The sequence below is a fragment of the Phocaeicola coprocola DSM 17136 genome (assembly GCF_000154845.1).
Taxonomy (GTDB): Bacteria; Bacteroidota; Bacteroidia; order Bacteroidales; family Bacteroidaceae; genus Phocaeicola; species Phocaeicola coprocola.
Window position 1 is genome coordinate 1 of sequence record NZ_DS981486.1, and the last position, 56,350, is coordinate 56,350.

Genomic DNA, 56,350 nt, shown 5'->3' on the forward strand with positions numbered 1-56,350 from the left:
GATAAGGTAAGAACTGTACCAGTCTACAAGATTCTTCCCGTAGCTTTCCAACGTTGCGTTATCAGGTGTCTGTACAGAGCCCAAAGTCATACATTCATGGTTGTCAACGTCTATAACTCCAATACCGGTTATTTCCAGTCCACGTTTGTATTCACCGGCACAACCGGACCAGAAATAGCCAATCCACGGCGTTTTGCTGCCTGATTTTGGAATGAAAGACGGATCAACGGCTATCGCCTTGCGACCACCTTTAAGGTGTTCCCTGATGATGGCTTCATTGAAGGAAAACCAGTCAAAGTCATCATTCTCAAAATTGTTCCGGTATGTCTGTTCCGAGAAACATCCATATCGTCCCATTTGAAGGAAATTGACGCGGTTAGGTATAGCCATGAACAATTTCATTGCATCCATGAATACTTTCTGAAAAGATTTGCTTATATTTACAACTGATTCGAGAGCGTTTCTGCACTCGGATTGGTATTGCATAAGGAGTGATTCTTTAGTCATAATTAAAAGTGGTGGAATACTTCTAATTTACTAATAATCAACAAATTATGCAATACTTTTCTGTTGGTTTTCAGCTGTTTAGCATATCTTTTTCATCCCTTTTCTTACTCCTTGACGATTCATTCTTGACAGTATTTCAATGATCTCTTGAATATATTTTTGAACCGGATTATGCCGATTCTATGTTTAATTTTAATTTATCGGTAAAAATTTACCGAAGTATTGATTGATTAAAATAAAACGAAATGCCTGAGTCCACAGGCGTGTAACACGTAGAAACACCTAAATACAATCTCTCACCCCCGAGGGGTCATCCCGGTTACAGATGTGAATGTTGCAGTGCGCCCCATTCCGACCATCATTGTGATATGAAGAGAGTATTTGTTCATGTATTATTGTTTTGTTGTCGGCAAATATAGTAACATTTTTCTTCAATCAAACATTTTTCAACTATTTTTTCGCATAAAAAGTAGAAAAATTGGGACAAAACGTTTATTTCATCACTAAACCCATCCTCTTTTCATAGAAGGCACATTTATTTATTCACAATAAACAAACAGACATATTAAAGATGAAAATAAAATCCAAATAAGTACAAGTAAATAGGCTTTATATCAGACATTTATAAAGAAATCGTTTCTTTCAGTTGTTTTCGCTATTTTCTGTTAATTAGTTCTTTTTGGGTACATTTTTGTTCCTTGTTTGTTTCTTGATTTCGGTTTTAATTCGTACATTTGCATACGAAAAAGAACGAATGAAAGAATACGATTATGCCACGAATAAAGAAGCCTAAAAAAGTAAAAGAGCCCATCCGTCTTCGGATGAAGGATTTGTCCGATGGCAGCAAAAGTCTGTATCTGGATATATACCGCAATGGCAAGCGGACATATGAGTACCTGAAGCTGTATCTTATCCCGGGAACGGACAACAATACCCGTCGGCAGAATGAAATAACAATGGCCGCTGCGAATGCCATCAAGTCGAAACGCATTATCGAACTGACCAGCGGCGAAGCCGGTATCGTGAACCATACAGATAAGGTTTATCTGCTGGACTGGATGCAAACCTATTTGGAGTACCAAGAGAAACGCGACAAGAAAGGCATCGGTCAAATCAAGGCCGTTACCCATATCCTGAAAGAATATGCAGGGGAAAGGTTTTTGTTGGATCGGGTTGACCTCGCTTTTTGCCAAGGCTATATCGACTACATGCTGACGACCTTCCGCCCTAAAGGAAAGCCGATAGCAGCATCTACACGCAATACCTATTATCAGATATTCAACGGTGCCCTGAACGCTGCCGTCCGGGCTAAACGGTTGTTGAGAAATCCGTTTAATGAAATGGAAAAATCGGAGAAGCCCAAAATGCCGGAGAGCGTGCGGTCCTATATGACCATCGAAGAGGTACGGGCGTTGATTGCCACTCCGGTACAGGATGGGAGGGTTAAAAACGCCTATCTGTTTTCCTGCTTCTGCGGACTGCGTATCAGCGATATTGTCGGCCTGAAATGGAAGAATGTCTTTGTCGATAACGGCCAATACCGTCTGGCGGTGGCTATGCAGAAGACCAAAGAACCGATTTACCTGCCACTCTCCAACGAGGCGTTGAAGTGGATGCCGGAGCGTGAGGACAAGGCGGCGGATGACCATGTGTTCAGCTTGCCTTCAAACATCAACCAGTATCTCAAGCCGTGGGCCGAAGCGGCCGGAATCACCAAGCGTTTTACTTTTCACACGGCCCGGCACACATTCGCGACCATGATGCTGACGCTCGGTGCGGATCTCTATACCGTATCGAAGCTGCTTGGTCATACCTCCGTGAGAATGACACAGGTGTACGCCAAAATCATCAACCAGAAAAAAGACGAAGCAGTCAATTTGGTCAACGGGCTATTCGACTGATGTAGTTATACATGTCAAATTCAATTTACAGGTAAATATTTCCGGCTTTTCTCCGACTTTTCAAATAGTCGAAGTAATGCCACTATTATAATAAGTATAAACCCATAAAAACAATTCGACATGAAAGGACAAAACAACAGGTCCTCTCTTTTTTTGAAGGGAGACCACATCTGCACCACTTCGCTACGGAACAGGATGTAGCGGAAGAATTTTACGAATTGCTCTCCGAAGCGAGGGAGCTTTATCTTCAAGACGTCATGGCAGGCGGCAAACGGTATGGCCGCTATGTGGATGACTTTATAAACAGTCACCGGTACATCGACTGCAACAGTGCGGTTTGCAGGAATTGCCATGAAATGAACATCCATATCATCAGAGGGCTGTTGATCGATTGCACAAGTCTCGTCAAAAGCCTCTTTACCGCAGAAACATTTTCTTTCGAGGAGTGCATGGCCTTGAAACGAAAGTACGACATTGCCGGAGTATGGTTCGGCTCTTCACGTATAGAAGATTCCAGAAACGATCCACCTCTCTCCTTCGGTTGTAATTTTTCCCGTGAACAGATGACAGGTATTGTGGCTTGCGCCAACGCTTATCATCTGTTTTGCGTTTCCACACTCCGCATCGAGGACATGGAAGCGCTTTTTGCCTGCAAGAAGGGCTTCTGCATACGTGTGAACAATATCCGCCATGTGGCGGTCCTGTTCGACGCGTTGCTCGAAAACACCTTCATCCTGCCTCACTGGCAGTCGGTTCTCGACAAGGGGCGGTTCCTGTTGTCCAAAGACGGCACAAGATACGTTACCGCTTCAAGCCTCTCGTCCGCCCTGTCTGCGGCGAGGAACAACATTACATCGGCAAACCTCGGCATACGAAAAGCCGTCAGCCGACTGAAAATATAACACGAAGTGCCAAAAAGCCAAGTATGTGAAAGATAAAACAGTGACAATTGCCGTGATACGTGCATAGTATCACGCCGGTATTTCCGGCTGTCCGGTTCACATCACATAACTTTGACCTCCGTTAGCGCGCTGCATAACGGAGGTAACTCTCCATTGTCTAATTTTAACATGTATTTTATGCAAAACAGAACAACATTCATGGAGCGGTTGAGCGAACGGCTGACCGCCATAGAAGCGGTTCTCAAGAAGTTGGAACCGGTGGAAGGTCTGTTGGAGCGTGTGGCTTTGCTGGAAAATACCATTTACACGACCAAGAAGGTCTTCACTTTTCAAGAGGCGTGCATGTATATCGGCGTGTCCGAAAGTATGTTGTACAAACTCACATCGAACAAGGAAATCCCGCACTACAAGCCTCGCGGCAAGATGCTCTACTTTGCGAAGGAAGAGCTGGACGCGTGGCTCTTGCAAAACTACGAACCTACGGTGGACGATGCCATGCGTATGGCGACGGAAGTGTCCGCAACCCAACCGTTCTTTAACCAGAAGCGCTATGGAAAACGAAAAAAGAACTGACCGTAACTCGTGGGCGGAGCTGGACGAGAACCGCCTGTCGGATATCCTCACGGCATCGCAAATAAAGGCCACGGACACCTACGAGACTCCGCCCCAGATTATATGGATTGACAACTCCACCATAGCGACGCTCGGTAATTTCAGCGCTTCGACGGGTAAGGCGAAGGCGAAAAAGACGTTCAACGTCTCGGCCATCGTCGCCGCGTCGCTGGCGGGCCGGCAGGTCTTGAACTATCGGGCGCACCTGCCCGAAGGCAAACGCAGGATTCTGTACGTGGACACTGAACAGAGCCGTTTCCATTGCCACAACGTGTTGGAACGCATTCTCCGCCTGGCGGGGCTGCCCACCACGACGGACAACGAGAATCTCGATTTCATTTGCCTGCGGGAATACACTCCTGCCGTCCGTATCGGGGTTATCGACTATGCCCTGCGTCAGAACAAGGGGTATGGGCTGGTCATCATAGACGGCATCCGCGACCTGATGCTCGACATCAACAGCACCAGCGAATCGGTGGAGGTCATCAACAAGATGATGGAGTGGTCGTCGAAATACGACCTGCACATCCATTGTGTGCTACACCTGAACAAGGGCGACAACAATGTGCGCGGGCATATCGGTACGGAAATGAGCAATAAGGCGGAAACGGTGCTGGTCATCACCAAAAGTGCGGAGAATCCCGTTATCAGTGAAGTTCATGCGCTGCATATCCGCGAGAAGGAGTTCAAACCGTTCGCCTTTTCCGTTGATGACGAAGGGTTGCCGGTCATGGTGGATAACTATTCGTTTGACGGCAGTGTAAGACCGAAAGCCCGGAGCAGCTTCATGGATTTGTCCATCGAACAGCACCGGGAGGCACTTTCCGCCGCTTTCGGGGACAGGCCCATCAAAGGTTTCGAGAACGTGCTGCAGGCCCTCATGGCTTCCTATGAGGCTATCGGGTTCAAACGGGGACGCAGCGTCATGATAAAACTGCTGCAATACCTGACGGAAAACCTGAAGCTGATCGTCAAACGGGACAAGCTCTTTTATTACGATGTGACCCCGACCGAAGCCCTGCTTTTCGACGAAGAATGCGAGGAAGCGGAAGGTGAAAAATAATTTAGTTTACTTTGGTCCGGGTATATATAGGAGAAAAACCAAAGTAAACTGTTTTTTGAAAACAAGTGAAAAGAAAATGACATGACCATAGCGGAAGCAAAACAACTGCGTATCGTGGACTATCTCGCCAGTCTCGGCTACCATCCCCAGAGTGTGATATCAAAACAATACTGGTATCTGTCACCGCTGCGCGATGAACGCACTCCGTCGTTCAAGGTCAACGACCGGCTCAACGAATGGTATGACTTTGGCGCAGCGACGGGCGGCGACCTTGTGGAACTGGGCAAATACCTGTACCGGACGAACAGCGTGAGCGAAGTGCTTGCCTGTATCGGGAGACATGAAAATGCTGCCCCGATACAAAGAGTGCGGATTCCGGGGACAACACCCCGTCCCGTCGAAGCTGACATGAAGGACGTGCTCGTCGTGCCGTTGCAGCACCATGCGCTACTCTCGTACCTTCATTCCCGTGGAATCGACGGGGACATCGGCCGCATGTTCTGCCGGGAGGTCCATTATGAATTACGTAAACGGCGCTACTTCGCTCTTGCCTTCGGCAACGCGGCGGGCGGGTACGAGGTGCGCAATCCTTATTATAAGGGCTGTATCCGGTGTAAGGACATCTCTGTCATCAGGCAATCTCATGGTGAAACACAGAACCGTGTTTGCGTGTTCGAGGGCTTCATGGATTTTCTCTCTTACCTGACGCTGAAACAGGCGGGTGATGATACGGTCTGCATCGACGCACCTTGTGATTACCTCGTGATGAACTCGGTGAACAACCTGAAAAAAGCATTGGAACACTTGCAGGTGTACGAGGAAATCCACTGTTATCTCGACAATGATCTCGCAGGGCAGAAAACGGAAGAGACCATCGCCGGCATGTATGGCGGGCGTGTACGCAACGAAGCACCCCGTTATCGCGAATACAAGGACCTGAACGATTACCTACGCGGAAAGAAACGGTAAGGCATCATCGTTACCCTTTCCCTTGAAAGCTCTCCTCCCGGAGGGCTTTTTTTATGCCCGATTTTTCTGCTTCGATACCTCAAAGTATGAAATTAAAGTTCAATTTTAGTGTTTCAAACTTATTTCTATGTAATAAAATACTGTTTGATATAAAGAGTTTTTGTTACATCAAATATAATATTTTTCTTTGCAACCGTACTTTCAAAGTTCAATTAAAGTTTAATTTCATACTTAAAAACAGATGGGTTCATACTTTATATTCGCCCTTGTACTGACGGTGCTGTACATCGTCTATTTCGCGGTCAATATCATCCGTGACCTGTATGGAAAGAAGGGAACGGAGAAGACTGACGAGGAAGTTTTCGACCTCGGTCCGATGGATTCCACGGAAGAGAGTGTCGAGGTTTCGGAGAACGAGACCGGGTTCAAAATCGGAAATGAAACATACGGCACGGAGACTGTACCTGCCGCTTCGCCTGCCGCCCAAAACGGCGACACCGGGAAAAAAGATGGAACAGCCAAGGATCGGCTCGAACGGCTGAAAGCCAAGGCAGAGGCACAGATGGAAAAGGTCGCACCCTACCTGTCCGACGGCTTTACCGACGAAGAGATGTATAAGGCAATGATTTCCAAAGGACGCTTGGACAACCGTCCCAGCCTGAAATGGAGACCGGTCAAAGATAAGCTGTAAGATGTCGAAAACGAAGAAGATACTATGTGCGCTTTGTTCCATCATCCCCTGTTCGGCTCTGGCGAAAAGTGGCAGCGTGAATTACAGTTGGGGGGCGGATGCGCTGGCGACGATGCACGACTACGTGGTAACGATGATGTTCTACGTCCAAGCTCTCTGTTGTGCCATCGCCGGGATTTGTGTGATTGTGTCCGGATTCCAGATTTACGTAAAGATGAACACGGGCGAGGACGGTATTACCAAGTCCGTCGTAACGCTTGTGGGCGCGTGCCTGTTCCTGATCGGTGCCTTCCTTGTCTTTCCTGCCTTTTTCGGCTATCGCATATAGAAACGGGATGCAGGAATGAGGTGCCGCCATAACGATTCGAAAGAACTGCAATACTTACCCTAAAATAAATAATCATGTTTCAAAAAACAAAAAGACAAATGAAAAGAATGTTTTCTGCTAAAAAGGTACAGATGCTCACACTGATGTTGCTGTGTGGCACGACGGCCGTCATGGCCCAAAACTCCGCAGGCGATTACTCCGCCGGTACGACCGCACTGGCGACCGTGACGGAGGAAATCGCCAAGTACGTCCCCGTCATGGTCAAACTGTGTTACGCCATTGCCGGTGTAGTGGCTATCGTAGGCGCTATCTCGGTGTACATCGCCATGAACAACGAGGAACAGGACGTGAAGAAAAAGATTATGATGATCGTTGGCGCATGTATTTTCTTAATCGCTGCCGCACAAGCACTTCCGATGTTCTTCGGTATCGGCGCATAACCCTCCCGCACGATGAAAGGCAAGGACGAACGCTATCCCGACTACCCGCTGTTCAAGGGCCTGCAACGGCCTTTGGAGTTCATGGGTATTCAGGGACGCTACATCTACTGGGCGGCGGGCGTTGCCGGCGGAGCCATCGTCGGATTTATCATCGCCTACTGCCTCGTGGGTTTCGTGGCCGGACTGGTCGTGCTGGTTGCGGTCGTCTCGACGGGTATTGCGCTTATCATGCTCAAACAGCGGAAAGGGCTGCATACCAAGAAAGACGGTCGCGGAGTGTATATCTACGCCCACTCGAAGAAACTGTGAGAAGAAAAGAAAAACCATCACGGGCAACGTGTGGTCTTGTTGAATGTTGAACGCGGGCCGGCCGCCTGAAATCCGGGTGGACCGGCCTTTTTTATTGTATTTTGAAATGACCTTGTACATCATTCTACTTTTTATCGCCTTGTGTGCCGGCATGGCCCTGTCGGTCTATGCGTTCGGTACCGGAGGCAAGCGTAAGCGTATCTTTCAGGACATCTATTTTTCTGTGGAAGATACGAACGGCGTGGGCGTGCTGTACACCAAGACGGGCGAATATTCAGCCATCCTGAAAATAGAGAATCCCGTGCAGAAATACTGTGCGAACATCGACAGCTACTACGAGTTCACGCACCTTTTCACCGCCCTCGCGCAGACGCTCGGCGAAGGATATGCCCTGCACAAACAGGACATCTTCATCCGGAAACAGTTCGAGAACGAGACGGGGGACAAACACGAGTTCCTCTCATCGGCCTACTTCCGTTACTTCAAGGGGCGTAACTATACGGACAGCGTGTGTTACCTGACCATCACGCAGGAGGCGAAGAAGAGCCGCCTGTTCTCGTTCGACAACAAGAAGTGGCGCGACTTTCTGGTCAAGATACGCAAAGTGCATGACCAGCTGCACGATGCCGGGGTACAGGCCAGGTTCCTGAACAAAGCCGAAGCGAGCGAATACGTGGACCGCTATTTCGCCATGAACTTCAAGGAGCGGATCGTGTCGATGACCAACTTCAAGGCGGACGACGAAACGGTCTCGATGGGCGACAAACGCTGCAAGGTATATAGCCTTGTCGATGTGGACTGTGCCGCACTGCCCTCACTGATACGGCCTTACACCAATATAGAGGTCAATAACACGGATATGCCCGTGGACCTGCTGGCTGCCATCGACAACATTCCGAATGCGGAGACGGTCGTCTATAACCAGATTGTCTTCCTGCCCAACCAGAAAAGGGAACTGGCCCTGCTGGACAAAAAGAAGAACCGGCACGCCAGTATTCCCAATCCGAGCAACCAGATGGCCGTGGAGGACATCAAGCGGGTGCAGGAGGTCATCGCGCGGGAAAGCAAGCAGCTCGTGTACACCCATTTCAACCTGATCGTCGCCGTACCGGCCGATACGGACCTGCAAAAATGCACGAACCACTTGGAGAATGCTTTCGGACGTATGGGTATCCATATTTCCAAAAGGGCGTACAACCAACTGGAACTGTTCGTGAACTCGTTTCCGGGTAACTGTTACGGCATGAACGAGGACTATGACCGCTTCCTGACGCTGGGTGACGCGGCGATGTGTCTGATGTATAAGGAGCACATACAGCACAGCGAGGAGACACCGCTGAAAATCTACTACACAGACCGCCAAGGCGTGCCGGTGGCTATCGACATCACGGGAAAGGAGGGGAAAAACAAGCTGACGGACAACTCGAACTTTTTCTGTCTCGGTCCTTCGGGCAGCGGCAAGAGCTTCCACATGAACTCTGTCGTGCGCCAGTTGTACGAGCAAGGAACGGACGTGGTGATGGTCGATACGGGTAACAGCTACGAGGGACTTTGCGAATACCTCGGCGGCAAGTACATTTCCTATACCGAGGAAAGACCGATTACGATGAACCCATTCCGCATCAATCGGGCGGAAATGAATGTGGAGAAGACGGGCTTCCTGAAAAACCTCGTGCTGCTCATCTGGAAAGGCTCGCAGGGTACGGTCACAAAGACAGAGGACCGCCTGATAGAACAGGTCATCACGGAGTATTACGACACTTATTTCAATGGGTTCGACGGCTTCACACCCCTGCAACGGGAGGATTTGCGTAAGGGGCTGCTCATCGACGACCGTAACCATGCCGAGAAGCAGGACGAGGACGAAGGAGAGCGGACCGGGCGTATCGAGCGCATGATCGACGAGATGGAACGCCGCCGTAAGGAGTTGAAAGTGGAAGAGCTGTCGTTCAACTCGTTCTATGAATTTTCCGTGCAGCGCATCCCCGACATCTGTGCCGAAAACCATATTTCGGGCATCGACATATCGACGTACCGTTACATGATGAAGGACTTCTATCGGGGCGGCAATCATGAAAAGACGCTGAACGAGAACATGGACAGTTCATTGTTCGATGAGACGTTCATCGTCTTCGAAATTGACAGTATAAAGGATGATCCTCTCCTGTTCCCTCTTGTCACACTGATTATCATGGATGTATTCTTACAGAAGATGCGTATCAAGAAGAACCGCAAAGTCCTGGTCATAGAGGAAGCGTGGAAGGCCATTGCCAGCCCGCTCATGGCCGAATACATCAAGTTTATGTACAAGACGGCCCGTAAGTTCTGGGCCTCGGTCGGCGTGGTGACGCAGGAGATACAGGACATCATCGGCAGCCCTATCGTCAAGGAAGCCATCATCAACAACTCCGACGTGGTGATGCTGCTTGACCAGAGCAAGTTCCGCGAGCGGTTCGATGAAATCAAGGCTATTCTCGGACTTACCGACGTGGACTGCAAAAAGATATTCACCATCAACCGGCTGGAAAACAAGGAAGGGCGCAGCTTCTTCCGAGAGGTGTTCATCCGCCGGGGGACGACCAGCGGCGTGTACGGCGTGGAAGAACCAAGAGAGTGTTACATGACCTACACCACCGAGCGGGCGGAGAAAGAAGCCCTGAAACTCTACAAGCGGGAATTGCGGTGCAGCCATCAGGAAGCTATCGAGGCGTACTGTCGGGATTGGAACGCCAGCGGTATCGGAAAATCCCTGCCGTTCGCCCAAAAGGTCAACGAGGCCGGGCGGATATTGAACCTTCATGTAAAACAATAACAATCAAATCATCAATTACAGAAAATGGAAAAGATAGACATCAGCCAAAGTGTGAAGACACTTGAGTTCGGGAGCAAATATGAAGCCCGTATCCAACGGATATTCCGTGAGTTCGACATCAAAACCATCCGGGATTTGTGCCAATGGCCCGGAAAGGACTTGGTAAGGGTACGCGACATGGGAAGAAAAAGCATCGAGGAAATAGAGGATGTTCTGGAAAGGTACAATCTCCGGTTGGGAATGCCCGGTAAGGAACTGGACGAATACGCCGGTATCGGAAATTCCGTGCAGGACGAGGAAGAAGAGGCGAAGTGGGAACAACGCAGGTACGAGATAGCCAAGGAGGTATTCATACACCACCGTCTGGTGGCAAATTCCGCCGTATATGAGGCCGACGAACTGATACGTGCACTAAGAGGCATGACGCGCCGTTGACGGGGGCTGTTTTTAACCGGGGAGGAATCCATGATGAAACGGCTGTCACTTATCCTTATGCTCCTGTCGCTCGTTGTCGTACAGCACATCCACGCGCAGTATTACAGCGTGAACTACGATGCGCGTACCGTGGCGGCAATGGCTACCGCTTTCGGTACGGAAGCCGTGGCGGAAAGCTATTACCGGGAGCAGGTCGATGACATACTCAAGCACTACAATGCGGCGGAAGTGGCCACGGCGGGGATTTTTGCCTCCAAGTTCTTGGAGCATAAAGCCTTTTCCGACCTCGGTATCTGGAACAGCAGTACGGAGAACTACTACTACCGCCGCATTTACCGCATGGTCTCGGAGAAGATCATACCCAAGATATGGGTGGTGGCGAAACTGATGCTCCGCTCACCGCAAACGGCTATCTACTGGGGCAGCTACCTGATGAAAATCTGCGACGAAACGAAAAGCCTGTGTATGCAGTTCGAGAGTGTAGTGACGAACAGCACGTTGGGCTTTTCGGACATCGTGTTTCTGGAAATCAACCGGAACATCGCCCCTCTGTTGAAACTCTCGGAGATAGGCGACATCGACTGGCAGCACATGCTGGACGACATCGCCAGCGTGCCGGGCAATTTCACCAAGGAGAACCTGCAACACGACATCGACAACCTCTACAACATGGGTGTCGGTCTCGCCTCGGCAGGTATCGGGAACATTGGTGACGCCCTGTTGCAAACCAGTTCGTTCCATGAGCTGATGGGCGGCAGGGTCAGCAAGGTCATCGACCTGTATGACCATTACGGTGCGCTCTTCGAGCAGGCGGAGCATGACCTCGGCGGCCTGCTGATTGACATGGTGGGCGGTGAGGACAACGTGGCGGGACTGTTCGATTTCAGCAACTACGACCTTACCTCCTGGATGACGGACTATCTGGACGAGACGGCGGGAAACTACTACACGCAACGGTGGTATATCGCCCGGCGTGAGCAAGGGAGTATCGCCTTGTGCGACTACTACCCGCCGACGGACGATAACAGCATACTGAACGGCGGCGAATGGACGCGTTTCGAGACAACCGATCCCGACTTTTATCCCAATGCCTCGCAACGGGAGCAGGCGCTCGCCAATTCGGAACGGTACGCCGGTTGGTCGAGAAGCCGGGTACAGCAGCTCAACAACCAGAATGACGGCTATACCTATAGTATCAACTACTGGCAGAACGGCTATATCATCAGCCGGGGCGGCAAACAGACGAAGAAGGCATACGCCTACGAAATCCATGTGAAGAAAAGCTGGAACCGGGAAGAGGTCGTCTATGAAGAGGTGTTCGATTCCTACTCGATGGACCTGAACACGTTCAAAGCCGGGCTTAACGCCCGACTCTCGGAGTTCAACGACAACGAGGAAGGTTATACCTATTATATAGCTTCTGACGCGCGGAACTATTATCAGGCGACGGACGCCGCGAAATTGCAAGGCTGCGAGAGCGTGACCATCAGTGTAACCTGTTCGGACGGGGCTACGCTCGGTCAGGGCACGACGCAGTACAAGTGCCGAACGTGCGGCAAATCCCTGAACGCCCATTCAAAGGAGTGTGCCATGCAGACCACGGTTACGGAGAACGAACTGGACTTGTCCGAGCTGGACGCCATGCTGCAGGAGGCAGAGAATCAGGTAGCCGCCATCCAGTCGCAAATCAACGCGTTGGAGAGCGAGAATGCCGACCTGCTGAAAAAAATCGCCGAGGCAAGCGTGGAAGATGCGGCGGTGTACCGGCAGCAGTACAACGCGAACAAGACACAGATAGACCGCCTGAAAAGCGAGCTGTCCGAATGGCAGAAGAAACAACGGGAATACACCGACGCGAAAACCGAGGCGGCGGGCGATAACGATGTGGCAACAGACGACTATTACCGCATACCGGCCATCATGCAGGACTGCAAGACGGCTTACAGCCTGTCGTGGCAGGACGGCGGGGCGTGGAACGGCTACACCTATGTCCGTAAGGCGACCATGCCGAACATCAACGGGGTCATCACGTTCAAGGCGACGGTCTCGATAGCCCGCAAACCGAAATATTTCCTCGGTATCAAGATACACCGTGCCATCGTGCAGATCAGTTGGGAACTGACCACGGAATACACCGACACGTATGTGGCCGACGTGCTGACGCTCGACCCTAACCTGTCGGACGCGGAGAAAACGAAACTGGTGAACGACCGTATTGCGGAGATTGCACGAGAGCATCCTTCGTGCAAGATCACGACGGAATATGCCCGTACCCCACCATTGGAAGAGACTCCGACCGGGGAGGTGTACCATCTGCTGTGGTCAAGCGACCGGCTCGAAATCGCACGGGAAGTGGATTCCCGGATTACGATGATATATGCCGACCTCGTGTCACTGGAGAAGATGATGCACTACAAACGGAGCATCATCGACGTGCTGAAGGACGTGCTGCCCGAATTGGATATGGACGAGGGACGCAGGCTGACGCTCGTGGAGGAATGCCACGAACGCTGGGTGGAGAATGCGCGGAACCTGCGGAGCGGAAACGGCAGGAACGGCAAAGGCAGCGGAAAGGAGGTGCGGCCATGAAACGTGCCCTGCTGATGGCAGTCGTGCTGCTGGCTCTCCTGCCCGGCATTGCCAAGGCGCAATGGACGTTCGACATCGTGTCGGTAGAAGCCTACATCAACGACCACAAGAAGCAACGCAGCCTGCTGCTGGCCCGCAGTACGCTGGAATACAGCAACAAGCTGCTGCACGAGTACAGCCGCAAAGAGGTCGGCGAGTACAAGGAACTGAATGTGGACTTGGACCGCTACACCCGTGCCTTCGACGTCATCGACGTGATGTACCAGTCCTTGCGGACGGTGCTGAACGTGAAAAGCACCTATACGGCGGTCAGCGACCGTATCGGCGATTACAAGAGACTGCTGGAGGACTTCAACGATAGAATCGTGAAACGGGGGCGCATCGACCCCGGCGATGCCGTGATACTGGCCATCAACGAAAAGGCAATACGGGACATCGCCGATGACGGGAAACAGCTTTACAAATCGGTCAGTGACCTCGTGCTGTATGCCACAGGGGCGGCAGAATGTTCGACCTCCGACCTGCTGATGGTGCTGGAAGCGGTGAACACGTCGCTGGACGACATCGAGCGGCACCTGAACCGGGCGTATATCGAGACGTGGCGGTACATACAGGTGCGCATCGGTTACTGGAAAGCGAAGATTTACCGTCCCAAGGTCAAGGAGATTATCGACGGGGCTTTCGGACGATGGCGCAAAGCGGGACGGCTGGATTATTAACGAACGATAAAAGGGAAAGAAGGCAAACTATCTACAGGTTAGAGTTTGACTTCCATGCCATCGACATCGGGAAATAAAAACAGAGAAAGAATTTTTAGTACAAACAAGCCTATTGGGATTATACCAAGGGATAAAAAGACATTCAGATTGATGCAATGGAAAAGATTGTTTTTGCAAAAGACATTACGTTATATAAGGCCGATTGTCTTGAAGTGATGCCTTTTCTTCCGGAATCAAGCATTGATTTGGTTTTATGCGATCCCCCTTTTGGAATTACAGCTTCACAGTGGGATAAAATAATACCATTCCCGGAAATGTGGAAAGAGATCAGGAGAGTCAGGAAAGAAAATGCACCTACGGTCTTATTTGGCAGCGAACCGTTCAGCAGCTTTCTACGCTGCGGCAATTTAGATGAATTTAAATATGACTGGGTTTGGGAAAAGTCAAAAGCAAGCAATTTTCTTCTCGCTAAAAAACAACCTCTAAAAGCACATGAGCTAATAAGTGTCTTTGGCAAAGGCAGAACCCCTTATTATCCAATCATGGAGGAAGGCGAGCCTTACGGGAACCGCACGAAGAGAGGAAGCAATTGGACAGGGATAAACAATGTACCCAATCCTACATTCAGGCATGAAAACAAAGGGACAAGATATCCACGAAGTGTGATATACTTCAAAACAGCGGAATCGGAAGGCAAAACGATTCATGTCAACCAAAAGCCGATTGCATTATTGGAGTATCTGATAAAAACATACACAAAGGAAGGAGATACTGTCCTTGATTTTGCTTCGGGGAGCATGAGCACCGCAATTGCCTGTATCTATACGAATAGAAAATGTATTTGCATTGAAAAAGACGAGACATATTTCTCGCAAGGAGAGAAACGAGTCAGGAATGAATACCAATATTTATGACAGTAAAGGAAGCTCAAAAAAAGTATGACTATACGATATAAATAACTGTAAAATAATGAATAACCGGAAATTAATATGAACAGAACTCTCTTACTCATGGCGGTTGCAGCAGTTGCAACGAGCGGTGTCAAGGCGCAGTCGGTTACTTACAACCATGACTCGCCGAAACAGAACCAGATTACGGTTATGGAAACCGGTACGGGCGCTCTGTCGCCCGAACTTTATTACACGCTGCTGCACAACAAGTACAAGAAGTCGGCGGCAAGCAAGAACAAACTGTCGTTCCGCACGCTGGCGGGTGTGAACCTGTACAACCAGACAGACGAGGCGGAAGCCATCGACTCGGCACTGGTCAAGCGGGCCGAAATCGAGGCACTGAATGTAGCCGACCGGCAGATTGACCTCGCGTGGCTGGCCGAGGGCGATAAGATAAACGCTCAAATGGAACGGCTTCAGCGCAACATCGACCGCATCCCCCTTGCCGGGGGCACAACGGACGACAGGGAGCGGTGGACGGAATACTACCACGTCTACCAGTGCGCCATTGACGCTACGAAGGACGCCTACATGCCCAACGCACAACGGAAGAAAGAGTACCTGCGAATCTACGAGGACGTGGTACGGCAGAACGAGATTCTGGTCGGCTACCTTGCCCGAAGACAGAACGCCACGGTTGCGAACGGGCTGCTGAATGCAACCGCCGACCGGAGACTGGACAAGGGCGGTATCGTCCGCGAGGCGATGGGCCGGTGGAACGAATCGCGTTCCGCCGTGCGAGGGGCGCAATCGGGCGGCGAAACTGATACGGGAGACGGAGACGAGACGGTAAACAGAAAGAACTAAAAACACACAACGTATGGCAGACGGAAATATTCTTTCGGATTTCGGTATCGACCTCTTGGAAGAGGAAATCGACGACGTGATTTTTCAGACCAACGAGTTTCTGACCGATGCGACCTTTACCGGCTCGCAAGGTCCCTTCTGGTGGATTCTTCAAATGTGCATGGCACTGGCCGCCCTATTCGCCATCATCATGGCGGCAGGCATGGCGTACAAAATGATGGTCAAGCACGAGCCTTTGGACGTGATGAAGCTCTTCAGACCGCTGGCCGTGTCGCTTATCCTCTGCTGGTGGTATCCTCCGGCAGACACGGGCATGGCAAACAGCGGGAGCAACTGGTGCTTTTTAGATTTCCTCTCCTATATCCCGAACTGCGTCGGTTCGTACACACATGACCTGTACGAGGCCGAAGCCTCGCAAATCTCGGACAAGTTCGAGGAAGTGCAGGAGTTGATTTACGTGCGCGACACGATGTACACTGCCCTGCAGGCACAGGCCGATGTCGCCCATACGGGTACGTCGGACCCAAACCTTATCGAGGCAACGATGGAACAGACAGGTGTGGACGAGGTAACGAACATGGAGAAGGATGCGGCGAAGCTGTGGTTCACCTCGCTGACTTCGGGGGTAATCGTGGGGATTGACAAAATCATCATGCTGATAGCCCTTGTAGTATTCAGAATCGGTTGGTGGGTTACCATCTATTGTCAGCAAATTCTTTTGGGAATGCTCACCATCTTCGGCCCTATACAGTGGGCGTTCTCGCTCCTGCCCAAATGGGAAGGTGCGTGGGCGAAGTGGCTCACGAGGTATCTGACGGTGCATTTCTACGGGGCGATGCTCTACTTCGTGGGCTTCTACGTGCTGCTGCTGTTCGACATCGTGCTGTGCATACAGGTGGAGAACCTGACGGCAATCACGGCGAGCGAGCAGACGATGGCGGCTTACCTGCAAAACAGCTTCTTCTCCGCCGGCTACCTGATGGCGGCAAGCATCGTGGCCCTGAAATGCCTGAACCTCGTTCCCGACCTTGCGGCATGGATGATACCGGAGGGCGATACGGCGTTCTCGACCCGAAACTTCGGTGAGGGCGTGGCGCAGCAGGCCAAAATGACGGCGACGGGCGCAATGGGTACGGTAATGAGATAACAAAGTAACGATAAATATTCAAACAAAATGGTCATCAAGAATTTAGAGAACAAAATCAAACTGGTCGGAATTATCTGCACCGCCTTTCTCGTGGGGTGCGTCATCATCAGCATGTCGAGTATCTGGACGGCCCGCATGATGGTTACGGACGCTCAAAAGAAGGTGTATGTGCTGGACGGCAACGTGCCCATACTGGTACGCCGCACGACGATGGAGGAAACGCTCGACGTGGAAGCCAAGAGCCATGTAGAGATGTTCCACCACTACTTTTTCACGCTTGCCCCTGACGACAAGTACATCCGCTACACGATGGAGAAAGCGATGTACTTAGTGGACGAAACGGGCTTGGCACAGTACAACACGCTCAAGGAAAAAGGTTTCTACTCGAACATCTTGGGAACGAGCGCCGTCTTTTCGATTTTCTGCGACAGTATCGCCTTCAACAAGGAGAAGATGGAGTTTACCTACTACGGACGGCAGCGTATCGAACGGCGCAGCAATATCCTGATGCGCGAACTGGTTACGGCGGGACAGCTCAAGCGTGTACCCCGGACGGAGAACAACCCGCACGGGCTGCTCATCGTGAACTGGCGCACACTGCTGAACAAGGACATCGAGCAAAAGACGAAAAGCAACTATTAACACCATCAGCCCTATGAATATCAAAGGATTCAGACGTATGCTGTTCGGTGAAAAAATGCCGGACAGGAACGACCCGAAATACAAGGAACGCTACGAGCGTGACATAGATGCCGGACGGCGTTTCGCCAAGGCAACACGCATCGACAAGGCTGCGGCCAAGGTGCAGGGCTTCGCCAACATGCACCGGACGCTGTTTCTCGTCATCGTATTTGGCTTCGCCATCTGCGGGCTGACATGGAATATTTACCGCCTGACGGTGGTGTACCGCCATCATCCGACCCGCCGGACGGCCACGGAGATGCAGGATTCCGTGCTCCGGGAACGGCATAAGATGCTTTCCGTACCGCATGTACGAAGATTCGATACGAAGGAAAGTGGTACGGAAAGGCCGGAATAGAACGGCAGGCTTATGAATATGCCGTTTGAGAGAACTATAAGCAAGTATGTGCAACTCAATTAAAGGGAAACAATGAACAATATCTTCAAGAGAATTAATTTCAGGCAGCCAAAGTATATGCTTCCGGCTATCCTCTATATTCCCCTTCTCGGCACGTCGTACTTCTTTTTCGACCTGTTCCATACCGAGAAGGTCGAGGTACAGGATAAGACACTCCAGACGACCGAGTTCCTGAATCCCGAATTGCCGGACGCCCAAATCAAGGGTGGCGACGGTATCGGCAGCAAGTATGAGAACATGGCCAAATCATGGGGCAAGATACAAGATTATTCCGCTGTGGACAACATCGAGCGGGACGAACCGGACAATAACCAAGAGGAATATGAATCGCAGTACACCGAAGAGGACATCGCCCTGCTTGACCGGCAGGAAAAGGAAAATGATCTGGCAGCGGAAGCGGCCGATGCCAAGAGGCGGGAACAGGAGGCTCTCGCAGAACTGGAAAAAGCACTCGCCGAAGCGAGGTTGAGAGGACAACGGGAGGTCATGCCGTCCGAAACGGACAGCACCGCAACGGCGGCTCCGCCGGACACGATGACGCAGGCCAAGGGAACCATCGACGAGGAAAGCCGTTCGGTCAAAGCTCCTGCGGAGACGGACAAGGCAAGCGAGGTGGTGAAGAAGGTAAAGACGGCTTCGGACTACTTCAACACACTGGCGAAAGACGCTCGGGAACCGAAACTCATCAAGGCGATCATCGACGAGAACATCAAGGCCGTGGACGGCTCGCGTGTGCGGCTGCGCCTGCTGGACGACATCGAAATCAACGAGAGCGTGGTCAGGCGTGGTACTTACCTGTATGCCACAGTCAGCGGTTTCTCTTCCGGACGTGTAAAAGGAAGCATCAACAGCATATTGGTGGAGGACGAACTGGTCAAGGTCAGCTTGTCAATCTACGATACGGACGGGCTGGAAGGACTTTACGTACCCATCAGCCAGTTCCGCGAGACAAGCAAGGATGTGGCGAGCAGTGCCATGTCGGGCAGCATGAACATGAATACCAGCGGATACGGTAACAGCCTCGCCCAATGGGGTATGCAGGCGGTGAACAATGCCTACCAGAAAACGAGTAACGCCATCAGCAAGGCTATCAAGAAAAACAAGGTGAAGCTGAAATACGGGACGTTTGTGTATCTGGTGAACGGACGGGAAAACAGGAACTAAAAGGGCAGTGACAATGGAATCAGACATATCAAAACTTCATAAGGGAACGGACGGCTTCTATTACGAGGACTACATCGCTCCCGATAAGCCCGAAACATTCGTTGGGAAGCTCGTAAGTACCGAATGGTGGCACAAAGGGGTACGATTCGCCCTGATATGCAACTTTCAGGCAGAAGACGGGCGGAGGATTGCCTTATTCGCCTTCCAGAAGCATACCGGTTTTTACGGGCCGAGAGACGGTGCGGTCAATTTCAAACATGTGGAGAAGAATACCCTCTGGGAGTGTGAAATCCGGAAAACCCGGACGGAACGCTGTACCTGGATGAGCGCCCGACAAATTGTAGAACTGAAAACAGACGCAATATGATAGAGACGGATCGCATTTACCTTATGGACTGCATGGAGGGCATGAAACAGATAGCGGATAGTAGCGTGGACGCCATAATCGCCGACCTGCCTTACGGGGTGTTAAATCGCAGCAATCCGTCGGTGAACTGGGACCGCCAGATACCGTTCGCAGCCTTGTGGGAGCAATACCGGCGGATTACCAAGCCGGACAGCCCCATTATCCTGTTCGGACAGGGGCTTTTCTCCGCATGGCTCATGCTGTCGCAACCCCGGCTATGGCGGTACAACCTCGTGTGGCAGAAAGATCGGGTGACGGGACATCTCAATGCCAAACGTATGCCGCTCCGGCAGCACGAGGATATTCTGGTATTCTATAAAAAACAGCCGGTCTATCATCCGCAGATGACACCGTGTCCTCCGGAACGGAGAAATCACGGGAGGCGTAAAACGGAGGGATTTACCAACCGTTGTTACGGAACGATGAAACTCTCACCGGTACGCATAGCCGATGACAAATATCCGACCTCGGTCATCTTCATGCCGAAGGAACACAAGAAAGGCGCGTTCTACCACCCGACACAAAAGCCCGTGGCGTTGATGGAGTACCTGATACGGACCTACACCGACGAAGGCGATGTTGTACTGGACAACTGTATCGGGTCAGGCACAACCGCCGTGGCCGCTATCCGCACGGGACGACACTACATCGGATTTGAAATCGAACAGGTGTACTGCGAGATTGCCGAACGGCGGATTCAGGAGGAACTGGAATGCAGGAACAAAGCACAAGAGGAAAAAGAGATAAGGGAAGAAAAACAAAATCAATAAATCAATGACATGGACAAAAAAGGAATCGTAACGGCATTTCTTCTGGCGGCAGGACTGCTGGGAACGCCGAATGTACAGGCACAACGAACCTACGAGGAGATGGAACAACTTACGGTAAATGAACAGGTAACGACGGTCATCACGGCCTCGGAACCGGTACGCTTCGTGGACATCTCCACCGATAAGGTTGTCGGTGACCAGCCGATAGATAACATCGTCCGCCTGAAACCGAAAGAGGGCGGACACGAGGACGGCGAGGTGCTGGCCATAGTGACCATCGTAACGGAACGCTACCGCACGCAGTATGCACTGCTCTACACCACACGGGTGCGGGAGGCGGTAACTGACAAGGAAATCCAGTTGCAGGAACGAAACGCCTACCACAACCCGGCGGTCTCGATGTCCACCGTGGAGATGACACGCTTCGCCCGGCGTATCTGGAACTCGCCCGCGAAGATCCGCAACGTCGCCACCAAGGCACACCGCATGACCATGCGGTTGAACAACATCTACACCGTGGGAGAGTATTTCTTCATCGACTTCTCAATAGAGAACCGGACGAACATACGTTTCGACATTGACGAGATACGGGTGAAGCTGGCGGACAAGAAACTGACCAAAGCGACTAATGCGCAAGTCATCGAACTGGTCCCGGAACTGGTGCTGGAGACGGGCAAGACGTTCCGGCACGGCTACCGGAATGTGGTCGTGGTCAGGAAAATGACGTTCCCGAACGACAAGGTACTGACCATCGAGATGACGGAGAAACAAATCAGCGGGCGTGCTATCAGCCTGAATATCGACTATGAGGACGTGCTGTCGGCCGATTCGTTCAGCACGGCATTGCTGGAGGAGGAATGACAATGAGAAAGACGATTATCCTGACGATTGCCTGCATGTGCCTCGCCGTCGGCGCGAATGCACAACGGGGCAGCGGCCGCCTTTCGCTCGGAGCGGGGCTGCTGTACAAGAACGGGCTGGACGTGACGCTGGCCTACGAACACGAGATGAACTACCGCCATGCGTGGGAGTTCTTTGCCAACGGCTACCTGCAATGGGCAGAGTGCGAATCCTGCAAGCATGTATGCCCGAAATCTTTCTGGCAGAATTACCGTACCTACGGCTTCGGCGTGGCTTACAAACCCTGCGTCACGAGGGGACGCAACCATTACGGAAGCCTCCGTATCGGGGCTTCGGGCGGAAGCGATACGAGGAAGTTCCTTGTCGGGCTGCATTTCGGCTACGAGCACAACTATGTGTTGCGGGCGGGCTGGACGCTATACTGGCAAGTCAAGGGAGACGTGATGATAAAGGGGGCCGATGTGCTGCGTACAGGAGTTGCCCTCGGTATTAAACTACCTATAAAATAAGGGAAAGATGAAACAGAACACTATCAGAAAAACGTGCCAGGTAGTGCCGGTTCTCCTCATAACCGGGGCATTGGCTGCCTGCGACGCACATATAGAAGAACCCGACAAGACGGTACGTCCCGGACATGTCCTCTGCGTGGACGGCAAGGCCGTGCCGTACAGCGAGTATGAAAATTCCGGGAAACAGGCGATTGCCGTCGTCTTCCATACCTATTCGGACGGGGAAACGGAAGGAAACGGCTATGCCGTCTATCTGTGGGACATGACGCCGAAGGCTTTTGCCGACAGCCTCGGTGTCGAGCAGGGTACGTCGGCGGACATTGCTGCATACGACGGGAATGAGAACACGTTCGCCCTGTACGATACGGAAGAAACGGCCTCGCCGATGGCTGAAGCCGTTTTTGCCTTGTGGAAATACGGACAGAGCGCCTATATCCCCTCGGTGGCACAGATGCGTCTGCTGTATTCGGCACAGACCGTCATCAATCCGATTATCGAGAAATGCGGCGGCGACCCGCTGCCGACCGAGGCCGACGAGTGCTGGTATTGGACATCGACGGAGGTGGAAGGACAGCAGACAGTCAAAGCATGGCTCTACTCGACAGCCAGCGGAACCATGCAGGAAACGCCCAAGACACAGGCGCATAAAGTGCGTCCCATTATAACCATCAACAACTGAATTTATGATTATGAACGGAATTAAAGATTTTCAAGCACCACAGTATGTGGATATAGTACATCCGGACAAAGGATTCTTCGGGTATCTGTTAAGATGCAAATGTCCTAAACAAGAGGACGTTTCCGGTAATTTCATATTCCTCGACGATGGAATAGACTGCTACAAGAGGTTTCCCTCCGTAAAGAATCGCAGGGAAGAAATCCGGGCAGAATGGAACGGCCGTATCAGCCGTTACCATGATATTTTCCAAGGTCAGCTCTGCTATGTCAATGAAGAATTGATTGAAGATTTCATTGATTTCATGACTTATGGCTCTGACAATGCCGTCCGGATTTTCCTTGAGAAGTTTACAGCGGAAGTACGGGCTTCTGCAATATATGACGGGCTTAAACCTCTATATGCAGTTTCCCATGTCTGCCAGCTTTCCGCTGATAACCGTATGCAATGGCCTCACATCCACGTCCTCTGGGGTATTAAAAAGAATTGACATAGCAATGGAAGAGAGCAAGGAATTACAGGGATTTTACCGGATATTCCGTGCGGTGGTGTATGTCTCCGTACTGATGGAGTTTTTCGAGTATGCCATCGACCCGGCCATGCTGGACCACTGGGGCGGCATACTCTGCGACATTCACGGACGTATCAAACGGTGGGCCATCTATAACGACGGCAACCTCGTGTACAGCAAGGTCGCCACGGTGCTGCTGATCTGCATTACCTGTATCGGCACCAGAGCCAAGAAACATTTGGAATTCAACGCCCGGCGGCAGGTCTTGTACCCGCTCGTGAGCGGCTTTGCCCTGTTAGTGCTGTCCGTATGGCTGTTCGGTCATCCGATGGAGACGCGGTTCTACACGCTGCCGCTGAACATTATTCTCTATATGGCGGTATCGCTCACGGGGGTTATCCTCGTGCATGTCGCACTGGATAACATCTCCAAGTTCCTCAAAGAGGGACTGATGAAGGATCGTTTCAATTTCGAGAATGAAAGTTTCGAGCAATGCGAGGAACTGATAGAGACTCCGTACAGCGTGAATATCCCCATGCGATATTACTACAAGGGCAAGTTCCGTAAAGGCTGGACCAATATAACCAACTGTTTTCGTGGAACATGGGTAGTCGGAACACCGGGGTCGGGCAAGACATTCAGTATCATCGAGCCGTTTATCCGACAGCACTCGGCCAAGGGGTTCGCGATGGTGGTCTATGACTACAAGTTCCCGACGCTGGCCACGAAACTGTACTACCACTACAAGAAAAACCAGAAGCTCGGAAAGTTGCCCCAAGGCTGCCAATTCAATATGATTAACTTCGTGGACGTGGAGTACAGCCGCCGGGTAAATCCAATTCAGGCAAAATACATCAACAACCTCGCTGCGGCGAGCGAAACGGCGGAAACGCTGCTGGAATCCCTGCAAAAAGGCAAGAAAGAGGGAGGCGGCGGCAGCGACCAGTTTTTCCAGACTTCGGCTGTGAACTTCCTCGCCGCCTGCATCTACTTTTTCGTGAACTATGAACGCGAGCCTTACGATGCCAAAGGAAACAAATTGTACGCTGAAAAACGGCAGGACCCGGAGACGAAATTCTGGAAACCGACGGGTGTGGTACGCGCCAAAGAGGGCGGGGAAATCGTTGAACCTGCCTACTGGTTAGGCAAGTATTCGGATATGCCGCATATCCTGTCGTTCCTGAACGAGAGTTACCAGACCATCTTCGAGGTACTGGAGACCGACAACGAGGTTGCCCCGCTGCTCGGTCCGTTCCAGACCGCTTTGAAAAATCGCGCGATGGAACAGTTGGAAGGTATGATCGGTACATTGCGCGTCTATACCTCTCGTCTGGCGACCAAAGAGAGTTACTGGATATTCCACCGTGACGGTGATGACTTCGACCTGAAAGTGAGCGACCCGAAGAATCCGAGCTACCTGCTGATAGCGAACGATCCGGAAATGGAAAGCATTATCGGAGCGTTGAACGCCCTTATCCTGAACCGCCTCGTTACCCGTGTGAATACGGGACAGGGCAAAAATGTCCCCGTGAGCATTATCGTGGACGAGCTGCCGACGCTGTACTTCCACAAGATAGACCGCCTGATCGGCACGGCACGAAGCAACAAGGTGAGCGTGACGCTCGGCTTCCAAGAACTGCCGCAGCTCGAAGCGGATTACGGGAAAGTGGGTATGCAGAAAATCATCACGACGGTGGGTAACGTGGTGAGCGGTTCGGCCCGTGCCAAGGAAACGCTGGAATGGTTGTCGAGCGACATCTTCGGCAAGGTGGTGCAAATCAAGAAGGGTGTCACGATAGACCGGGACAAGACTTCCATCAATCTGAACGAAAATATGGACAGCCTCGTACCCGCCTCGAAAATCTCGGATATGCCGACGGGCTGGATCTGCGGCCAGACGGCACGGGACTTCATCCAAACAAAAACCGGCATAGGCGGCTCGATGAACGTGCAGGAAGCGGAGGAGTTCAAGACCTCGAAGTTCTTCTGCAAGACGGATTTCGACATGAAGGAAATCAAGAAGGAGGAAGCGGCGTATGTACCGCTGCCGAAGTTCTACACGTTCAAGTCGAGAGAGGAACGGGAACGCATTCTTTACCGGAATTTTGTGAATGTGGGAATGGAGGTGAAAGAAATGATAAAGGACGTGCAGAACAAACGAGGGGCGAAATAAGAAACCTGTTTCCGATATGAGGGAAAGTAAAAAAAATGCCTGCAATGATTCCGCGATTATTGCAGGCGTTTTGGCGTTTCCGGTATCTTGGAAAATCCTGTGGAGTTGGTTTTGGTATTCAATACTACACAAAAAGTATATTATACCGAAACAAAATCAACTTTCAAGACCTTTGGAACGGAAAATAATGCTACCTTTGCAGTTGAAAAAGAAAACAAATCATATACTGTGGATATAGAACAAAAAAGCAAAATAAACCAACTGCTGCTTTCCGCCACTCCCAAAGGATTGTTATTCTCCGAATGGCTGAAAAGGAACGGTTATTCCGACCAGTTGATAAAAAGATACCGGGAATCCGGCTGGCTTGAGATGCTGTCAAAGGGAGTCATGTACCGAACGGGAGACAGCCTGTCGGCATACGCCGCATTGTCCTGCTACAACAGGCAATTGGGCAAGACGTTCCGTGTCGCAGCTCATTCTGCATTGGAACTGTTCGGCTTCAACCACTATGTGCCTATGGGGAAACCGTTGCTGATGGTGGCACACGGCAAACAGCGTGTTCCGGAATGGATACGCCACGATGTTTTCGACAGGGTGATAAAACCGTTTTCCACCGATACCTTTTCAGAACCGCAGACCGCAACGATTGTGAAATACGAAGTGGATCTGCTGGTTTCTACACCTGAACAGGCATTCTTGGAATGTCTGTTGCTTGCACCGCAACAATATTCCTATATGGACTTGTTCTATATGATGGAACAACTGACAACGCTGCGTCCCGAAATGCTACAGCAACTGCTCGAAACGACCAAGAACCTTAAAGTAAAGCGTATGTTCCTTTATATGGCAGAAAAAGCGGGACACTATTGGTTCGAGGCACTTGATACATCCAAAATAGGACTGGGAACCTCCAAATTGCAACTGTCAAAAAACGGGATTTATATCTCCAAATACAAAATAACCGTACCTAAAGAACTGAACGAATATGAATGACATCTATAAAAAACAGGTGGCATTGTTGATACGCATTATGCCGTCCGTGTACCGCATCAAAGATTTTGCTGTGCATGGAGGTACGGCTATCAACCTGTTTCATAAAAACATGCCTCGCTATTCAGTCGATATAGACCTCACCTATATTCCCGTAAAGGAAAGGGCCGAGAGTCTGGACGCAATCAACAACCATCTGCGAACTTTGAAAAGCTACATAGAAAAATCCATACCGGGCATAAAAGTGATCCACAAGCATGATGTCTGGAAATTACAATGTACTTTGGACGGTGCGACCGTCAAAATCGAAGTGAACGGGACAAAGCGGGGTATCATCGGAGAGACAGAGGACAGGAAACTGTGCGAACGGGCTGAAACGGAGTTCAATATGACCTGTAAAGCACGTACAGTTTCTTATTCGCAGCTTTACGGGGGCAAAATTGCAGCGGCATTAAGCCGCCAACACCCACGGGACCTGTTCGATTGCAAGTATATGGAAATGGCGTCGTTTCATGATGTCAAGAACGGCTTCATGCTTTGCCTGTTGGGGAGCGACAAGCCTGTCATCGAATCTTTGCAGCCGAACGCCATCGACCAGACGGAAGCACTGGAAAAGCAGTTTGAGGGAATGTCCGATACTCCATTCACTTATTCGGATTATGAAGAGGCAAGGCATAACCTCATTCAGCAGGTAAACGACAGCCTGACCGAAACAGACCGGGAATTTCTTCTGTCATTTGAAAACGGCGAACCCGATTGGGAAAAATGCTGTGCCGGAGATTTAAGCCGCTATCCGTCCGTAAAATGGAAATTACAGAACATTGCCAAGCTGAAAAAGAGCAATCCTCAAAAGCACAAGGCGGGATTGGAAAAGCTACAGACCTTCTTATTTCCGAAGAAGGGATAAGTTTTTATGGGCATCATGCCGGACAGATTGGTGTTAACGGAAAAACAATATTTGGAATCATGTACAATATGCGAGAAATAAAAGAGGAAGACTTTGAAGCGGTGGCAAAATTTGAAATTGAAATTTCTGAAATCTCATTCGGAGAAAAGGCTATTACTGACCTCGAGTTCCACTGCAAGAAATTAGCCAAAGCAAAAGACCGACGCGGAATGATCGTGATAGAAGACACGGAATCCGGTAAAATTGTGGGCTGGGTATGGATGGAGAAAAAGCAGAACAGCCTGACCGGAGAGGTTTATGCCAACTTCAAGTCCATTTATGCGGATGAGTGCATTCGAGGAATGCAAATTGTAGACGACCTGTTTGAAAAAAGCATAGAATATGCGAGAGAGTGCAAGGCGGCTTATATTGTCGGCAAGGTTCATGCCGGGAACGTACCGATGCGCTCTTTGTATAAAAAGCATTGCTTCGAGCCAACCCATGTAACGATGGAAAGGAAATTGTTATGATAACGTCCGGCATACAAAGTTTTGCTCTCTCGCATGGCGAACAATACAAACACGGAAGAACAAGCCTGCGTGACTTGTCAGGTAAACTGCCTTTCGTGGCAAACGGGTGTACCATGCTGTTATGCGTTGAAGGCCGGGCTGTCGTAACCACCAATACACGAAAACGGACATTCCGCAAAGGTGATTTGCTTGTGTTGTTTTCGGACACCTTATTTGCACCGCTGTGTGTTTCTCCTTCATTCACGGCAGAATATATATCCTTGTCATTGGAACTGACAGGGGAGATTTTCTACAAAATGACTTCCCCCGCATTTTGGGACGGACTGTATGAATATCCGGTCTGCCGACTTTCGGAAGCACAATACTCATTGGCAGACGGAGTGTTCAAGCAGATGATATGGGCGATGGAGAACGGTGATGAAGAAAGCCGGAAAAACATCCTGCAAAATTGCATTTACAATGTTTTTCTGGCTTTAGATATTGTGTTCAAGCCGATGTTTCCCGACTTGGGCAAGTGTTATCAAAAGGATCAGTCAAGGGTGCTGTTCGGCAAGTTCATGTCACTGCTGGCTAAGAATTTCCATGTAAAAAGAGATGTACGATATTATGCGGACAGGCTTTGCATCACGACCGATTACCTTTATAAGATAACCTGCAAAATAGAACAGCGGACTCCGAAGGAAATCATTGACCTGTTTGTCGTAACGGAACTCAAACGCTATTTGGACAACACAGAACAGTCCGTCAAAGACCTGGCCCGTCTGTTCCATTTCGAAGACGCGTCGTACCTTTGCCGCTTTTTCCGCCGCACGGCAGGCTGTTCCGTTTCCGAATACCGCAACAGGCTTAGCCGCTCATAGGCTCCCCGTATCAAATCGCTGTATTCCACTTTCGCACATCCGAGCCGCTCCTGCAAATAGTCGAAAGCAGTCCACGGACGGACATTGGTGCCGCATGTGAACAAATCGACAGCGGCATAACCACACTCCGGCCACGTGTGTATGGTCAAGTGGGATTCTTGGATGACCACCACACCGCTCACACCCACTGGGGCGTATTTGTGAAAGTTTTCCTGTACTATGGTCGCTCCGGCACTTACTGCCGCTTCGTGCATGAATGTGCGAATCTGTTCCACATCGTCCAGTTTTTCCGGGTCGCAGTTGTAGAAGTCTGCAAGGATGTGATGCCCTAAGGGAAGGTATTGCTTTTTATCCGTATTCCCGTTTTTGTGCAGTCTGTCGAAAACCGTAGCTCCGCATACATTGCAGCCTTGTTTTTTCAACTCCCTGATGGTCTGATATTCCGCCTCTTTCCCCACGGCATAGACTTTGCCGCATTGCCGGCAGCGGTAACGGTTTTGCCGGAGATTGCGGTCTGCGGTGTAGATGTCATCGCGCCCTCGTTTTTCGAGAGGAAACAAGGCGCGTGTACGTTCTGTCGTTTCCAGGACAAAGAGCTGTCCTTTGTTGCCCAAAAGAGATGCGCCCATGTATTCATTGAACCGGGTGAACATCTCTTTGATGGCCAGTCCGTGCAGTTGGAAACATTTTTGCAGAAAGTAAACCTCCGTTGCCGACTTGTTCCCGAACGAGAAAAAGATTCTCAATCCGGACTCTTCTTTCAGTACGCTAATGGCACGTGACAGGAACAAGGAAGCTCCCTCTTGCGTATAAGGCGGATCGGTGAACAGGCAGTCGAAACGCCCGCACAAATGCGGAGGCAGAGGCATCCTCAAATCCACCCGTTCACAACTTATCGGCAGGGCGAACCGTCCGGCCAGCCGCTCCAGACACTCGATATAACGACCGTCCATCTCAAGTACATGGATGTGTGTCGGGCAGATGCTTGGACCGGGATAAAGTTCTTTCAGCAGAAACCCGATGGCAAGGCTGACAAAATCATCATCGCCCATGCATACGATTTGTCTGCCTGTCAATGTGCCGTTTGCCAAGCAGAGCAAAGCCCTGCGGAATGCTGTCTGTACGGTACATTGGGCTTGGTCCAGTGCTACATCCGCTACGGGGCGTTCGTCGAATGCCGCACGGTATTTTTTACTCAGCGCGTCAGCGTATGCGTCCCTTGCCTGTTCGCTTTCCGCCAGTCGGCGATACAGGCAGAGGTCAATCCCCTTGAATCCAAGAGCTTGTTCCACATACTCCTTTCCGTTATGAGTAAGCCCTACGCCTCCGCTGCATTGTTCCAATATGCCCAGCCTGATACCTTCGTTCTTTATGGCGGTCACGATAGGTACCGGCAAGAGTAATTTTTGAGAGAGGGCTTTGTTGGAAAGTGGCGCAAAACAATACAGCTCCTGAAAATAAAGTTCAATAATCCGTCGGCTATCCTTAATTGATACTGTCTTAAATATTTTGTCGATATAATCCATTTATTACATATCGTTGATTTACAGGCTGCAAAAATAGAACAACATCATTAAGTAATAGAGAGCAAAATCCTGCTGATATGGGTACTTTTCAATACAAAGGCAGATAGGTTGGATATATGGCCAGACGGCTCAGGACTTCATCCAAACAAAAACCGGTATAGGCGGCTCAATGAACGTACAGGAAGCGGAGGAGTTTAAGACCTCGAAGTTCTTCTGCAAAACGGATTTCGACATGAAGGAAATCAAGAAGGGGGAAGCGGCGTATGTACCGTTACTGAAGTTCCACACGTTCAAGTCGAGGGAGGAACAGGAACGCATTCTTTATCGGAATTTCGTGAATGTGGGAATGGAGGTAAAAGAAATGATAAAGGACGTGCTGAACAAACGGGAAACTAAATAGAAAGCCAGATTCCGATATGAGGGAACTAAAAAACGCCTGCAATGATTCCGTGATTATTGCGGACGTTTCGGCGTTTCCTATCTATTGTGAAAATCTTATAGTTCAAAATCAGCTTCTTGCGGCCCTACATAAAAGAAGGGAAATCAGGTGTTTTTTATATAACGGGTACATTTACCAGTCCCCCTTTTTTTGTATAATACCTGCATCTTCCGTTTTGGAGATAAACTCCCGAACCTGTTTTTCGGACAGTATATCTGCGAATATTTCCTTGAGGACAGCCCGGTTGATACAACCATTTTTACGGAAACAACAATAAAATCCTTTCAGTCTTTTACCGCAGTTTCGACGGGAGTTTATGAAAATAAAGTCGTATCTTTGCACTCTCTATCAAACAGATAAATCCATGTGAACAAAGGGTTGAACGGACATATCGCCATGCTTTCGACACAAATTATTTGTGGTTTGAATGTACCTGTCGGTAAATCGCTCCTGGCAGAGTGGATGACACCGATTGGGCTTGCCTCCTCTCGTGTTTTATTCGCCACGCTGATATTTTGGACGATCGGGCTTGTTTTCAGGAGAGAAAAGGTCAATGCCAAAGACTTGATGGTGATTGCTTTGGGCGGTATTTCCGGTGTTGCTTGTACTTATCTTTCCTTTGCGTGGGGACTTAATTATACGACACCAGTTCACTTCGCACTTATTGTCGCCTTAAATCCAATCGTAGTTATGCTCTTTTCCGTATTGTTTTTAAAAGAAGCTATCAACCGGCGGAAGTTGACAGGTGTTCTGTTGGGAATTGCAGGAGCATGGGTCTTGATTTCACAAATGGATATTGCCGCATCCGTTGAAAATCATATACTTGGCATTGTTTTCGCCATCGTCAATACAGTTATGCTCGGATTTTATCTGATTATCATCCGAAGAGTGGCGATAAAATACTCTCCTGTCACACTTCAAAAATGGATGTTCCTATTTGCAGCATTGTCCATGCTGCCGTTCAGTATAAATGAATTGTACGTGCAACCGCTTTATCAGTCCGCGTTCTGTTGGCAACCATTACTCCAGCTTGTATTCGTATTGTTGCTGGCAACTGTTCTCAACAATCTGCTATATCCCGTCGCTCTCAAGGGGATACAGCCCACCACTGCCAGCATTTACATCAACCTACAGCCTATTATAGCTTCTGTCGTTGCCATTTTAATCGGGCAGGACATTTTTAGCTGGGATGAACCGGTTTCGGCCATACTTGTCATATCCGGTGTTTTACTGGTCAGTCATTCACAAAATAAAAAATAAAGCTAATTTGCGGTTCTGTATTCATTGGGCGTACACCCGGCCATTTTCTTGAACCAACGGCTGAAGTGTTGCGGATATGGAAATCCAAGTTCATAGGATATTTCACTTATGGACTTCGCCGTATTGAATACCCGCTCTTTAGCGACATCGAGCATTTTCTGCTGGATGTGTTTCAGGGCAGGCATTCCCGTTTCTTTTTTCATCAGGTCACTGAAATAATTCGGGGAAAGACAAAGTTTGTATGCACAATATTGCACAGTCGGCATCCCTCCATGCCTTGCAGGGGCATCAGAGGCGAAATACTCATCCAGAAGGTCCTCGAAACGCGCTAACAGGTCGTGATTGGCATTGTCGCGGGTGATGAACTGACGGTCGTAGAAGCGGATGCAATAATCAAGCAGCAGCTTGATGTTATCCACGATGAGCGAACGGCTGTGCTTGTCGATAGGATACTGCAGCTCAATGCGAATTTTTTCCATACATTCTATAACCGTCCGTCTTTCTTGTTTGGAAAGGTGCAGGGCTTCGTTGGCATTGTAAGAAAAATATGAATAATCTTTCATTATATGCGCCAATGGTGTACCTCGCAGAAATTCGGGATGAAATGCAACAACCCATCCTTCGGGCTGGTGCAGCTGCCCGTCATCTTCAGATCCCATTACCTGACCGGGGGCGAGGAAAAGCATCGTCCCCTGCTGATAATCGTATATACTTTTTCCATATTTAAGATTTCCACAGTTCGCATCTTTCAATAGAATAGCATAGATGTTATACAGTTTTTTCCCGAACCGGAGAGGCTTCCCTTTACTGCCTTCAATAACGCTGACCAACGGGTGCAGGGTCTCCACGCCAAAATAGTCGTTGTACTGCTGGACTGTATCAACCTTCATTATTTCACTCATAATTTCCTCTTTTTTAAGTCATTGCAAATATAGCTATTTTTCTGTGATAGCTTTTCATTCTGCTTTTAATTAAAAGCAAAGATACGGATTCCCGATGGTACGGCATATACCGAAATCATCGTTTTGGATACCAATTTTACTGGTATACCGGCATCGTTCTTACCGGCCCGTTGAAATTGGTAATTCTATCCGTGAAATTGATACACAGGCTCTTAATTCCCCTATCTAATTTTGCAATCAGAAAGATAATCAAACAGATAACGACATGAAAAAAGAACAGATTCAAGAGAACGGCATCAGTCGTCGCGGGTTCCTGAAACGAACCGCATTGGCAGGCGCGGCCATCTGCATCGCGCCGGCATTGGAGAAAGTAACGGCCGCGGAAAAAGCCATTACAGGTAAATCGTCAGTATCGGCAGCAACCATTCCAGCAGGAATGGCAGCAGTCCGCGCACAGCGTACCTTGAGCAGCGGCAAGGCAGCCTTTACCATTTCGGCGATGGGCTTCGGCTGCATGGGGCTGAACCATCACCGCAGCCAGTCTCCCGATGAAAAGACCTGCATCCGGTTGATTCACGAAGCGATAGAACGGGGTGTAACCTTATTCGATACGGCTGAAAGCTATGGCTACCACAAGAATGAAAAACTGGTAGGCGAAGCCCTGAAAGGCTATACCGACCGCGTGTTCGTCTCTTCCAAATTCGGGCACAAGTTCGTGAACGGCGTGCAGGTGAAGACCGAAGAGGACAGCACCCCGACAAACATCCGGCGCGTATGCGAGAACTCCCTGCGCAATCTCGGCGTGGAGACGCTCGGCATATTCTACCAGCATCGCGTCGACCCTGCGACGCCCATCGAGGTCGTAGCCGAAACATGCGGCGAGCTTATCCGGGAGGGAAAGATACTGCACTGGGGCATGTGCGAGGTCAATGCTGAAACCATCCGCCGGGCGCACAAGGTATGTCCGGTTACGGCCATACAGAGCGAGTATCACTTCATGCACCGCGCGGTGGAAGAAAACGGCGTGCTGGCGCTTTGCGAGGAACTGGGTATCGGTTTCGTGCCGTACAGCCCGCTGAACCGTGGTTTCCTCGGCGGCATGATAAACGAGTACACCCGGTTCGACACCGCCAACGACAACCGCCAGACGCTTCCGCGTTTCCAGCCCGAAGCCATCCGTGCCAACACGCGTATCGTGGAGGTACTGAACGCTTTCGGACGGACGAGAGGCATTACCACGGCGCAGGTGGCATTGGCATGGCTGCTGAACAGGAGGCCTTTTATCGTTCCTATTCCCGGCACGACCAAGCTCTCGCACCTCGAAGAGAACCTGCGGGCCTGCGACATAGTGTTCACGTCGGAAGAAGTGACCGAGCTGGAAAAGGCCGTGGCCGCAATTCCGGTCGTGGGAAGCCGCTATGACGCTTTGCAGGAATCGAAAATCCAGAAATAGGAAGGGCGTATGAGAAAGGTTGTCTTTTATATGATGGCCGCCGCCTTGCTGTCGGGTTGCAACGCACGCAACGGGAATATCATGCAAATCGAGGAACAGGGCAGTTTCGCCGTGGGCGGCACGGTGCTCACCGATTCACTGGGGCGCACCTATCACGGCGACCACGCCTACGTGTTCTATCAGAAACCCGTCGATGCCCGGAAATACCCGCTTGTCTTCGCCCACGGCGTGGGGCAGTTTTCCAAGACATGGGAAACTACGCCGGACGGCCGCGAGGGGTTCCAGAATATTTTCCTGCGCCGCGGTTTCCAGACTTATCTCGTCGACCAGCCCCGCCGGGGAAACGCGGGGCGGAGCACGACACCCGCAACCGTTACCCCCGTCTTCGACGAGGAGACGTGGTTCAACCGTTTCCGCGTGGGCATCTGGCCCGATTATTTCGAGGGCGTGCAGTTCAGCCGCGACAAGGAGGCTCTGAACCAGTATTTCCGTCAGATGACGCCAACTCTCGGCCCTCCCGATCTGGATGTCTACGCCAAGGCGTATGCCGCACTGTTCGACAGGATAGGTCCGGCTGTCTTCGTCACCCATTCGCAGGGCGGAGGTGTCGGATGGCTTACACTGCCGCAGACAAGGAACATCCGTGCCATCGTCGCCTACGAGCCGGGAACAAACGTGCCTTTTCCCGAAGGGCAGATGCCGGAGGAAGGGAAAGTACTAACCCTGTCGAAGAAGACCGAAGGCGTGGAAGTGCCGATGGAAGAATTTCTGCAGTTCACGAAAATCCCTATCATCATCTACTATGGCGACAATCTGCCGGAAACCGACGAACGGCCGGAACTGTACGAATGGACACGACGCCTGCATCTGATGCGCAAATGGGCTGCCTTGCTCAACGAACACGGCGGCGATGTCACGGTCATTCATCTGCCGGAGATAGGTTTGAAGGGCAACACCCATTTTCCCTTCTCCGATTTGAACAACGTGGAGGTGGCCGATCACCTGTCGAGATGGTTACATGAGAAAGGACTGGATTGAGAAGGCGGAGTCATGGACGAAGGAACTTTCTGAAAATGGCGGGAATAGCCGGCGGAACGATGACTGAAAACGACTATTGAGTTAATCGAACAACCTTTAACAATTTTCATATGATACCATTATTTATCGGAGGCATCGGTATGCAGGAAGTGCTGCTGATTGCATTAGTCGTCCTGCTGTTCTTCGGAGGACGCAAAATTCCCGAACTGATGAAAGGCATCGGCAAAGGTGTCCGTTCATTCAAGGAAGGTATGAACGGCATGGAGAAAGAAATCAGTCCCGAAAATACCGACAAGAAAGAGGAGTGACATGGCAAAGGAAGACAAAACGGACGGCTTGAGCTTTTGGGAGCACTTGGACGTGCTGCGGACGGCGATTGTTAAAATCGTCGCCGTGGCCGTCGTGTTCGGTATCGCCGCCTTTTGTTTTAAGGAAAAACTTTTTGCCGTTATCCTTGCCCCGAAAAACGACGGCTTCATCACGTACCGTCTTTTCAACCGGATTGCAGCATGGGCCGGCGGCGAGACCGGGAGTTTTGCCGTGCAGCTCATCAACACGGGACTGGCCGGGCAGTTCGTCATCCACATGAAGACGGCATTATGCGCGGGTGTCCTGTGCGCGTCGCCCTATATCCTTTACCAGTTGTTCCGGTTCGTGTCGCCTGCCCTGTATGCCTGCGAGCGGAAATATGCCGTGCGGATAGTCGGAGGCGGCTATGCAATGTTCCTGATGGGTGTGGCGGTCAGCTACTTTCTTATTTTCCCGCTGACATTCCGTTTCCTTGGAACCTATCAGGTCAGCGGTGAAGTGGAGAACATGATCGTCTTGCAATCCTACATTTCGACCCTCGTGCTGATGTGCCTGACAATGGGTATCGTGTTCGAGATTCCGATTTTATCATGGCTGTTTGCCAAATTGGGGTTTCTCACCGCCGATTTCATGCGACGTTACCGGAAGCACGCTATAGTGATTATCCTTATCGTTGCGGCTGTCATCACGCCGACTTCGGACGTGTTCACGTTGTCATTGGTCACATTGCCGATGTGGGTTTTATATGAAGCGAGCATTCTGGTCGTAAATAGAGCTGCAAGTAAAAAGGCAGTAGACAGATAAAGAAACGACATCTTGAAGTGAAAAACAATCTGCCGGCCAAAAGATAAAACAAACCTTTTTACAATAAGAGGTAAGGTACTGTAACACGTAGGTAATCCGTTTTATAAACGGCAGGTTTTTATTCGTTTCTGCATTATACATAGAAAAGCCGTACCCTGCTCGTTTTCCGAAAGGCACGGCTTTCATCCCCTAAAAAGAGGAATCAGACAGTGACAACAGTTACATATAAATTCTGTCGCTCCTGTTCGCAGAATTTATCGTACTCGGCTTTGTCCGTGCCGCTCTCGATAGCCCGGTCGATAACGTCTCCCAACTCGTCGAAACAAACCTCTTCGTTCACACATTCCACCTCCATTCCTTTCACAAGATAGACCTCGTAATAATCCGATCCGTTGAGTGCGACGATGACGTACCCTGCGTGCAGCCGTCCGTTCACCTTAATGCGGAGTGCCGGCAAATCCCTGTATAGGGTGGCGGCAAACTCTTTGATACCCCACGACATGAGGACGGTCATGGGGGTTAACGCTACTAACTGTTCCTTAATGGTCTGTGCGACCTGCATTACATATTCTTTTTCCATAATTCTAAGTTTATAAATTATTATTCCATGATTTACTCGAACCAATCGGGGTTATCCTTTTTGAGTTCGGCTATCAACTCGTTTTCGGGAAGCTGAAGCGTTCTCTCGTCGGTAAAGAAGAAAATCTCGTCATAAATCCTTTCGGCTTCTTTACTGGCAAAACCTTCGTTCTCGTCATTGAAACTGCCGGGCTGCAAGGCATCGAGCAGGATTGTCGAACCGATAAGCAATTCTTCGCCATCGACAGATTCCACGATGCGGGAGTAATAAGACCTGCCGTTGAATTGAATCTTAGTTGTTTTCATATCGTCGTTTTTATATTAATGGTACATTTTTTCCGTGTTCATTGAGGTATTCCATGATATGCTTCGCTTCCTCGTGCGATGCCCGGTTCCGGTCATCGTAACGGCGTGTTTCGTCCGCCATGACCTTGATACACGCCTTAATCAGGCGGTACAGGCTTTGCTGAAGCGTCGGGTGCATGTCCGGGATTGCCGCCGCGAACCGTTCGGGGTTGAAACTGAAACTGTTTACCGCCATTTCCCAGTCTTTGGCGAGGCGGTATTCTTTGCTTTCTTTAATGTCCATATTCTTGAATTTTAATAGTTCTCGTTGCATATTCTGTCAAGTTCCTCAATTATGGGTGTCACCTTTTTGCCTGTAAGACTTTCTATGTCATACAGCAAGTGCTCCAAGCGTTCATACGCCTTTTCTCCCGCTTTTGTAAATTCTCCGGTACTGTCGAATGCGCTACCTTCGCAGCCCAGTTCTTGCAATAATTCTTCTAATGTCTTCATTTGTTAAATTTTAATAATTGTTTTTCTTTCCCTCTGTTCGGCTTCCTTGTTGCCGGAGCCGCTTCGGGTTTTATGGTGCTTTCCGGGGCTGGCGAAAAAGCCCTTTCCGACGTTTTTTCTTGCCAATTACGCTTCGCAGAAGGAAGAATTTGCAAGAAATGCACTTCAAAACGACGGAATCAGGCGCGACAGCCCATATTTGCACCGATAAAAACCGGTGCGGTGACGGACGGGAAAGCCAGACGGGAGAGAATACGGAGACCTGAAAGCGGTAGAAAAGGACGGCTGGAAGCTAAAAAAGAGAATTTATATATCTATATATGGATAATTGTTGTTATATTTGCATATAAATAGTGATATATTGACATTATGGAAACAACGAACTATACCACAAACAGCGATATGCTGACGCTTTTGGCGAAGCGGGTCAAGGAGTACCGTCTGGCCGCCCGCATGAGCCAGAAGGAGCTGGCCGAACAGTCGGGTGTAAGCCAGACGACTATCAGCCATTTCGAGCAGGGGGTCAGCCGTAACCTGACCTTGGCCAATTTCATCTCCCTGCTGCGTGCGCTCGGTCAGGCAGAGCGGCTCGCGGAGATTCTGCCGGAACTTCCCATGCCGCCGATGGCGCTTCGGGAAATCGAGAAACTGATACCTAAACGAGTTAGGAGGGGCAAGAAATGATAGAAAGTCTCGATGTAATCCTATGGGATAAAAAGGTCGGCACGCTTGTCGCCAATCGGGAAGGACACCGCAGCAAAGCCTGTTTCTACTTCGACAGCGATTATGTCCGCGACGGCTACGACATCGCCCCGCTCCGTGCGCCGGTAAAAGGGGTTGCCGCACAGCGCGGCCTGCCGGTCTATCCCGATGAAGAGCGGCTTTTCGGCGGCCTGCCCTCGTTCATAGCCGATTCGCTGCCCGACCATTGGGGAAACACCGTGTTCAACGAATGGGCCAAAGTGCATCATATCCGTATGAGGGACTTGTCCGCCCTCGACCGTCTCGCCTATATCGGACGGCGCGGCATGGGGGCATTGGAGTTCGTCCCGCCCACTGCCGAGGAACTGGAGACACCGTTCAAGGTGGAGATCGCTGACCTCTACCAACTGGCCCGGCAGGCTTTCGAGGAAGCCGGACGGTTCAACGTCCCGGTATCGGGCAACCTGATGGTCGAAAGCCTGTTCAAGGTAGGAACGTCCGCAGGAGGACGACGGCCCAAAGCGGTGGTCAACGTCAATTTCGGGGAAGGACAATGTTACTCCGGACAGGTGGCGACCCCTTATCCGGGCTACACGCCGATGATCGTCAAGTTCGACGAACACCAGAAGATGCCGACGACACGGATAGAATACAGTTATTACCTGATGGCCGTAGACGCCGGGCTTCAGATGATGCCGAGCCGCCTGTTGGAAGGTGAGCAGACAGCGCACTTCCTGACCGAGCGTTTCGACCGCCGGAACGGCAAGAAGGTGCATATCCAGACATTGGCTGCCATGAACCCCCCGGCAGATTCTTACGAAGCACTATTCGAGGCGGCCTGCCGTATCGGCGTGCCGCCGGGGGAACTCCGGCAACTGTTTCGCTTGATGGTGCTGAACGTGCTGGGCGGGAACGTCGATGACCATAACAAGAATTTCAGCTTCCTGATGGGCGATGACGGGCGTTGGCACGTTGCTCCGGCCTACGACTACACGTTCTCGGTCGATCCGGACGCACCGTATTACGTCAACCGCCACAGCATGACTATCAACAACCGGACAGAGGGTATTACTGCGGCAGACCTGCTGGAAGTAGCCCGCCGGTACGGTATAAAGGCCGCAGAGCCGTTCATAGAAAAGACCATAGGCATCGTTTCGCGTTACCCGGAATACGGCCGGGAGGCCGGTGTCGGAGAGGAATGGATAGGAACGATAGAAAAGGAAATCGCTGCACGAGTGGAGTGCGTGCGAGCCGATTAAAATAGAGCATGGGATTTCATGCAGGGGAAATGAACCCACCCGTTTTTGTGGCGGGTGGGTTTGTCGTTGTCATTCCGCCCCTTTCTTGCTTAGGAGGGTCAACTGGTCGGGACGGTCGGGAAACCAATAGGCGTCGCTGTCAAGATACACGCATCTGTCACCATTCCAAGGCTTCCTGAAAGCTAATACCTCTTGAGGGCCGAATACTACTCCATAATCGTTTGTAAATGCTACCATGTCGCCTACGGCCAAATCGTCCTCCGTTTCCATGACTTCGGAAAGGCGATTATAAAACTCCATGCCTTCGGCTTCACGTTCCGCTTTCCAGCGCAAAAAATCCTCTTTATGACTTCTGCCCGTGTTTATCGGCGATAATTCCGAAGGCAAAACCTCCGCTTCCGAAGTACCGGACGAAATCAGAATAATGCTGTCGTCTTCCATGTTTTCCGGTGCAGAAATCACTCGGTAAGCCCCATCGGACAAACCGTTGTCCGGGTCATGCCAATAAAGCAGATTCCCTGTCTTGATAAAATCGTATTTTCCCATTGTCTTGTGAATTATTGATTATTTATTTCCCTTTTTTCGATCCCTTTCCTTTGGAACCGCTTCGGGGTTTTACTGATGCAGTACACGGTCGTCGGCACAGCTTCATACGACGGCTCTTCTTGCCAATTACGCTTCGCTTGGGAAGGAAGAATTTGCAAGAAGTGCACTTCAAGCCGGAGAATCAAGCGCGACGACCGACTTTCGCATCGGATAAAACCCGTGCGGTGAGGGACGGGAAAGCCGGACGGGAGAAACAGGCGGCTCGTGCCGCTACAAAAGGGAAAGAATGCAATTATAAGAGGAAACGGGCGGTGGCGGGGTATCCGGGAGGCTGACTATAAAAGGACGAAGGCGGGCGATAAAGACAAAGGAGATAGCGCACTGACTGTGTTATCAGTACGCCATCTTGTACATTCAATCTTCGGAACCCGACACTTTCATTTTTGGGAACAATCCTTTTCAAAAGCATTCTTCTCCGAATGGCTCGATGTTCGCTTTTTGGAAAATTTGCGGGTTATGCTGATAAAGAAGCGGCAGGTTCAACATAGCCATAGGGTATTCCACGAAGCCGCTCCTGCGTTTGTAGCCGGAATCGGTCGCCAATCTGTTTTCTACCAAAAAGTCCAACGCATCCGGGTAATTGTTCACGTCGATAAAGGTACGGTCCGGCAAACCGAGCGCATCCATTTCCTCCAAATTGACGGAAAGTACGATATATTCGTCTTCATCTTCCACCATTACCAAGATAAGAGCCAACCAGCCATTGCGATAAAACCGTGGTACGAGGTAATACCGTTCGCCTCTGAACTCGTATTCTTTCTGTCTGAAAGAGCTGTCCGGCTCTACGATTTCAAATTCATCTTCACCTGCGGTAAAAGCAATCATAGGGTTGCTGGCATCTACATACGCTTCACCTGCTTTGTAGCACAAATACTCTCTGTTTTCGGAACGCACGATAGCAAATTGAATTTCCATAAAATCTTAACATTAATCAGTTGAACAATCTGTTTATTTTTTCCCTCCTTTCGGAAGCCTTCAGGCTTCTCCTGTCGGGATTTGATTTTTACGTGCATTAAAGATTGCCTTTCAGGGAGAAACAGGCAAGGAATTTGGGCAGAATTTTATAGTTGCGGTATTGAGCGTCCGCGAAATATGGACGATTGAAAATCGGGAAAGCTGCTGAAAAATTGTGTTCAAATAGCGTAGCGGTACTTGAATGTTCCTCCAAGGCAATACCTTTGCACCGGAAAAAGCATGTCCCGACGGGCAGAGCCGTTGGCGAAGGGATTTCCGTACAAAAGGAAAACGAAGGGATAAAAAGGGAGATCTGCCAACGGCAGTGCTAAAAAAGACAGCCGCTCCTGCGGCTCTCTCTCTGTAGCGTTGCGCTATTTCTTCCCGGTCTTGCTATCCGGTTCGTCTTGCCGTTTTTTCGGGGTGAACAGTCCATTGAAACAGACCGTCGTGGCAAAAGTACGTGCCTGCGTGGCATTGCACAATCCCGCTCCGGGCATTGTCGCACCGTTGTAATGTTTGCAGTCCTTACATTTCATCATTACCTCTTTTGATTGGTTAGACAGTAGGACGGATTTCTCCGTCCTACTATTGAATTATGGTCAAGCTGCGACCTCTTCGGGTTGCGTATGTTCTTCGGGTTGTACCTCTGCCGTGGGTTGTGTATTTTCTGCCTCGGCGGCTTCTTCGGGCTTTGTCTGCCGTTCCTTTGCCAACAAGGCGGCTTTGCGTTCCTCGATACGTTTATGGCGTTTCTCATACACCTCATTATATCCACTTTCAATTTCGGCGAGCGTGTCGGGCATGTGCTTACGGGCAAAATCGAGCAAGAGGGTCGCAGCAGCGTTATTGCCGTATGCGCCTTTGAAGTTGTCTATCAAGAAATCCCTGCGGATAACGGCTTTCTGCTTGGCCGTGAGGTTGGCGATGATGTTCATTTTTTCTTCGTCCTCAAGGTGTTGGTAGGCTTTTTTCTCCCCGATACCGAATACCCCGAAGTGTTCCCTGCGGAGAGACGACAGCAGGAAGAAATATATCATCTTTTCCTCGTCCTGCGTGAATTTGCTTTCAGACGTATCAACGTCCAAAATCTGTTTCTTAGCGTCTGCAACGGTTTTCTCGACGGCTATTTCCTTGTTACGTTTGTCCTGCTGTTCCAATTTTTCCACCGGGGAAAGTTGTTTTTCGGTAGCCATGTCCGCATTGGCGGCAGCACTTGCCATGTAACACAGCGTAATTTCTTTCTGCCCGATGCAGATATAAAACGTGAGTTCGCCCGTATCGATTCGTTCATGAATTGACTTGCATTTTTCCATATAGTTGCTGAAATCCTGCTCGTACTCCTTGTATGCCGCCTCGTATTCCTCGGTAGTGTCGTATTCTTCCTTTTCGGGTGCTACCGGCGTTTCGGGGTATGCCGTGGCATAGGTATTGAGGTGCTCGACCTCGTACCCCATAGCGGTAAGGCGTTCCACCGCAAGCATGTTATTGTTGAAATCTTGGTAGCCCAATGATACGGAGGGGTATTGTTCCACAAACTGCAAGGCTTTCTCCACGAGATAGGAAGCGTTCATTTCGGCCAGACAACTCCGATTGGCGCAATTTCCGCAACCACCCTCGCAGAACAACATCATGTTGTTGGTATTGTGGGGGCATGAGGCGCATAGGGTCTTGTCGAATGCGTAACGGCTAAGGTCTGTCGTGAAATCCCGTTCGATAAACTTTGCCACCTCGGCGGCTTTCAGTCCTCGCCAACAGTCGTACAACATGCTGTCGCTGTCTTTCAAGTGTTTATAGTACACCTCTTTCTGAATATCCGTACCGTATCGGCAAATCTCACTCGCTACACTGATTGTGATTTCGTCCTTTTCCAGAAGTTCGGCGATTTCGGGTATCAATGATACGAATTTCAGACGGGTACGGATATAGTTCTCGTTTTTGCCGAACTGCACGGCCAATGACTGCACATCGTAGCGACCGCTTTCCATGAGCTTTTGGTAGGCGTTGGCTTCCTCTATGGGGGTAACGTCCTTGCGCTGCAGGTTCTCCGTCACGGCCATTTCGGCGGCGGTCTCGTCCGAAACATGCAAGATGACAGCCGGAATTTCGGTCAGTTCTGCCATAAGGGCGGCACGATACCTGCGCTCTCCGAAAATAATCTCGAAGCGGTCGGTGTCCACAATGGGGCGCACGCCGATAGGTTGCAATACTCCCTGCTGACGAATACTCTCGGCCAGTTCGGCAAGGCTCGCCTCGTCAAAGTGCTTGCGTGGGTTATAGTTGCTCGGTTGAATATTCATCAATGCAACTGATACGATGTTGTTCTCTACTACTGATTGAATGTTCGCTGTTTCCATAATTCATAAATTTTAATTTGTTATTACATTAGATTGTTTGATTACTATTGTCTTTATTGTGCGGTGTCATACTCGTATATTTCCGGATTGTCGTACCCGTCGAACACTATCCGAAACGTGTCAAAGTCCTTTCTGCCCGCCAGTCTGACGGTATCTCTTTTCCCGATGAAATAGGGTTCATTCATTGTCCGAAACGGTGCGCCGAGCGTTATCCTATCCACCAACGTACAAACTTTGCCGGGTTGTTCGGGCATGATATAACCCAGTGCGTACTCGTTGTAAACTACCAATTTGATTTTATCCATATCGCTGTCAATTTTACGTTGTTTTTTTCTTTCCCTCCTTTCGGTTCCTTTCTCTGCCTGAACCGCTTTGAGGTTTTACGGATGCGGTACACGGCTGTCGGTACAGCTTCATACGACGGCTTTTCCTGCCAATTACTCTTTCGCAGAAAGGAAGAATTTGCAGGAAATACACTTCAAGCCGCCGTATCAAGCGCGACAGCGGACCTTTGCATCTGATAAAACACAACGGTGACGGCAGAGAATGAAGCCGGGAAAGCGGTAAGGGAATCGGTAGAAAAGGGATATGCCCGTCAGGGTTAGAATAGGGATAAAACGGGCCATGTGCCTGTACTTGCGGGCAGGTAAAAAAGAGAAAGATGGTAAGACTATAAAGGAGGAATGCGCCCTATGGAAACAGCGGGCGGATAAAAAAGGACGCATGGCTGCCGTCTCCGGGGTGGGCAGACGCGGTAGCCATGCCTGTGTTTATTGTTCGTTCTTCTCCAGATACTCTTTCATTGCCTCGTTCACGATGTCTTTCAGCGACATGTTCTTCTTGATGGCGAGGAATTTCATACGGGTATGAATGCTTTTGTTGATGACGAAGTTGCAATGAACCGCCGTTTCTTTTTCCGTGGGGGCTGCTACCGGCTGTTTTCCGCCGGTAGTCTTTTTCGTAGGTGACAGCAACCCGTCCAGTCCGCCTTTCATGCTGTCTTTCAGTAAATCGCTCTTGCTCATATCGGGATTATTTTAATTTCAGTACCTCTTGCGCCAGTGCCATGTAGTCCTTGGCTCCGTTGCTGTTCCTGCTATACTCGAAGATGTTCTTGCCCTTTATGGGAGCTTCGGCCAAAGATACGTTATCCCGTATAACGGTCTTGAACACCTTTTCGCAGAATGAATCCTTGACGAGTTCGGCCACACTTTTGTTCAGTGTCTTGCGTTTGTCGAACTGGGTAATTACAATGCCACCAATAGCGAGTTTCGGATTCAGGCGTTCCTGGACGGTGGCAATCACATTCATGATCTTGGCCATGCCGCGCATGGCGAGGAATTGTGCCTGTACCGGGATAATCAGGTAGTCTGCGGCGGTAAGGGCGTTCAGCGTCAGCAACCCCAACGAGGGCGGACAGTCGATAAGGATATAATCGAATTTCCGGTTTTCGAGCAACTTGCCAATCAGGCCGTTCAATATCAGTTCCCGTCCCGGCTCGTTGATGAGTTCTGCCTCGGCAGCCGAGAGGTCGAGGCAGGACGGTACGACGGTTACACCTCCTGCCGTTTCAACTAATGGCAAGGGGTATTTGCCTTTCATCGCCCCGTACACCGTCTGTTCTTCCTCAATGGAGAGGCCGAAGGATTCCGTAAGGTTCGCCTGACCGTCCATGTCGATAGCCAGCACGCGCTTTTTCTTTTGCTGCAGGGCCGCAGCCAGATTGATGGTGGTGGTCGTCTTTCCGACCCCTCCCTTATGGTTCAAGACCGCAATTATTTTTGTCATCGTTTCACTCTTTTATTCCACTTGCAAAGTTAATACTATTTTTCGTAAATACTAAAATTAGTATATACTAATTCACTAAAAACTATTGTTTTAGCAGTGTAGTATTTTAGTATTTACTACTATACTAAAATAAAGTTTGACTAAGAGTAGTATATCCTACATTCGCAGACGAGTGGCTTACTAATCTACTACATATAGGATATACTACATTTAGTATTCGCTTATTTTCAAAGGTTTACTCTCTTATCAGAAAGGCAAATCCTCCTTTTCGTCCTGCGGGAAATCTGCAGGAGGAACGGGTGCGCCGTCTGCTCCGCTTACTGCATTGTCCTCTCCGGCTGCCGCGCCTTCCCGCCTTCCGGTATTGATAAAGGCAATACTCTCTGCCGTGATGGAGAGCTGTATCTGGCTCTCGCCGTTCTTGTCTTTCCACAGGGAAGATGACAGCGTGCCGTCAACAAGTATGAGTCTCCCTTTCGTCAGATATTCGGACAAGCGGATATGGTTGTCCTTGTTGCTGCGTACCCTTATCCAAGTGGTGATGTTTTGCCCCTTTGAATAATCGTCAACGGCTATGTCCATAGCCATGAATGAGCCGTGTGCTCCTGAAATTACTTGGCAATCTTTGCCGATGCGTCCGATAGTGTGAACATGTAACATAATAGAAAATTGTTTGTGGCAAGGTGGTTGGTCCTGCCGTTACCTAACTGTTTATTTTTTCCCTCTTTTCGGTTCCTTTCTCTGCCTGAACCGTTCCGGGATTTTATAGATGCGGTACCCGGCTGCCGGTACAGCTTCATACGACGGCTTTTCTTGCCAATTACTCTTCGTAGAAGGAAGAATTTGCAAGAAATACACTTCAAGCCGCCGGATCAAGCGCGGCAGCCTACCTTTGCATCTGAAAAATCGGACGGTGACGGCAGAGAGGAGACCGTAGAGGTTATACATATAATTGATATAAAGGGAAGAGGGCTTCGCCCAAGTATAAGAGCAGAGGAAAAGAGAGAGGTATAAAAGGAAACCGCCAACGGAGTTGCGGTAATTTACAAACGGGTATCGTGCCCTTCACCGACGATGTTGTCATAGGCACGATACCTTATCATAGCTTATTTTGTCAGAACCGGTATCTCAAAGGGAGGAATGCAGCAAATCGCCCATCCTTTGTTCTGGCAAAGTACAAAACCCTCTGACGATAGTATCTCCGTTTACGCCTTCAAGTCCGGCGAACATTTGTAATGCGTCAAACCCTCTGTCGAACTGTTCCATGATGACGGCGGGGGCAAAATGGATAATCCCGTGAGGGTAGCTTTTCGATGTGCCAATCCACCCGCGCAAATAATCATCGAAACAGCCTTCTGCTCTTGACGCATGGAACTCTTGTGAATGGGAACTGCAAATGGTTTTACCGTAGATTTCGTCTCCTAAAATTAAAGTTCCCGTTTGCGGATTGTACATAAAACGCCGATTGGTTATTTGAAGAATATCTATGATTTCCCATTTGACATTGATAACCATCAGGATTTTTTCAACCTGCCTTTTCATGCGTTTGCCTGTTTTACAATTTTTCTTGTCCATCACTTGTCTTTTATGCCGTGAAACATCTGCTTTTTTACCCTTTTTTCGATTCTTCTCTCTGTCTGAACCGTTCCGGGATTTTACAGATGCGGAACACGGCTGCCGACAGGGCTTCATACGGTGGGTTTCCCGGCCAATTACGCTTTCATGGAAAGGAAGAATTTGCGGGGAATGCACTTCAAGCCGCCGGATCAAGCATGGCAGCCGACCTTTGCATCTGGCAAACCGGACGATACCGGCAGAGAGGAGACCGGAACAGACCGGTAAATATGATGGTAAAAAGGGAGTACGGCTTTGCCTGTATAAATGCAGGGGAAGCGAAGTAGAAAAGGGTCCGGCTTGGGCGGGTCAGGCAAGGGTCTGCCGGGGCAAACATGAAAGGGATTCTCCTTATCCGCTCCACGCCTGAATTTCGACCGGGCGGAATGAAAGCGCGGAGCGAATAAGAAGTATCACCGTTTGCCCTTGACGTGGCAGGTCACAAGGGAAAGATACGGAACAGAGGCGGAAAGTCCGAAACCAGCGGCATAAAGACCGGTCGGGCTGTGGAATACCGTGTTGTTTCGACAGGTCGAAGCTCCGGCATGGAACGGCACGATCCGGGCTGCCGCCGGTTTTGAACGGCCTCCCGTACCTTTCCCTGACGACTTGTTACGGCACAGACTTTCCACTGGTTCACGGGGTTGGGAAAGCCGGCGTATAATAGGGAAACAGCCTGAAGGTAAAAAAGGAGTAATCGTACTATAAAAGGTATCGGTTGCCCCGCAATCCGTCCGGAGGGCTTTCGCCCATCGGACAGACCACAGAGGTTATCGGCTTATAGTTTGGGCTTGTTCTTCGGGAGAATGGGGCAAGAAAGTATTATTCTGTAAAATGGCCCCAGCTCGGTCTTTACCGGGTCTTTCGATACCAAGAATGTTGCGCTCTCCTTGACCTTCGCTATATCCAAAATGGTCTTACAGATGTACTTATTCCTCAAACGTGTTCCTCCCCTGTTGAACTGCAGCGGAAAACCTCGCTTGTCAGTGGTTTTGTGCAGAAACCACTCTTTCGGGTTGTTTTCATCACAGCCAAACTCCAGTCGGTCGTTCATTGTGATATTCATTTCTTTTGCCAATTTGGTGGATAGATACATGTTGCCGGTAACGCTGTTGAACCTTATGCTTCTTTTACCTACACGGTTTTCTCTTGTCCGGCAATTCTCGACGTTGTAAATTACAAATTTCATTTTCTTGAATTATTTACGGGTTATACAAATTACATGCTTACGTGGGCGTACCTTTTGGAAAATCCTTCGTGATTGCGGATAGTGTCGGTTATATCGCTTATTCTCCGGTGTATCGCACTTGCGGAAATGCCTGCATAGGCGGAAAGGTGTCTGTATGAACATTTCGCCTCGTACTCTTTCAGTCTGAAAAGCTCGTAGTCCGTTTGGGGATATTTCTTCTTCACAAACAGCAGTATGTCATACACCAGCTTGTCGGAAGCTGCCAGCACCTCGACGGACGGTGTTTCTTCTTCCTGCATGAGCAAAAAGAAATGTTCGTTGTCGGGGAAACAGTAACAACTATCCTTGTGAATACATTTCAGTCTGCACTTTTTGTACACGCCGAAAAAATAAGGCTCGAAGCTCTCGACAGGTATTTCCGAAATCACGACTTCCCGTTTCATCGCCAAATAGGCGTCGTGAAAGGCGTCCTCGTGCAGGTAACGTCCGAATATGTTACGCAATCTCTGATAGTTGTAAACGAACCAGTTGTCAAAAAGCGAATTTTTTTTCATGTTTCAATTTGTTTTTAAGTTTTTTTTATTTCCCTCCGGTTCGAGCGATTACCGGAAAGTTCGATTCTTTTTTCTGCCTCGTCTTTGCATCACGGGGTTTGCAGCAAGGATTCCATGAAAAATACTCTTGGAATGGAATGAGAAGGAAGATTTTTCATCAGGAAAATCGAAGATGGGCCTTGAGGCAAAGTTTTGAGATGCAATCAACTTTGCGGAAAAAAGTGTCGGGCTTTACGGTCGTCGGTTCGTGATAGCATCTCAATCTACAAAGGGGGGGGAAGCGAAAGCCTGCCTATAAAAGACAAGGTGTGTGGTATAAAAGGAGTGGCTGGAGGTACAAGGGGAAGATTCCGTTACAACCGGGTATGGCCGTGGCAGACCGGAAGGTGAAAAAATCCCCTGTCCGGTGTTGTAACCGAACAGAGGGAAAAGGTTAAATCTATGAATTATGGTCATGCCGCTTTGTCGGTGGCCTCGTGTTCGGAAAGGGCGGACTGCGTGCGTTCCGCCTCTTTCATGCTTTCGTCGATCCGATGCTGTAAAGCGTTGCACTCCTGTTTGAGCCTTGCCAACTCGTCCGCCTTGCTCCACTTGCGGGCGATGATTCCCTGCAAAGCGGGTATCTCGCTCTCCAGCTTGGCTATCTTCTGCCGTTGTTCCTCAATCATGCCGGGCAGCTTGGCGAGGGCGGCTTGCGGGTATCGGGAGGATTCCACGAAGCCCAGAGGCAATGCTCCCGATATGCCACAACGGTATTTCAGTCCGCTTACGCCCTCGACGAGGAACGTGTTGCGGTAGAATGTACCGCCCATGTCATACTCGCTGTACACCGACAGGTTCAATCCGGCATACGTGCCTATCGTACCGATTGCCCCGTTGCGGTAGGTCTTGGAAATGCGGTGCAGCTCCCGTCCGGTCTCTTCCGCCGTGGCTTGTGCGAGGTTCAACAGCCGGGTCGTCCGGTCTCCGGTGTAAGAGGTGATATATTCCCAGTCCTGCGTCATGCGTGCCGCCGCACTCTCGGCCTTTGTCATGTCTTCCCGGTTGGCCGCAATCTTACGCTCGGCCCTGATACGGTCTTTCTTGAAAATGGCCTGTTCCTTTTCGAGCTGCATAATCTTGTTGTCGAGCTTCGTTTTCTCCAACAGGTCGGTATTTCCCGACAGGAGAGCCACGAACTCGGCGAAATTCATGCCGTTATCCTCGTCCATAGCGTCCTCGTCGATACGGCGCACAGCAATCGTACCGTTGTTAATTTGGTTGATGAACATTTGCTTGGTTTTCAACAGGTTAAATTTGTAAGCGTCGAGCGTCTTTTCCGTTCCGTAAATCACCACGTCCACGGTATTGTTTCCCCAGAGCTTAACGGTGTTGCCTTTGCGTACCGCACGACCGTTGCGCTGCTCCATGTCGGCGGGGCGCCAAGGTATCTCCAGATGATGCACCGCAACGGCCCTTTCTTGGGCGTTTACTCCCGTTCCCAACATCGAGGTAGAGCCGAACAACACCCGTACCCTGCCACTGTTCATGTCCGCAAAAAGTTTCTTTCTCGCCCGTTCGGTCTTGGCGTACTGGATAAACTGGATTTCATCGGCAGGAATCCCCATTGCCACCAGCTTGTCCTTGATGTCGCTATAGATGTTCCACTCGTTCGGCTTGTAAGTGGCAAGGTCGCTGAAGACGAACTGTGTACCACGATTGGCATTTGAACTTACATAATAATCATAAATAGTTCTTGCGCAAATCGAAGCCTTGTTGTTCGGGTCATCAGTAAACTTATCGCCCAACAGACGCATATCAAGAGACATCTTACGGGCCACGTTGGTAGCAACAAGCATTTTTGCCTTGTCGAGATTGTCCGGCTGCGGAATATCCAACCCCAAATCTTCCCATTGTCCGCTGTGCGCAAAGGCGACGAGCCGCCCGATCATTTCCTCCTGTTGGATAGTGGGTGCATGGGAAAGGAAACGCACGTTTTTGTCCGGCACATCGAGGTTTATCATATCGGCTGTACGATAGTCGGTAATCTCCCGCAGGAACATCGCCAGTTCCGGCACTTTGATGTAAGTGCGGAAACGCTCTTTGCGCTTTATCGTACCCGTTACGTTCAGCTCGTAGTCGGCGGCCTTTTTCGTGAAGATAGCCGCCCAAGCGTCGAAACAGCTTACTTGTTGCCGTTTGAGTTCCCTTGGACGCAGATATTTGAACATCACGTACAGTTCGGTCAGCGCATTGACGACCACCGTACCCGACAGGAACGTAGCCCCCAAGTCCTTTCCCGTGCGGCGTTGAATGTCCCGAATGGCAAACAAAAGGTTCATCGCCCTTTGCGAGCCTTGCGCATTGCCGATGCCCGCTACTCTCGTGTGGCGTGTCTGGAACATCAAATTTTTATAGCAGTGGCATTCGTCTACAAAAATGTGGTCTATGCCCATCGAACGGAAATCGATGGTATCGTCTTTCCGGAGGTCTATCTTCATCTGCAGTTCGGCGAGCTTGGCTTCAAGGTTCTGTTTCCGGGTTTCCAGTCCTTTCTGCATCCTGCCGCTCCGGTAACGCATAGTGGATTGCTCCAGCACTTCGAGGCTGCGCTCCACATCGGCCAGTTCTTCCGAGAATATGTCGTACATGGTTTCTTCGGATTGCGGAATCTTGCTAAACTGGTCGTGTGTCAGGATAATGCAATCCCAGTTGTTGTTCTTGATTTTTGAAAACACTTCCTTGCGGTTGGCGGGGGTGAAATCTTCCTTGCCCGGATAGAGCACCTTGGCCGTGGGGTATGCCTTTCGGAATGTATCGGCAATCTCGTGTACATTGGCTTTCAGCCCGATAATGAGGGGTTTCTGCACCAGTCCGAGACGTTTCATTTCGTATGCGGCCACGCACATAATCATCGTCTTGCCCGTGCCGACCTCGTGCCAGCAGATACCGCCGCCGTTCTGCTTAATCATCCAGATAGCGTCTTTCTGTGAGGGATAAAGTTCTTTGTACGGGAACAGCTCGAAAGAGAGGCCGGGGAACGTCTGCGCCGAGCCGTCGTAGTGCGGACGCACGTAACAATTGAAGCGCTCGTTGTATGTCCTTACCAGTTCGTCCCGGACTTCCAAAGGCTCATCGTCAAGCCACCGGTTGAAACGGTCTCTGATTTCCTGTATCTTGGCGGCGGCCTCCTGCATGGCTTCCTCGTCCGGCACACGTATTTTGCTGCCGTTCCGGTATTCCTCTTTCGTTATCTCAGGTACGGTATCGTGCAGGGCGTGTACAAACAAGTCCTCGCCGTTGTAATTGCGCACGGAATAGGTATTGTATGCCACGGGCGAATATCCCTGCAGCCGAATCAAGTAGGTATCGTTCACGTCGAAATACATCACGTCCGCACCCACTCCGAATAGGTCGGAGGCGAAATCGGCGTACAGCTTCGTATCTATCCACCGCTCGCCCATGTTGATGTCGAGTTCTTCATAGGGTATCGGTTCGGGTATGGTGTTCTCCAGTGCCTTTGCGGACGCTTCGGCCCATTCTTTCTCCTTGCCTGCGAGATTCGGGAGAAAGGAAAGCGTCTCTTCCTGCTTGGCGATGATGTTTCCGGAGAGGAACTTTCCTTTGTGCTCCCATTCCCCATTGGCCGGATTGTAGAAAATTTCCCCTTGCAGGGCTTCGATGATTTCTTCTTCCTCCTTGTTCGTGGCTTGTGCCATGTAGCCCATATCGACCTTGCCGTAAAAGTTCAGGCTGCTTGCCAAGGCTTCCACGGGGGACAGCGTTACGGCGGTGTCTATCTTCTTGAAAGCTACAGGTTCACGCATAACGTCGGCTTTGAAGATGTCCCTGCCGACCTGCATTTCTATCGTGAACACCTCCGTACCGAGGCTGTCGAGCAAGATAAACTCCTTGTTGTCGTTGTCGTGGAAAAATCCCCATTTGGCAATAAAAGCGTCGTATAGGGTGTTGAGTTGTTTACGCAGTTCCGAGCACTCCTTTTGTTCTTCCCGTTCCCTGCCGGACAGCTCGAAATACACCTTGCGTATGGGGAAATAGTCGGCGGCCCTGTCCGTATTTACCTTGCCCTCGTCCACGGGTACGAAATCAACGGCTGTCTCCGTGTAACGGCTCGACTTACGAAACCGAAGCGTACCTACCTGCCCCTCGAAAACGACCATTGCGCCGTTCTTCATCCATGTTTCCATGTCCTCCGTGTAGGCACGTATGCCTTTGACCGTCTGCGGCTCGCCGAAAAGAGACATCTGCACGGGGGTGTTGTCCTGGCCGTGATTGGCAAAAAGAGCCTTGCGAAAATAGCGGTCGAAATCGTATTTGAGCAGTGCGGAAAGGTATTGGGACATGGCGTTTCCATCGCCTAACCACTGGTATTTGCGGACGTACTTACCGAACTGGTTCAGCGCAATGCGACTGTCCGTGGCAAGGGCGGTCTTGGGGAGGGTAAAGATTTTGTTCGCATAGTCGGTCATCGTTCCTGCCGTGTCGACCTTTTCCTTGGAGACCTGCAAAAACATCTTCTCCCGTAACGAGAGCGTCGCCTTGCGGCTGTGCTTTTGGAATATCAAAAGGTCGCTCCCTACCTCTATGCCGCTCGTCTGCATGAAAAGGGTATCGGGTAGCCGTAAGGCCGTTATGAGGTCGGCATGATTGACGAGGTACTCGCGCACGAACTTGTTGCCCGGCGTGTCGGCAATTCCTCTCGGCGCAACGAACGCCAGCAGTCCGCCCTCGTTCAACAGTTCCATTGCCTTGACAAAAAAGTAGTTGTGTATGGTCTTGGCTGACTGTTCGTACATGCCGCCTTTCTTCCACATTTCCGCATCGAACACCCGGAAATTGCCGAACGGGATATTCGAGGCGATAACATCGAAGCTCTCATGCTCCAGATGCTGGTCGGCTATCGTCTCGAAGCCTGCCGTTACCGTGGTCGCCTCGTCATACAGAAGCGACAGGATAAGCCCCGTAAGACAATCTTTTTCAAAAGCGTAGCTGCGAGTGCCGGGCATGGAGACGGGCAGAAAGCCGCCAATTCCCGCACTGGGTTCAAGAAAGGTACTCATTTGCAGGCAGTTATCCTTGAATGTAGCGTGTATCTGCCGGGTTACTGCGTCCACGAGGAATTTCGGTGTGTAAAAAGCAGTCAGGACGGAGGATTTTATACTGTTGATGACGGCTTGCCGCATGGCGTCGTCATAATAGGGATATGCGCCTATCAAGTCCTGCAGCTTGCGGATAGGCTCGGCCACATCATCGCTGACGGTATGCTCCGTTCCTATATTCAATACATCTTTAATCCCCCCGAAACCGGAATATCGGGATAATACCTCTTTCTCTTCGTCAGTGGCTTGTCGGTCGTCGATACGGACTTTCATTGCCGTTGCAATGGCTTCCACGTTTGCCACCAGTGATTTTAATTTGCTGTAACTCATAATTTAACCTTGTTTGTTTCCCTTTATTCGGCCTGTTTGCGGCCTCCGGGATTATTTTTCTGCCTCTTGAAGGTGGCAGGGACAATCGGACAAGGCTGAAGCGAAAAAATACGCTCGACAACGGAGAGGAAGATTTTTGCGCCTCACTCGCGGCGCAGCCGGCATTGGCAAGATTGGAACGGCCCGTTACCTTCGCGGAAAAATAATACCCCGCAGGTCGCTGCAAGGCTGGGCACGGAAACCGACAGCTAAAAGAGGGAGGAAAATGCGTACAAGGGAGAAAGGACGGAACGGGTATAGAAAAGGGAGAAAGCGTCGTACAACGGGGAATGCTGCCGACAGACCGGAAATCCGGAGAAGATGGGATAAGACAAGGGAATCCTGTGCATAATCAAAAGAAAAACTTACCCCTGTAACCGATTATAATGAATAACCTATGACTGAAAAGAATACTCCCATCTTATCTCCCGAATATCTCGATTTCAGAAACGAGATAACCTCCCGCATCCGGTCGCCCCAATACGAGGCATTGAAGGCCGTAAACAAAGAGATGATCGCCCTGTATTGGGAAATCGGCAGGCGGATTACCGAACAACAAGCGGCCTTGGGCTGGGGAAAATCCGTCATGGAGAACCTTTCGCGGTACATACAAAAGGAGTTTCTGGGTATAAAGGGATTCGGTGTTTCCAACATGTGGGACATGGCCCGTTTTTATACCGAATACCGGTCGAATGAAATTCTCCAACCGTTAGTTGGAGAAATTAGCTGGTCGAAGCACATCGTCATTCTGACCAAGTGCAAAGAGATGCAACAACGGCAATTCTACATCTTGTCAACCAAGAAATACGGCTGGACGAAAGATGTACTTATCAACAAGATAGAAGCAAAGACCTACGAAAATTATCTGCTCGGTCAGAGCAACTTCGACATGACCTTGCCGGAGAAGATAAAGAACCAGGCCATACTTGCCCTGAAAGACGAATATACATTCGACCTTGTGGGCCTTTCGAAAGAACATTCCGAATACGAACTGGAACAAGCGATTATAAAGAATATCCGCGCGTTCCTCATGGAGTAGCGAGATATTCAGTTTTTTCTAACTGAAAGTGAGTACAGAAATGTTATCATAGCATGGCAGAGACTATTTGTCAATCCACTCTTTTAGCCGTTGAGCCTTCTCTTTACTAACGGTTATTTTTGTGTTCGGATACCCTTTTAAGCGGACAATAAGTTTCCCTCCGAAATAATTAGAAAGAAACAATACGTATTCTATGTTAATTATGTATTGGCGGTTGGCACGGAAGAAGCAATCAGGATTGAGTTGCTGTTCGAGTTCGTCCATTGACATATTGACAACTTCTGAAGTTCCATTATTAAGACGAAGGTATACCGTCTTGTTTTCGGTTTCGATATGGTTGATGTCCGAAACACGTACGGTCTTATACCCGTCACGATAGGGCAACAGGAAACGTTCCCGATAGCGGAACTGGTTCTTCTGCAACGAATCGAAAAGCTGCCGGAGATTTTCGTCAGCATAATTCTTGCCAGCTTTGGTAGCTTTATCTATGGCAGCTTCAAGTTCATCGGCATCCAAAGGCTTCAGAAGATAGTCAAAGCTATTGAACTTGAAAGCCTGTACCGCATATTCATCGTATGCGGTGGTGAATATGATTGGAACGGTTGCCGGAGCATATTTAAGCGCTTCAAAACTCAGGCCGTCAGTAAGGCGGATATCCGCAAGGATGAGGTCTGTTGTTTTGCCTGATTGGAAAAAATCGACCGCCTCTTTGATATTTGTAAGTGGTCCTTCAATTATAAACGTCGTATCAATGTCGTTCAGCAATCTAATGAGACGCATGGCATTGCGCTGTTCGTCTTCAAGAATCAGTATCTTCATAGGGACTGTTTTTTTATGATGGGCAAACTCACCGAATAGAAGTTCTCGGCATTTTCTATCTTGACTTTTTTATCGCAGAGCAACGAATAACGCTCTATTATGTTTTTATGACCCAAGCCGGTCGATTCCATTTTTGAGAGCAAGGAAGATTTAAGGTTGCGCACTGTGATATAGTCGTCAGACAACGTGATGTCAATAAACAACGGATTTTCCATCGAAAAACCGTTATGCTTTATTGCATTCTCCACAAGAAGTTGCAACACGGCCGGGGGAAGGT

General features: G+C 50.0%; 59 protein-coding genes and 4 pseudogenes (1 of these 63 cut by a window edge). 42 read left to right on the forward strand and 21 right to left on the reverse strand.

What is annotated here, in order from left to right:
* Window positions 1–507, reverse strand: a pseudogene (locus BACCOP_RS11510) (hypothetical protein); the annotation flags it as partial.
* Window positions 508–1,277: 770 nt separating this feature from the next.
* Between BACCOP_RS11510 and BACCOP_RS11515 the strand changes: the two are divergent.
* The 30 genes from BACCOP_RS11515 to BACCOP_RS20795 all read left to right on the forward strand — a co-directional run bounded on the left by BACCOP_RS11515 (window position 1,278) and on the right by BACCOP_RS20795 (window position 28,616).
* Window positions 1,278–2,408 carry a site-specific integrase gene (locus BACCOP_RS11515; protein WP_007569236.1) on the forward strand — a complete coding sequence of 377 codons (1,131 nt, stop codon included), beginning with the start codon at window positions 1,278–1,280 and terminating at the stop codon, window positions 2,406–2,408.
* 257 nt (window positions 2,409–2,665) lie between these two features.
* Entirely contained in the window at window positions 2,666–3,310 is a 645-nt protein-coding gene (locus BACCOP_RS11520; RefSeq protein WP_044301893.1) for a hypothetical protein, read from the forward strand.
* 198 nt (window positions 3,311–3,508) lie between these two features.
* The gene (locus BACCOP_RS11525; protein ID WP_004294465.1) at window positions 3,509–3,883 is read left to right on the forward strand and encodes a helix-turn-helix domain-containing protein; all 375 of its coding nucleotides are present in this window, start codon (window positions 3,509–3,511) and stop codon (window positions 3,881–3,883) included.
* Window positions 3,861–4,985, forward strand: a complete 1,125-nt coding sequence (locus BACCOP_RS11530) for an AAA family ATPase (protein ID WP_007569240.1) — start codon at window positions 3,861–3,863, stop codon at window positions 4,983–4,985. Before BACCOP_RS11525 ends, BACCOP_RS11530 begins: the two co-directional genes overlap by 23 nt.
* 81 nt (window positions 4,986–5,066) lie before the next feature.
* Window positions 5,067–5,954 (forward strand): toprim domain-containing protein, encoded by an 888-nt coding sequence (locus BACCOP_RS11535; RefSeq protein WP_007569241.1) that lies wholly within the window; start codon window positions 5,067–5,069, stop codon window positions 5,952–5,954.
* 241 nt (window positions 5,955–6,195) lie between these two features.
* On the forward strand, window positions 6,196–6,645 hold the full coding sequence (locus tag BACCOP_RS11540; RefSeq protein WP_007569247.1) for a hypothetical protein: 450 nt from the start codon (window positions 6,196–6,198) through the stop codon (window positions 6,643–6,645).
* 1 nt (window position 6,646) lies between these two features.
* The gene (locus BACCOP_RS11545; RefSeq protein ID WP_004289321.1) at window positions 6,647–6,973 is read left to right on the forward strand and encodes a DUF4134 domain-containing protein; all 327 of its coding nucleotides are present in this window, start codon (window positions 6,647–6,649) and stop codon (window positions 6,971–6,973) included.
* Window positions 6,974–7,047: 74 nt separating this feature from the next.
* On the forward strand, window positions 7,048–7,413 hold the full coding sequence (locus BACCOP_RS11550) for a DUF4134 domain-containing protein (RefSeq protein ID WP_007569248.1): 366 nt from the start codon (window positions 7,048–7,050) through the stop codon (window positions 7,411–7,413).
* Between the two features lie 12 nt (window positions 7,414–7,425).
* On the forward strand, window positions 7,426–7,722 hold the full coding sequence (locus tag BACCOP_RS11555; protein WP_007569249.1) for a DUF4133 domain-containing protein: 297 nt from the start codon (window positions 7,426–7,428) through the stop codon (window positions 7,720–7,722).
* 106 nt (window positions 7,723–7,828) lie between these two features.
* Window positions 7,829–10,534, forward strand: coding sequence for a TraG/VirB4 family ATPase (locus BACCOP_RS11560; protein ID WP_080783882.1), 2,706 nt, complete (start codon window positions 7,829–7,831; stop codon window positions 10,532–10,534).
* 24 nt (window positions 10,535–10,558) lie between these two features.
* Window positions 10,559–10,969 carry a DNA-directed RNA polymerase subunit alpha C-terminal domain-containing protein gene (locus BACCOP_RS11565; protein ID WP_007569251.1) on the forward strand — a complete coding sequence of 137 codons (411 nt, stop codon included), beginning with the start codon at window positions 10,559–10,561 and terminating at the stop codon, window positions 10,967–10,969.
* Window positions 10,970–11,002: 33 nt separating this feature from the next.
* Complete coding sequence (locus BACCOP_RS11570) at window positions 11,003–13,558, forward strand: hypothetical protein (RefSeq protein ID WP_032587840.1); 2,556 nt, start codon at window positions 11,003–11,005, stop codon at window positions 13,556–13,558.
* On the forward strand, window positions 13,555–14,277 hold the full coding sequence (locus BACCOP_RS11575; RefSeq protein ID WP_007569256.1) for a hypothetical protein: 723 nt from the start codon (window positions 13,555–13,557) through the stop codon (window positions 14,275–14,277). Before BACCOP_RS11570 ends, BACCOP_RS11575 begins: the two co-directional genes overlap by 4 nt.
* A 155-nt stretch (window positions 14,278–14,432) precedes the next feature.
* Window positions 14,433–15,191, forward strand: coding sequence for a DNA-methyltransferase (locus BACCOP_RS11580; RefSeq protein ID WP_007569258.1), 759 nt, complete (start codon window positions 14,433–14,435; stop codon window positions 15,189–15,191).
* 75 nt (window positions 15,192–15,266) lie between these two features.
* Entirely contained in the window at window positions 15,267–16,034 is a 768-nt protein-coding gene (locus BACCOP_RS11585; protein WP_007569261.1) for a DUF5045 domain-containing protein, read from the forward strand.
* A gap of 13 nt (window positions 16,035–16,047) precedes the next feature.
* Window positions 16,048–17,181 carry a hypothetical protein gene (locus BACCOP_RS11590; protein ID WP_007569262.1) on the forward strand — a complete coding sequence of 378 codons (1,134 nt, stop codon included), beginning with the start codon at window positions 16,048–16,050 and terminating at the stop codon, window positions 17,179–17,181.
* A gap of 27 nt (window positions 17,182–17,208) precedes the next feature.
* A complete protein-coding gene (gene traK / locus BACCOP_RS11595; protein ID WP_007569263.1) occupies window positions 17,209–17,823 on the forward strand; it encodes a conjugative transposon protein TraK in 615 nt (204 codons plus the stop codon).
* Window positions 17,824–17,836: 13 nt separating this feature from the next.
* The gene (locus BACCOP_RS11600) at window positions 17,837–18,220 is read left to right on the forward strand and encodes a hypothetical protein (protein ID WP_007569264.1); all 384 of its coding nucleotides are present in this window, start codon (window positions 17,837–17,839) and stop codon (window positions 18,218–18,220) included.
* 72 nt (window positions 18,221–18,292) lie between these two features.
* A complete protein-coding gene (gene traM, locus BACCOP_RS11605) occupies window positions 18,293–19,444 on the forward strand; it encodes a conjugative transposon protein TraM (protein ID WP_007569265.1) in 1,152 nt (383 codons plus the stop codon).
* 13 nt (window positions 19,445–19,457) lie between these two features.
* Window positions 19,458–19,811 (forward strand): hypothetical protein, encoded by a 354-nt coding sequence (locus BACCOP_RS11610; protein ID WP_007569266.1) that lies wholly within the window; start codon window positions 19,458–19,460, stop codon window positions 19,809–19,811.
* Entirely contained in the window at window positions 19,808–20,620 is an 813-nt protein-coding gene (locus BACCOP_RS11615) for a DNA-methyltransferase (protein ID WP_007569267.1), read from the forward strand. The genes BACCOP_RS11610 and BACCOP_RS11615 overlap by 4 nt, the downstream gene beginning before the upstream one ends.
* Window positions 20,621–20,629: 9 nt before the next feature.
* Window positions 20,630–21,481 (forward strand): conjugative transposon protein TraN, encoded by an 852-nt coding sequence (gene traN / locus BACCOP_RS11620; protein WP_007569269.1) that lies wholly within the window; start codon window positions 20,630–20,632, stop codon window positions 21,479–21,481.
* Window positions 21,478–21,990: a hypothetical protein gene (locus BACCOP_RS11625; protein WP_007569273.1), complete on the forward strand. Its 513-nt coding sequence runs from the start codon at window positions 21,478–21,480 to the stop codon at window positions 21,988–21,990. The genes traN and BACCOP_RS11625 overlap by 4 nt, the downstream gene beginning before the upstream one ends.
* A gap of 7 nt (window positions 21,991–21,997) precedes the next feature.
* Window positions 21,998–22,669: an Lcl C-terminal domain-containing protein gene (locus BACCOP_RS11630; protein ID WP_007569275.1), complete on the forward strand. Its 672-nt coding sequence runs from the start codon at window positions 21,998–22,000 to the stop codon at window positions 22,667–22,669.
* Window positions 22,670–22,673: 4 nt separating this feature from the next.
* A complete protein-coding gene (locus tag BACCOP_RS11635; RefSeq protein ID WP_007569279.1) occupies window positions 22,674–23,156 on the forward strand; it encodes a hypothetical protein in 483 nt (160 codons plus the stop codon).
* A gap of 7 nt (window positions 23,157–23,163) precedes the next feature.
* Window positions 23,164–25,350 carry a type IV secretory system conjugative DNA transfer family protein gene (locus tag BACCOP_RS11640; RefSeq protein ID WP_007569281.1) on the forward strand — a complete coding sequence of 729 codons (2,187 nt, stop codon included), beginning with the start codon at window positions 23,164–23,166 and terminating at the stop codon, window positions 25,348–25,350.
* A 228-nt stretch (window positions 25,351–25,578) separates the two neighbouring features.
* The gene (locus BACCOP_RS11645; protein WP_032571833.1) at window positions 25,579–26,343 is read left to right on the forward strand and encodes a type IV toxin-antitoxin system AbiEi family antitoxin; all 765 of its coding nucleotides are present in this window, start codon (window positions 25,579–25,581) and stop codon (window positions 26,341–26,343) included.
* The gene (locus BACCOP_RS11650; RefSeq protein ID WP_007569286.1) at window positions 26,336–27,247 is read left to right on the forward strand and encodes a nucleotidyl transferase AbiEii/AbiGii toxin family protein; all 912 of its coding nucleotides are present in this window, start codon (window positions 26,336–26,338) and stop codon (window positions 27,245–27,247) included. Before BACCOP_RS11645 ends, BACCOP_RS11650 begins: the two co-directional genes overlap by 8 nt.
* Window positions 27,145–27,756 carry a GNAT family N-acetyltransferase gene (locus BACCOP_RS11655; protein WP_225719309.1) on the forward strand — a complete coding sequence of 204 codons (612 nt, stop codon included), beginning with the start codon at window positions 27,145–27,147 and terminating at the stop codon, window positions 27,754–27,756. Before BACCOP_RS11650 ends, BACCOP_RS11655 begins: the two co-directional genes overlap by 103 nt.
* Window positions 27,753–28,616 carry a helix-turn-helix domain-containing protein gene (locus BACCOP_RS20795; RefSeq protein ID WP_007569291.1) on the forward strand — a complete coding sequence of 288 codons (864 nt, stop codon included), beginning with the start codon at window positions 27,753–27,755 and terminating at the stop codon, window positions 28,614–28,616. The genes BACCOP_RS11655 and BACCOP_RS20795 overlap by 4 nt, the downstream gene beginning before the upstream one ends.
* A gap of 14 nt (window positions 28,617–28,630) precedes the next feature.
* On the opposite strand, the pseudogene speD reads toward BACCOP_RS20795, so the two are convergent.
* A pseudogene (gene speD / locus BACCOP_RS21140) lies at window positions 28,631–30,142 on the reverse strand (adenosylmethionine decarboxylase); the annotation flags it as partial.
* 106 nt (window positions 30,143–30,248) lie between these two features.
* On the opposite strand from speD, the pseudogene BACCOP_RS11665 reads away from it, so the two are divergent.
* Together BACCOP_RS11665 and BACCOP_RS11670 are read left to right on the forward strand one after the other, a co-directional pair.
* A pseudogene (locus BACCOP_RS11665) lies at window positions 30,249–30,542 on the forward strand (type IV secretory system conjugative DNA transfer family protein); the annotation flags it as partial.
* 405 nt (window positions 30,543–30,947) lie between these two features.
* Window positions 30,948–31,841 carry a DMT family transporter gene (locus tag BACCOP_RS11670; protein ID WP_007569300.1) on the forward strand — a complete coding sequence of 298 codons (894 nt, stop codon included), beginning with the start codon at window positions 30,948–30,950 and terminating at the stop codon, window positions 31,839–31,841.
* Between the two features lie 2 nt (window positions 31,842–31,843).
* Here BACCOP_RS11670 and BACCOP_RS11675 read toward each other — a convergent pair whose 3' ends face one another.
* Window positions 31,844–32,743 carry a helix-turn-helix domain-containing protein gene (locus BACCOP_RS11675; RefSeq protein ID WP_007569301.1) on the reverse strand — a complete coding sequence of 300 codons (900 nt, stop codon included), beginning with the start codon at window positions 32,741–32,743 and terminating at the stop codon, window positions 31,844–31,846.
* 265 nt (window positions 32,744–33,008) lie between these two features.
* Here BACCOP_RS11675 and BACCOP_RS11680 point away from each other — a divergent pair, with 265 nt between their 5' ends.
* From BACCOP_RS11680 to tatC, 5 genes are read left to right on the forward strand one after another with little or no spacing between them, the layout of a single operon-like run.
* Window positions 33,009–34,196 carry an aldo/keto reductase gene (locus BACCOP_RS11680; RefSeq protein WP_007569302.1) on the forward strand — a complete coding sequence of 396 codons (1,188 nt, stop codon included), beginning with the start codon at window positions 33,009–33,011 and terminating at the stop codon, window positions 34,194–34,196.
* A gap of 9 nt (window positions 34,197–34,205) precedes the next feature.
* Complete coding sequence (locus BACCOP_RS11685; RefSeq protein ID WP_007569304.1) at window positions 34,206–35,234, forward strand: alpha/beta hydrolase; 1,029 nt, start codon at window positions 34,206–34,208, stop codon at window positions 35,232–35,234.
* Window positions 35,231–35,314 carry a twin-arginine translocation signal domain-containing protein gene (locus tag BACCOP_RS21555; RefSeq protein ID WP_080783879.1) on the forward strand — a complete coding sequence of 28 codons (84 nt, stop codon included), beginning with the start codon at window positions 35,231–35,233 and terminating at the stop codon, window positions 35,312–35,314. The genes BACCOP_RS11685 and BACCOP_RS21555 overlap by 4 nt, the downstream gene beginning before the upstream one ends.
* A 30-nt stretch (window positions 35,315–35,344) precedes the next feature.
* Entirely contained in the window at window positions 35,345–35,542 is a 198-nt protein-coding gene (gene tatA, locus BACCOP_RS11690) for a twin-arginine translocase TatA/TatE family subunit (RefSeq protein WP_007569305.1), read from the forward strand.
* Window position 35,543: 1 nt separating this feature from the next.
* Window positions 35,544–36,347 (forward strand): twin-arginine translocase subunit TatC, encoded by an 804-nt coding sequence (tatC, locus tag BACCOP_RS11695; protein ID WP_007569307.1) that lies wholly within the window; start codon window positions 35,544–35,546, stop codon window positions 36,345–36,347.
* Between the two features lie 202 nt (window positions 36,348–36,549).
* Here tatC and BACCOP_RS11700 read toward each other — a convergent pair whose 3' ends face one another.
* The 4 genes from BACCOP_RS11700 to BACCOP_RS11715 are packed head-to-tail and all read right to left on the reverse strand — an operon-like array spanning window position 36,550 to window position 37,724.
* Window positions 36,550–36,927: a hypothetical protein gene (locus BACCOP_RS11700; protein WP_007569310.1), complete on the reverse strand. Its 378-nt coding sequence runs from the start codon at window positions 36,925–36,927 to the stop codon at window positions 36,550–36,552.
* A gap of 32 nt (window positions 36,928–36,959) precedes the next feature.
* Entirely contained in the window at window positions 36,960–37,232 is a 273-nt protein-coding gene (locus tag BACCOP_RS11705) for a hypothetical protein (RefSeq protein ID WP_007569311.1), read from the reverse strand.
* 10 nt (window positions 37,233–37,242) lie between these two features.
* Window positions 37,243–37,515: a hypothetical protein gene (locus tag BACCOP_RS11710; RefSeq protein WP_171059051.1), complete on the reverse strand. Its 273-nt coding sequence runs from the start codon at window positions 37,513–37,515 to the stop codon at window positions 37,243–37,245.
* Between the two features lie 11 nt (window positions 37,516–37,526).
* A complete protein-coding gene (locus BACCOP_RS11715) occupies window positions 37,527–37,724 on the reverse strand; it encodes a hypothetical protein (RefSeq protein WP_007569317.1) in 198 nt (65 codons plus the stop codon).
* Window positions 37,725–38,093: 369 nt separating this feature from the next.
* Between BACCOP_RS11715 and BACCOP_RS11725 the strand changes: the two genes are divergently transcribed.
* Both BACCOP_RS11725 and BACCOP_RS11730 read left to right on the forward strand, forming a co-directional pair.
* Window positions 38,094–38,408, forward strand: a complete 315-nt coding sequence (locus BACCOP_RS11725; RefSeq protein ID WP_007569322.1) for a helix-turn-helix domain-containing protein — start codon at window positions 38,094–38,096, stop codon at window positions 38,406–38,408.
* Window positions 38,405–39,685, forward strand: a complete 1,281-nt coding sequence (locus BACCOP_RS11730) for a type II toxin-antitoxin system HipA family toxin (protein WP_007569324.1) — start codon at window positions 38,405–38,407, stop codon at window positions 39,683–39,685. The genes BACCOP_RS11725 and BACCOP_RS11730 overlap by 4 nt, the downstream gene beginning before the upstream one ends.
* A gap of 69 nt (window positions 39,686–39,754) precedes the next feature.
* On the opposite strand, the gene BACCOP_RS11735 is transcribed toward BACCOP_RS11730, so the two are convergent.
* A complete protein-coding gene (locus BACCOP_RS11735) occupies window positions 39,755–40,231 on the reverse strand; it encodes a hypothetical protein (RefSeq protein ID WP_007569325.1) in 477 nt (158 codons plus the stop codon).
* Window positions 40,232–40,368: 137 nt separating this feature from the next.
* On the opposite strand from BACCOP_RS11735, the gene BACCOP_RS20690 reads away from it, so the two are divergent.
* Entirely contained in the window at window positions 40,369–40,566 is a 198-nt protein-coding gene (locus BACCOP_RS20690) for a hypothetical protein (protein ID WP_154396197.1), read from the forward strand.
* Between the two features lie 124 nt (window positions 40,567–40,690).
* Here the strand turns inward: BACCOP_RS20690 and BACCOP_RS11745 are convergent, their stop codons facing one another.
* The 8 genes from BACCOP_RS11745 to BACCOP_RS11775 all read right to left on the reverse strand — a co-directional run bounded on the left by BACCOP_RS11745 (window position 40,691) and on the right by BACCOP_RS11775 (window position 46,965).
* Window positions 40,691–41,206 (reverse strand): DUF4313 domain-containing protein, encoded by a 516-nt coding sequence (locus BACCOP_RS11745; RefSeq protein ID WP_007569328.1) that lies wholly within the window; start codon window positions 41,204–41,206, stop codon window positions 40,691–40,693.
* A gap of 413 nt (window positions 41,207–41,619) precedes the next feature.
* The gene (locus tag BACCOP_RS20695; RefSeq protein WP_007569330.1) at window positions 41,620–41,787 is read right to left on the reverse strand and encodes a hypothetical protein; all 168 of its coding nucleotides are present in this window, start codon (window positions 41,785–41,787) and stop codon (window positions 41,620–41,622) included.
* Window positions 41,788–41,847: 60 nt separating this feature from the next.
* Window positions 41,848–43,602, reverse strand: a complete 1,755-nt coding sequence (locus BACCOP_RS11750; protein WP_007569332.1) for a ParB/RepB/Spo0J family partition protein — start codon at window positions 43,600–43,602, stop codon at window positions 41,848–41,850.
* 53 nt (window positions 43,603–43,655) lie between these two features.
* Window positions 43,656–43,907, reverse strand: a complete 252-nt coding sequence (locus BACCOP_RS11755; RefSeq protein ID WP_007569334.1) for a hypothetical protein — start codon at window positions 43,905–43,907, stop codon at window positions 43,656–43,658.
* A 465-nt stretch (window positions 43,908–44,372) separates the two neighbouring features.
* Complete coding sequence (locus BACCOP_RS11760) at window positions 44,373–44,627, reverse strand: plasmid partition protein ParG (RefSeq protein WP_007569339.1); 255 nt, start codon at window positions 44,625–44,627, stop codon at window positions 44,373–44,375.
* A gap of 7 nt (window positions 44,628–44,634) precedes the next feature.
* On the reverse strand, window positions 44,635–45,390 hold the full coding sequence (locus BACCOP_RS11765) for a ParA family protein (RefSeq protein ID WP_007569340.1): 756 nt from the start codon (window positions 45,388–45,390) through the stop codon (window positions 44,635–44,637).
* A 246-nt stretch (window positions 45,391–45,636) separates the two neighbouring features.
* Window positions 45,637–46,050 carry a single-stranded DNA-binding protein gene (locus tag BACCOP_RS11770; RefSeq protein ID WP_007569341.1) on the reverse strand — a complete coding sequence of 138 codons (414 nt, stop codon included), beginning with the start codon at window positions 46,048–46,050 and terminating at the stop codon, window positions 45,637–45,639.
* Between the two features lie 468 nt (window positions 46,051–46,518).
* Window positions 46,519–46,965 carry a hypothetical protein gene (locus BACCOP_RS11775; protein ID WP_007569346.1) on the reverse strand — a complete coding sequence of 149 codons (447 nt, stop codon included), beginning with the start codon at window positions 46,963–46,965 and terminating at the stop codon, window positions 46,519–46,521.
* Window positions 46,966–47,051: 86 nt separating this feature from the next.
* On the opposite strand from BACCOP_RS11775, the gene BACCOP_RS11780 reads away from it, so the two are divergent.
* Window positions 47,052–47,291, forward strand: coding sequence for a hypothetical protein (locus BACCOP_RS11780; protein WP_007569347.1), 240 nt, complete (start codon window positions 47,052–47,054; stop codon window positions 47,289–47,291).
* Between the two features lie 491 nt (window positions 47,292–47,782).
* On the opposite strand, the gene BACCOP_RS11790 is transcribed toward BACCOP_RS11780, so the two are convergent.
* The 3 genes from BACCOP_RS11790 to BACCOP_RS11800 all read right to left on the reverse strand — a co-directional run bounded on the left by BACCOP_RS11790 (window position 47,783) and on the right by BACCOP_RS11800 (window position 54,176).
* A complete protein-coding gene (locus BACCOP_RS11790; protein ID WP_007569349.1) occupies window positions 47,783–48,193 on the reverse strand; it encodes a hypothetical protein in 411 nt (136 codons plus the stop codon).
* Window positions 48,194–48,222: 29 nt separating this feature from the next.
* Complete coding sequence (locus BACCOP_RS11795) at window positions 48,223–48,747, reverse strand: hypothetical protein (RefSeq protein WP_007569350.1); 525 nt, start codon at window positions 48,745–48,747, stop codon at window positions 48,223–48,225.
* A 452-nt stretch (window positions 48,748–49,199) separates the two neighbouring features.
* The gene (locus BACCOP_RS11800; protein WP_007569351.1) at window positions 49,200–54,176 is read right to left on the reverse strand and encodes an N-6 DNA methylase; all 4,977 of its coding nucleotides are present in this window, start codon (window positions 54,174–54,176) and stop codon (window positions 49,200–49,202) included.
* 436 nt (window positions 54,177–54,612) lie between these two features.
* On the opposite strand from BACCOP_RS11800, the pseudogene BACCOP_RS11810 reads away from it, so the two are divergent.
* Window positions 54,613–55,251, forward strand: a pseudogene (locus BACCOP_RS11810) (DUF1016 N-terminal domain-containing protein); the annotation flags it as partial.
* 66 nt (window positions 55,252–55,317) lie between these two features.
* Here the strand turns inward: BACCOP_RS11810 and BACCOP_RS11815 are convergent.
* Together BACCOP_RS11815 and BACCOP_RS11820 are read right to left on the reverse strand one after the other, a co-directional pair.
* Window positions 55,318–56,073 carry a LytR/AlgR family response regulator transcription factor gene (locus BACCOP_RS11815; protein ID WP_007569354.1) on the reverse strand — a complete coding sequence of 252 codons (756 nt, stop codon included), beginning with the start codon at window positions 56,071–56,073 and terminating at the stop codon, window positions 55,318–55,320.
* A protein-coding gene (locus tag BACCOP_RS11820) for a sensor histidine kinase (RefSeq protein WP_235776964.1) crosses the window boundary here: on the reverse strand, window positions 56,070–56,350 show its 3' end. 769 nt of this gene lie beyond the right edge of the window; 281 of the gene's 1,050 nt are visible here — the last part of the coding sequence; its start codon lies off the right edge, out of view; the stop codon is at window positions 56,070–56,072. Before BACCOP_RS11820 ends, BACCOP_RS11815 begins: the two co-directional genes overlap by 4 nt.

Bases quoted from the DNA above. Each gene is read 5' to 3' on its own strand.
- BACCOP_RS11755 (WP_007569334.1), bottom strand. From the start codon at position 43,907: ATGGATAAAATCAAATTGGTAGTTTACAACGAGTACGCACTGGGTTAT.
- tatC (WP_007569307.1), top strand. From the start codon at position 35,544: ATGGCAAAGGAAGACAAAACGGACGGCTTGAGCTTTTGGGAGCACTTG.
- BACCOP_RS11525 (WP_004294465.1), top strand. From the start codon at position 3,509: ATGGAGCGGTTGAGCGAACGGCTGACCGCCATAGAAGCGGTTCTCAAG.
- BACCOP_RS11625 (WP_007569273.1), top strand. From the start codon at position 21,478: ATGACAATGAGAAAGACGATTATCCTGACGATTGCCTGCATGTGCCTC.
- BACCOP_RS11580 (WP_007569258.1), top strand. From the start codon at position 14,433: ATGGAAAAGATTGTTTTTGCAAAAGACATTACGTTATATAAGGCCGAT.
- BACCOP_RS11530 (WP_007569240.1), top strand. From the start codon at position 3,861: ATGGAAAACGAAAAAAGAACTGACCGTAACTCGTGGGCGGAGCTGGAC.
- traM (WP_007569265.1), top strand. From the start codon at position 18,293: ATGAACAATATCTTCAAGAGAATTAATTTCAGGCAGCCAAAGTATATG.
- BACCOP_RS11515 (WP_007569236.1), top strand. From the start codon at position 1,278: ATGCCACGAATAAAGAAGCCTAAAAAAGTAAAAGAGCCCATCCGTCTT.
- BACCOP_RS11735 (WP_007569325.1), bottom strand. From the start codon at position 40,231: ATGGGAAAATACGATTTTATCAAGACAGGGAATCTGCTTTATTGGCAT.
- BACCOP_RS11570 (WP_032587840.1), top strand. From the start codon at position 11,003: ATGAAACGGCTGTCACTTATCCTTATGCTCCTGTCGCTCGTTGTCGTA.
- BACCOP_RS11730 (WP_007569324.1), top strand. From the start codon at position 38,405: ATGATAGAAAGTCTCGATGTAATCCTATGGGATAAAAAGGTCGGCACG.
- BACCOP_RS11610 (WP_007569266.1), top strand. From the start codon at position 19,458: ATGGAATCAGACATATCAAAACTTCATAAGGGAACGGACGGCTTCTAT.
- BACCOP_RS11685 (WP_007569304.1), top strand. From the start codon at position 34,206: ATGAGAAAGGTTGTCTTTTATATGATGGCCGCCGCCTTGCTGTCGGGT.
- BACCOP_RS11815 (WP_007569354.1), bottom strand. From the start codon at position 56,073: ATGAAGATACTGATTCTTGAAGACGAACAGCGCAATGCCATGCGTCTC.
- BACCOP_RS11770 (WP_007569341.1), bottom strand. From the start codon at position 46,050: ATGTTACATGTTCACACTATCGGACGCATCGGCAAAGATTGCCAAGTA.
- BACCOP_RS11780 (WP_007569347.1), top strand. From the start codon at position 47,052: ATGCGGAACACGGCTGCCGACAGGGCTTCATACGGTGGGTTTCCCGGC.
- BACCOP_RS11650 (WP_007569286.1), top strand. From the start codon at position 26,336: ATGAATGACATCTATAAAAAACAGGTGGCATTGTTGATACGCATTATG.
- BACCOP_RS11710 (WP_171059051.1), bottom strand. From the start codon at position 37,515: ATGGACATTAAAGAAAGCAAAGAATACCGCCTCGCCAAAGACTGGGAA.
- BACCOP_RS11655 (WP_225719309.1), top strand. From the start codon at position 27,145: ATGGAAATTACAGAACATTGCCAAGCTGAAAAAGAGCAATCCTCAAAA.
- BACCOP_RS11565 (WP_007569251.1), top strand. From the start codon at position 10,559: ATGGAAAAGATAGACATCAGCCAAAGTGTGAAGACACTTGAGTTCGGG.
- traK (WP_007569263.1), top strand. From the start codon at position 17,209: ATGGTCATCAAGAATTTAGAGAACAAAATCAAACTGGTCGGAATTATC.
- BACCOP_RS11535 (WP_007569241.1), top strand. From the start codon at position 5,067: ATGACCATAGCGGAAGCAAAACAACTGCGTATCGTGGACTATCTCGCC.
- BACCOP_RS11520 (WP_044301893.1), top strand. From the start codon at position 2,666: ATGGCAGGCGGCAAACGGTATGGCCGCTATGTGGATGACTTTATAAAC.
- BACCOP_RS11550 (WP_007569248.1), top strand. From the start codon at position 7,048: ATGTTTCAAAAAACAAAAAGACAAATGAAAAGAATGTTTTCTGCTAAA.
- BACCOP_RS11545 (WP_004289321.1), top strand. From the start codon at position 6,647: ATGTCGAAAACGAAGAAGATACTATGTGCGCTTTGTTCCATCATCCCC.
- BACCOP_RS11680 (WP_007569302.1), top strand. From the start codon at position 33,009: ATGAAAAAAGAACAGATTCAAGAGAACGGCATCAGTCGTCGCGGGTTC.
- BACCOP_RS11790 (WP_007569349.1), bottom strand. From the start codon at position 48,193: ATGAAATTTGTAATTTACAACGTCGAGAATTGCCGGACAAGAGAAAAC.
- BACCOP_RS11765 (WP_007569340.1), bottom strand. From the start codon at position 45,390: ATGACAAAAATAATTGCGGTCTTGAACCATAAGGGAGGGGTCGGAAAG.
- BACCOP_RS11575 (WP_007569256.1), top strand. From the start codon at position 13,555: ATGAAACGTGCCCTGCTGATGGCAGTCGTGCTGCTGGCTCTCCTGCCC.
- BACCOP_RS11760 (WP_007569339.1), bottom strand. From the start codon at position 44,627: ATGAGCAAGAGCGATTTACTGAAAGACAGCATGAAAGGCGGACTGGAC.
- BACCOP_RS11585 (WP_007569261.1), top strand. From the start codon at position 15,267: ATGAACAGAACTCTCTTACTCATGGCGGTTGCAGCAGTTGCAACGAGC.
- BACCOP_RS11590 (WP_007569262.1), top strand. From the start codon at position 16,048: ATGGCAGACGGAAATATTCTTTCGGATTTCGGTATCGACCTCTTGGAA.
- BACCOP_RS11795 (WP_007569350.1), bottom strand. From the start codon at position 48,747: ATGAAAAAAAATTCGCTTTTTGACAACTGGTTCGTTTACAACTATCAG.
- BACCOP_RS11745 (WP_007569328.1), bottom strand. From the start codon at position 41,206: ATGGAAATTCAATTTGCTATCGTGCGTTCCGAAAACAGAGAGTATTTG.
- BACCOP_RS11615 (WP_007569267.1), top strand. From the start codon at position 19,808: ATGATAGAGACGGATCGCATTTACCTTATGGACTGCATGGAGGGCATG.
- BACCOP_RS20695 (WP_007569330.1), bottom strand. From the start codon at position 41,787: ATGATGAAATGTAAGGACTGCAAACATTACAACGGTGCGACAATGCCC.
- BACCOP_RS11775 (WP_007569346.1), bottom strand. From the start codon at position 46,965: ATGGACAAGAAAAATTGTAAAACAGGCAAACGCATGAAAAGGCAGGTT.
- BACCOP_RS11750 (WP_007569332.1), bottom strand. From the start codon at position 43,602: ATGGAAACAGCGAACATTCAATCAGTAGTAGAGAACAACATCGTATCA.
- BACCOP_RS11675 (WP_007569301.1), bottom strand. From the start codon at position 32,743: ATGAGTGAAATAATGAAGGTTGATACAGTCCAGCAGTACAACGACTAT.
- BACCOP_RS11555 (WP_007569249.1), top strand. From the start codon at position 7,426: ATGAAAGGCAAGGACGAACGCTATCCCGACTACCCGCTGTTCAAGGGC.
- BACCOP_RS11715 (WP_007569317.1), bottom strand. From the start codon at position 37,724: ATGAAGACATTAGAAGAATTATTGCAAGAACTGGGCTGCGAAGGTAGC.
- BACCOP_RS20795 (WP_007569291.1), top strand. From the start codon at position 27,753: ATGATAACGTCCGGCATACAAAGTTTTGCTCTCTCGCATGGCGAACAA.
- BACCOP_RS11705 (WP_007569311.1), bottom strand. From the start codon at position 37,232: ATGAAAACAACTAAGATTCAATTCAACGGCAGGTCTTATTACTCCCGC.
- BACCOP_RS11560 (WP_080783882.1), top strand. From the start codon at position 7,829: ATGACCTTGTACATCATTCTACTTTTTATCGCCTTGTGTGCCGGCATG.
- BACCOP_RS11540 (WP_007569247.1), top strand. From the start codon at position 6,196: ATGGGTTCATACTTTATATTCGCCCTTGTACTGACGGTGCTGTACATC.
- BACCOP_RS11635 (WP_007569279.1), top strand. From the start codon at position 22,674: ATGATTATGAACGGAATTAAAGATTTTCAAGCACCACAGTATGTGGAT.
- BACCOP_RS11800 (WP_007569351.1), bottom strand. From the start codon at position 54,176: ATGAGTTACAGCAAATTAAAATCACTGGTGGCAAACGTGGAAGCCATT.
- BACCOP_RS11630 (WP_007569275.1), top strand. From the start codon at position 21,998: ATGAAACAGAACACTATCAGAAAAACGTGCCAGGTAGTGCCGGTTCTC.
- traN (WP_007569269.1), top strand. From the start codon at position 20,630: ATGGACAAAAAAGGAATCGTAACGGCATTTCTTCTGGCGGCAGGACTG.
- BACCOP_RS11725 (WP_007569322.1), top strand. From the start codon at position 38,094: ATGGAAACAACGAACTATACCACAAACAGCGATATGCTGACGCTTTTG.
- BACCOP_RS11600 (WP_007569264.1), top strand. From the start codon at position 17,837: ATGAATATCAAAGGATTCAGACGTATGCTGTTCGGTGAAAAAATGCCG.
- BACCOP_RS11700 (WP_007569310.1), bottom strand. From the start codon at position 36,927: ATGGAAAAAGAATATGTAATGCAGGTCGCACAGACCATTAAGGAACAG.
- BACCOP_RS11640 (WP_007569281.1), top strand. From the start codon at position 23,164: ATGGAAGAGAGCAAGGAATTACAGGGATTTTACCGGATATTCCGTGCG.
- tatA (WP_007569305.1), top strand. From the start codon at position 35,345: ATGATACCATTATTTATCGGAGGCATCGGTATGCAGGAAGTGCTGCTG.